46 protein-coding genes (2 of these 46 running past the window's edge) are annotated in these 57,671 nt (G+C 39.4%); 39 read left to right on the top strand and 7 right to left on the bottom strand.

The genetic code is table 11. The features are described from left to right. A protein-coding gene (yejK, locus tag A7967_RS05595; protein WP_054203548.1) for a nucleoid-associated protein YejK crosses the window boundary here: on the top strand, positions 1-20 show its 3' portion. The gene continues 997 nt to the left of window position 1, outside the view; only the last 20 of its 1,017 coding nucleotides appear in the window; its start codon lies off the left edge, out of view; its stop codon occupies positions 18-20. Positions 21-121: 101 nt separating this feature from the next. On the opposite strand, the gene A7967_RS05590 is transcribed toward yejK, so the two are convergent. Further along, complete coding sequence (locus tag A7967_RS05590; RefSeq protein ID WP_054203549.1) at positions 122-769, bottom strand: DUF4124 domain-containing protein; 648 nt, start codon at positions 767-769, stop codon at positions 122-124. Between the two features lie 15 nt (positions 770-784). Next, on the bottom strand, positions 785-1,387 hold the full coding sequence (locus A7967_RS05585; RefSeq protein WP_054453406.1) for a DUF4124 domain-containing protein: 603 nt from the start codon (positions 1,385-1,387) through the stop codon (positions 785-787). A gap of 94 nt (positions 1,388-1,481) precedes the next feature. Here A7967_RS05585 and A7967_RS22710 point away from each other — a divergent pair, with 94 nt between their 5' ends. Further along, the gene (locus A7967_RS22710; protein ID WP_054453408.1) at positions 1,482-1,847 is read left to right on the top strand and encodes a hypothetical protein; all 366 of its coding nucleotides are present in this window, start codon (positions 1,482-1,484) and stop codon (positions 1,845-1,847) included. Positions 1,848-2,314: 467 nt separating this feature from the next. Here A7967_RS22710 and A7967_RS05575 read toward each other — a convergent pair whose 3' ends face one another. Together A7967_RS05575 and rne are read right to left on the bottom strand one after the other, a co-directional pair. Then, on the bottom strand, positions 2,315-4,381 hold the full coding sequence (locus tag A7967_RS05575; RefSeq protein WP_064435473.1) for a hypothetical protein: 2,067 nt from the start codon (positions 4,379-4,381) through the stop codon (positions 2,315-2,317). 770 nt (positions 4,382-5,151) lie between these two features. Next, positions 5,152-8,466, bottom strand: coding sequence for a ribonuclease E (gene rne, locus A7967_RS05570; protein WP_064435472.1), 3,315 nt, complete (start codon positions 8,464-8,466; stop codon positions 5,152-5,154). Between the two features lie 618 nt (positions 8,467-9,084). On the opposite strand from rne, the gene rluC reads away from it, so the two are divergent. Continuing rightward, the gene (gene rluC, locus A7967_RS05565) at positions 9,085-10,044 is read left to right on the top strand and encodes a 23S rRNA pseudouridine(955/2504/2580) synthase RluC (RefSeq protein WP_054203554.1); all 960 of its coding nucleotides are present in this window, start codon (positions 9,085-9,087) and stop codon (positions 10,042-10,044) included. After that, positions 10,041-10,691 carry an HAD-IA family hydrolase gene (locus tag A7967_RS05560; RefSeq protein WP_054203555.1) on the top strand — a complete coding sequence of 217 codons (651 nt, stop codon included), beginning with the start codon at positions 10,041-10,043 and terminating at the stop codon, positions 10,689-10,691. Before rluC ends, A7967_RS05560 begins: the two co-directional genes overlap by 4 nt. On the opposite strand, the gene A7967_RS05555 is transcribed toward A7967_RS05560, so the two are convergent. Further along, complete coding sequence (locus A7967_RS05555) at positions 10,688-11,281, bottom strand: Maf family protein (protein WP_054203556.1); 594 nt, start codon at positions 11,279-11,281, stop codon at positions 10,688-10,690. The genes A7967_RS05560 and A7967_RS05555 overlap by 4 nt on opposite strands. Before the next feature lie 142 nt (positions 11,282-11,423). Here A7967_RS05555 and yceD point away from each other — a divergent pair, with 142 nt between their 5' ends. From yceD to A7967_RS05485, 14 genes are all read left to right on the top strand, one after another. Continuing rightward, entirely contained in the window at positions 11,424-11,948 is a 525-nt protein-coding gene (gene yceD, locus A7967_RS05550) for a 23S rRNA accumulation protein YceD (RefSeq protein WP_054203557.1), read from the top strand. A gap of 9 nt (positions 11,949-11,957) precedes the next feature. Next, entirely contained in the window at positions 11,958-12,128 is a 171-nt protein-coding gene (gene rpmF, locus A7967_RS05545) for a 50S ribosomal protein L32 (RefSeq protein WP_002962381.1), read from the top strand. A 12-nt stretch (positions 12,129-12,140) separates the two neighbouring features. Then, positions 12,141-13,169: a phosphate acyltransferase PlsX gene (gene plsX, locus A7967_RS05540; RefSeq protein ID WP_054203558.1), complete on the top strand. Its 1,029-nt coding sequence runs from the start codon at positions 12,141-12,143 to the stop codon at positions 13,167-13,169. Between the two features lie 74 nt (positions 13,170-13,243). After that, positions 13,244-14,170 carry an ACP S-malonyltransferase gene (gene fabD, locus A7967_RS05535; protein WP_054203559.1) on the top strand — a complete coding sequence of 309 codons (927 nt, stop codon included), beginning with the start codon at positions 13,244-13,246 and terminating at the stop codon, positions 14,168-14,170. 13 nt (positions 14,171-14,183) lie between these two features. Next, positions 14,184-14,930, top strand: a complete 747-nt coding sequence (gene fabG, locus A7967_RS05530) for a 3-oxoacyl-ACP reductase FabG (protein ID WP_064435471.1) — start codon at positions 14,184-14,186, stop codon at positions 14,928-14,930. 240 nt (positions 14,931-15,170) lie between these two features. Then, positions 15,171-15,407, top strand: a complete 237-nt coding sequence (acpP, locus tag A7967_RS05525) for an acyl carrier protein (protein ID WP_054203561.1) — start codon at positions 15,171-15,173, stop codon at positions 15,405-15,407. Between the two features lie 86 nt (positions 15,408-15,493). After that, the gene (gene fabF, locus A7967_RS05520; protein ID WP_054203562.1) at positions 15,494-16,732 is read left to right on the top strand and encodes a beta-ketoacyl-ACP synthase II; all 1,239 of its coding nucleotides are present in this window, start codon (positions 15,494-15,496) and stop codon (positions 16,730-16,732) included. A 63-nt stretch (positions 16,733-16,795) separates the two neighbouring features. Continuing rightward, positions 16,796-17,620, top strand: coding sequence for an aminodeoxychorismate lyase (pabC, locus tag A7967_RS05515; protein WP_064435500.1), 825 nt, complete (start codon positions 16,796-16,798; stop codon positions 17,618-17,620). Beyond that, positions 17,614-18,609, top strand: a complete 996-nt coding sequence (gene mltG, locus A7967_RS05510) for an endolytic transglycosylase MltG (RefSeq protein WP_054203563.1) — start codon at positions 17,614-17,616, stop codon at positions 18,607-18,609. Before pabC ends, mltG begins: the two co-directional genes overlap by 7 nt. A 59-nt stretch (positions 18,610-18,668) precedes the next feature. Then, positions 18,669-19,298: a dTMP kinase gene (gene tmk / locus A7967_RS05505; protein WP_054203564.1), complete on the top strand. Its 630-nt coding sequence runs from the start codon at positions 18,669-18,671 to the stop codon at positions 19,296-19,298. Position 19,299: 1 nt separating this feature from the next. Beyond that, on the top strand, positions 19,300-20,196 hold the full coding sequence (holB, locus tag A7967_RS05500; RefSeq protein WP_054203565.1) for a DNA polymerase III subunit delta': 897 nt from the start codon (positions 19,300-19,302) through the stop codon (positions 20,194-20,196). A gap of 8 nt (positions 20,197-20,204) precedes the next feature. Continuing rightward, on the top strand, positions 20,205-20,531 hold the full coding sequence (locus A7967_RS05495; RefSeq protein ID WP_054203566.1) for a PilZ domain-containing protein: 327 nt from the start codon (positions 20,205-20,207) through the stop codon (positions 20,529-20,531). Positions 20,532-20,542: 11 nt separating this feature from the next. Further along, a complete protein-coding gene (locus tag A7967_RS05490; RefSeq protein WP_054203567.1) occupies positions 20,543-21,322 on the top strand; it encodes a TatD family hydrolase in 780 nt (259 codons plus the stop codon). A 6-nt stretch (positions 21,323-21,328) separates the two neighbouring features. Then, positions 21,329-23,182, top strand: a complete 1,854-nt coding sequence (locus A7967_RS05485) for a metallophosphoesterase family protein (RefSeq protein WP_064435470.1) — start codon at positions 21,329-21,331, stop codon at positions 23,180-23,182. Here the strand turns inward: A7967_RS05485 and A7967_RS05480 are convergent. Together A7967_RS05480 and rsmF are read right to left on the bottom strand one after the other, a co-directional pair. After that, the gene (locus tag A7967_RS05480; RefSeq protein ID WP_054203569.1) at positions 23,179-24,003 is read right to left on the bottom strand and encodes a polysaccharide deacetylase family protein; all 825 of its coding nucleotides are present in this window, start codon (positions 24,001-24,003) and stop codon (positions 23,179-23,181) included. The genes A7967_RS05485 and A7967_RS05480 overlap by 4 nt on opposite strands. Positions 24,004-24,353: 350 nt before the next feature. Continuing rightward, positions 24,354-25,790: a 16S rRNA (cytosine(1407)-C(5))-methyltransferase RsmF gene (gene rsmF, locus A7967_RS05475; protein ID WP_054203570.1), complete on the bottom strand. Its 1,437-nt coding sequence runs from the start codon at positions 25,788-25,790 to the stop codon at positions 24,354-24,356. Positions 25,791-26,055: 265 nt separating this feature from the next. On the opposite strand from rsmF, the gene A7967_RS05470 reads away from it, so the two are divergent. The 21 genes from A7967_RS05470 to A7967_RS05375 form a co-directional block, all read left to right on the top strand. Further along, positions 26,056-26,760 carry a GntR family transcriptional regulator gene (locus A7967_RS05470; RefSeq protein ID WP_054203571.1) on the top strand — a complete coding sequence of 235 codons (705 nt, stop codon included), beginning with the start codon at positions 26,056-26,058 and terminating at the stop codon, positions 26,758-26,760. A 76-nt stretch (positions 26,761-26,836) separates the two neighbouring features. Next, complete coding sequence (gene prpB / locus A7967_RS05465) at positions 26,837-27,709, top strand: methylisocitrate lyase (RefSeq protein WP_054203572.1); 873 nt, start codon at positions 26,837-26,839, stop codon at positions 27,707-27,709. 38 nt (positions 27,710-27,747) lie between these two features. After that, positions 27,748-28,872: a bifunctional 2-methylcitrate synthase/citrate synthase gene (gene prpC / locus A7967_RS05460; protein ID WP_054203573.1), complete on the top strand. Its 1,125-nt coding sequence runs from the start codon at positions 27,748-27,750 to the stop codon at positions 28,870-28,872. Between the two features lie 145 nt (positions 28,873-29,017). Next, positions 29,018-31,624, top strand: a complete 2,607-nt coding sequence (gene acnD, locus A7967_RS05455; protein ID WP_054203574.1) for a Fe/S-dependent 2-methylisocitrate dehydratase AcnD — start codon at positions 29,018-29,020, stop codon at positions 31,622-31,624. A gap of 9 nt (positions 31,625-31,633) precedes the next feature. Then, positions 31,634-32,806, top strand: a complete 1,173-nt coding sequence (gene prpF / locus A7967_RS05450; RefSeq protein ID WP_054203575.1) for a 2-methylaconitate cis-trans isomerase PrpF — start codon at positions 31,634-31,636, stop codon at positions 32,804-32,806. A 174-nt stretch (positions 32,807-32,980) separates the two neighbouring features. Continuing rightward, positions 32,981-34,576: a hypothetical protein gene (locus tag A7967_RS05445; protein WP_054203576.1), complete on the top strand. Its 1,596-nt coding sequence runs from the start codon at positions 32,981-32,983 to the stop codon at positions 34,574-34,576. Positions 34,577-34,725: 149 nt separating this feature from the next. Further along, positions 34,726-35,862 (top strand): CRISPR-associated ring nuclease Csm6, encoded by a 1,137-nt coding sequence (gene csm6, locus A7967_RS05440; RefSeq protein WP_054203577.1) that lies wholly within the window; start codon positions 34,726-34,728, stop codon positions 35,860-35,862. Positions 35,863-35,932: 70 nt separating this feature from the next. After that, positions 35,933-39,376: a DEAD/DEAH box helicase family protein gene (locus tag A7967_RS05435; protein ID WP_064435469.1), complete on the top strand. Its 3,444-nt coding sequence runs from the start codon at positions 35,933-35,935 to the stop codon at positions 39,374-39,376. A gap of 57 nt (positions 39,377-39,433) precedes the next feature. Beyond that, on the top strand, positions 39,434-41,026 hold the full coding sequence (locus tag A7967_RS05430) for a type I restriction-modification system subunit M (RefSeq protein ID WP_054203579.1): 1,593 nt from the start codon (positions 39,434-39,436) through the stop codon (positions 41,024-41,026). After that, a complete protein-coding gene (locus A7967_RS05425; protein ID WP_054203580.1) occupies positions 41,023-42,195 on the top strand; it encodes a restriction endonuclease subunit S in 1,173 nt (390 codons plus the stop codon). Before A7967_RS05430 ends, A7967_RS05425 begins: the two co-directional genes overlap by 4 nt. A 36-nt stretch (positions 42,196-42,231) precedes the next feature. Beyond that, positions 42,232-42,375, top strand: coding sequence for a hypothetical protein (locus tag A7967_RS22965; RefSeq protein ID WP_157601461.1), 144 nt, complete (start codon positions 42,232-42,234; stop codon positions 42,373-42,375). Then, a complete protein-coding gene (locus A7967_RS05420; RefSeq protein ID WP_054203581.1) occupies positions 42,368-43,474 on the top strand; it encodes a hypothetical protein in 1,107 nt (368 codons plus the stop codon). Before A7967_RS22965 ends, A7967_RS05420 begins: the two co-directional genes overlap by 8 nt. Then, the gene (locus A7967_RS05415; protein WP_054203582.1) at positions 43,471-44,001 is read left to right on the top strand and encodes a hypothetical protein; all 531 of its coding nucleotides are present in this window, start codon (positions 43,471-43,473) and stop codon (positions 43,999-44,001) included. The genes A7967_RS05420 and A7967_RS05415 overlap by 4 nt, the downstream gene beginning before the upstream one ends. A gap of 15 nt (positions 44,002-44,016) precedes the next feature. Continuing rightward, positions 44,017-44,484, top strand: coding sequence for a hypothetical protein (locus A7967_RS05410; RefSeq protein ID WP_054203583.1), 468 nt, complete (start codon positions 44,017-44,019; stop codon positions 44,482-44,484). A 2-nt stretch (positions 44,485-44,486) separates the two neighbouring features. Then, a complete protein-coding gene (locus tag A7967_RS05405; RefSeq protein WP_054203584.1) occupies positions 44,487-47,933 on the top strand; it encodes an AAA domain-containing protein in 3,447 nt (1,148 codons plus the stop codon). A gap of 150 nt (positions 47,934-48,083) precedes the next feature. Next, positions 48,084-48,776, top strand: coding sequence for a hypothetical protein (locus A7967_RS05400; protein WP_054203585.1), 693 nt, complete (start codon positions 48,084-48,086; stop codon positions 48,774-48,776). Positions 48,777-48,900: 124 nt separating this feature from the next. Further along, complete coding sequence (locus A7967_RS05395; RefSeq protein ID WP_054203586.1) at positions 48,901-49,431, top strand: HEPN domain-containing protein; 531 nt, start codon at positions 48,901-48,903, stop codon at positions 49,429-49,431. Positions 49,432-49,654: 223 nt separating this feature from the next. Next, positions 49,655-51,244, top strand: a complete 1,590-nt coding sequence (locus tag A7967_RS05390) for an AAA family ATPase (protein WP_054203587.1) — start codon at positions 49,655-49,657, stop codon at positions 51,242-51,244. Between the two features lie 6 nt (positions 51,245-51,250). Then, on the top strand, positions 51,251-54,568 hold the full coding sequence (locus tag A7967_RS05385; RefSeq protein WP_064435468.1) for a DEAD/DEAH box helicase family protein: 3,318 nt from the start codon (positions 51,251-51,253) through the stop codon (positions 54,566-54,568). Next, the gene (locus A7967_RS05380; RefSeq protein ID WP_054203589.1) at positions 54,569-56,251 is read left to right on the top strand and encodes a hypothetical protein; all 1,683 of its coding nucleotides are present in this window, start codon (positions 54,569-54,571) and stop codon (positions 56,249-56,251) included. Beyond that, positions 56,251-57,671: the 5' portion of a coiled-coil domain-containing protein gene (locus A7967_RS05375; protein ID WP_054203590.1), read on the top strand. 745 nt of this gene lie beyond the right edge of the window; the window shows 1,421 of its 2,166 coding nt (coding positions 1-1,421); it begins with the start codon at positions 56,251-56,253; its stop codon lies beyond the right edge, outside the window. Before A7967_RS05380 ends, A7967_RS05375 begins: the two co-directional genes overlap by 1 nt.

The following is a 57,671-nucleotide window of genomic DNA, read 5'->3' as shown; positions in this document are numbered from 1 at the left end:
TGGAAAATGAGAAAGAGTAAGCTTAAAACAGAGTTACAAATAAAGCCGCGAGATCTAACGCGGCTTTATTCTTTGTTTGAGTTGTACTTACTGTTAATTTTCTATGAACTTCACAGTAATATTACTTTTGTGTTTTGCACGTAATTTTTAACCCAATTACAGAACTTCTTGGCCTAAAGTCTGATTGAGCATGACAGGCAAAATTACGATGATTCCATCTCCAGTTGCCTTTTCCATAGCGAAGCGTGTTTTCAGTCTGATCTTCTAGTCCCATTTCCATCATTCGTTTATTGATATCAGAAAAAGTGGCGTTGAAAAAACCATTGTTGTCAGGCGTAGATGAAAAATTTCTTGCGTACATTTTCCCTTGATAAACAATTTCACCCATGCCATTTATAAATCTTGCACTCACATTATGGATAGGAACATTTGAATATTGATATTTACTGGGGGCTAAAAAAGAGTACTCGTAATTAAAACTACCTTGCGGGATGATATATTGCTGCTCAATTAAATCTAAATTCAAAAGTACTAATTGGTTCAAGCCAATATAATTCAAAGCATCTTTGACAGTATTAATCTCTTTAGGGATCTCGTTAACTATTGGGCTTTGAGAAGCACTTTCATTTTTTTGGGCAACGGTTGATGCACTTTTCTTACAAGGAATGTCGGTATATGACACATTCCCTTGTTCATCTTCGCACATATACACTTTTGCTTGTGTGACAAAGCTTGATAAAAGTAGCATAGTGAGTATAAGTTTGGTCATATCATTCCTTGGTTTTTATAATGAATTTATTTTTTCTTGCGTGAGTTCCATATAACGTAAATGGACCTGTATTTCACAGTTGTTTTCAGCAATTTGGTCCATTGTATTTTCAATGGCATATTTTATCGAGTTACTTTTATTTTTATTATAATGAGCTTGTTGTTTTTCAAGATGAGCGTTTAACCTCTCGTTCTCTTTTTTTAATCTATCCTTACTATTTTCGTGCGTCTTTAAAACATTCATCGCATTTTTTTTTGTAGTGTACTGTTTATTCATCGTATAGGAAGAACTACCTTGATAATAATTACCATGATATGAGATAGACTTATTGCAACTGAGTATTGTGCCCGAGCCTTTTATGGGAACTTCCGCACCGGGGGTATACTCTTCATGTTCTTCTTCAGAGCCATGAGATTGGTTTTCATTTTTATTCTTTGCTTTTGGAGTGGGGGTTGACTCAATACCCTCGACTACTTCCGCACTTTGACTCGTAGGAACATCAGAAAAATGACGAACACCATTCTTATCGACCCAGCTGTAAACTTGTTGTGCACAAACGGACACTGAAAATAATACAGCACCAATAAGCAACTTAAATTTTATCAGGTTATTACGCATAAAACCTCCTTGTGAATTGACTCGAATGAGTATTTTATTATAGTGATGTATTAGGCTAGAAAACCCATTATTCTGTCAAGGGGAAATTATTAATATGAAAGGGATTATTTATTTTTTACTGGCTATATTTGTGTTGTTGGTTTGTTATAACAAATTGGTTGAAAGAAAAGTAGTCGTTGATTATCACAAAATGAGTGAACAAATGCACAATGAAGCAAAACTTAAGCAGCAAATGGTTGCTCAAGATATCCAGCGTCAAATGCAATCTAGGGGGGGGCAAATTGATAAACATATCTTACTTCATAATATCGATCCAACGATTCCAAAGGTTGGAGAGTTAGAACAGCGATGCAAGGAGTTAACATTGAAATCTGATATGTCTCAATCTATTTATGATAAAAATATAGCAGAACTCGAATGTGAAAAATATGAGGCGTACAAATTAGCGAGTGAAAGCTAGGGCGTGTTGACCTTTCGTGATTGATTTTGCAGCAGACTGTTTGGTATTTAGGCAAGGCAGCGCCTATGTAGTGTGGTTGTTCCCCATAAATAGGCGATAACGCAGTATAAATGCCAAACATGCGCTGCCCAAAGGGTTCTTCCTAGGGGCGATTGACTCTTTGTTACCTACAGGGATGTAGGTAAGGGGCGTGAGCAGGACGCGGAAGCTTTGCTCGGTTTTTACTTAGCCCGCTAGGTTACAAACCTCGCGCCGCGATTAAATCGCCCCTAGGTTGAACAAATTTCAATCCACAAAGGTCAACGCGCCCTAGGGTGTATTTATCTTTCTAGGTTAATTGTAGCAGTATGTTTGGTTTTTAGGCAAAGGAGAGCCCGTTTAGTTGGTTATCGCTATTTCATTATCGCCACTAGTAATAAAAAAGCCGCGATAAACGCGGCTTTGACTCTGTTTTACTTAAAGAACGATCACGAACCGCCTGTTGTGCCAGTACCTGTAACTGGTTTTTCAGTTATGGTGCATTCAATGGGAAGATCAATAACCACTTCATTTGTCGCACTCGCGGCGAAATCAGGAGAAGTCACATAAGTTCGGCTGACTTGATCCCATACTCTTACTTTATAATCACCTTCAACAACGTTTGAAAAAGTTGCTGTGCCGTCATTTGCAGTATATGAGTAGGTCACGTAGTTATTGCTTGAATCAATCAAATACGCGTAAGTTGAAGTTGCTGCCGGTGGGGCTTCAACATCACCTTCAGCGTTGTTACTACAAGCATATTGTGTTTTAATTTTTTGATCTACTCGCGCTGGAGCAGTATCAAGCGTTAGCACTAGTTTCTTCCCATCCAACTCACAAATGTCATTTAGTTTTAATCTAGATGCTGAAGCATCAACCGGATTATTAGCGTCACCTTCGATCCCATCAATAATATTAGTGCCATTATTTAATAGCGACATAAATACGGAAAATGACGGCGGGTTAGCTATCGTAGACTTATTGTAGTAACGGAATTCATACCCACGTTTAAGTTTACGGTAACCACCAGATTGAGATTCCACAAGCAGGTCAAATGCGGTTACATTATCAGTTGAGCCATCTGCATATTTGATGTCAAACTGAACTTTGCGATCATCACCGCATTGGCCAAAGTTAGGTTCGCGCCAGTTAAAGAAATCAAGATTCCAGTAAGATAAGTGAGTTACCTGAACTGCTACGTCAAAAACATCAGCGTTATCAGCATTTACTTGAGCAACACCATAGCTTTCAAAAGCCCATTGCGCTTCATCCGCATCGTAACTCCATACAGGGATTATATCACCTGCCTTGATTGGGCGTGTCGCAATTGCTGAGCCATCAGAGGAAACACAGGCGCCTTTGCGAAAGTAAGCACTATCAGTTGATTTAGACGCATCAACAGCAAAAGCAGCCACTGTAGCTTGGTCTAGATTATCTAAATCAGCATAAGTCATTGGGCAGGCGTTTGATGTTTTAACTTCTACTTGCATTTTAACTTCAATTGAGTTTTTAGTGGCGTTGTCACCATCACCCGTTGAGCCAAACTCTTTCACTTTGTTACCAGCATCATCGGTCAATTCGATGGCAACAAAACCAGCGGTTGTAAATGAGCCTGTGGTTGTGACTTCAGTCGTTACATTATCTGCGGTAGGAACAGAAACGGCTAGGTCAAGACCACCAGGGAAGTAATCTAGTGCTGATTCAGGGCGACTCTCATTATTGTCGTTTGCAGCAGCACTGGAGCTGGCTTCATTGTTAAAATACGCAACAGCAAGGGAAGGGGCGCTTGTTAAAGGAACTAGCTCACCAGCTTCATTTTTAGCAAGCATTTTAGATCCACTGGGTATTGATATTTGAACCCCCCCTTTGTCGCTAGTGGCACTGCCATTGGTTTTAGTTACTGTTTTGGCAAGCTTTAATGCTGAGCCATCAGATGTTTCAAGTGATCCATCTTCTTTAAATGTAACCGTAGCGCCATTTTCGGCTAAATCATTCACTGATTTTTCTTCAGACACAATAGCAACATTATCAGCGTCAATACTACGAGAAACTAATGTTACAGTTTCTGCAACTTCAGAATCATCAACTGATAAAGTAATTACTTTACTGTTATTAAAATAGCCAGGAGCAGTAAAATTGACTGTTATTGATGTTTCAGCAGTGAGTTCTGATAATGACGCCGCAAATAAGCCTGCGCCATTGGTAATCGTTAAATCATCGGCTGTTAACGCTTCGCCTTTGGTTGAAACAACATTGGCTGAATTTTTTGTGATCTTTACTGTAATAGGTACATCAGCAGAGCCTAAGCTATTACCTTCGCTATCTTTTACAACTACAGTGAAAAAACCAGCTTGTTTTTCAGATGTGGTACCTGCAGGCAGTTCAACAACCTTTTGTGTTGGTGTCGGTTCTACCGGAGGAGGTGTTTTGTCATTGTCACTAGAACATGCAGCCAAAGTTGCTGTTAGACCTAATGCTATGGCGAGTTGTGTTAGTTTGAACTTATGAATTTCCATAATTTAACTTTCCTTTGAGAATTATATTAACTAAAAGTTGTCTCTAATTATCCGCAGAAATACTGCTTACCCGCATTAAATTAGCATGCAATAAAGTTGTATTAAAAATAAGCAAAGTGATAGTAGCAAATGGGTTTGTTAATATATAGTGTCAAGTGATGGTTTTTTGTTTTTTTTTGTTTGTAGTAAGTAACTTTAATTTGTTTGTAGTAAGTAACTTTAATTTGTATGTAGTACTCGGGTCTGTTGATCTTTGATGATTGAAATTTATTCAAACTCAGGCGGTTCAATCGCGGCGGGAGATTTGGAATCGAGTGGACTAAGTAAAATCGAGCAAAGCCTCCGCGCTCTGCTCATGCCCTTTATCTACATCCGTACAGGTAATAAACAGTTAGTCGCCCCTTGGGAGAACCCTTTGGGCAGCGCATGTTTGGCATTTATACTGCGTTATCGCCTATTTATGGGGAACAACCACACTACATCGGCGCTGCCTTGCCTAAATACCAAATAGACTGCTGTAAAATCAATCACGAAAGGTCAACACGCCCTAGTTATAGCGCAATTTTCTTGTCATTAAATAGACCCCATATCTAAGTAGATTGGTATAAGAGTTACCAAATAAAAAGTAGGGGATTACAGAGATAAAAACTTCAGTTGTTTGGGGCTTTACACTTTAGTGTCAATTTAGGTTTCAGCTATAAACGAAAAAGCCGTGTTAATTTTATTAACACGGCTTTTTTATTTAGTACTTAACTAAACAATGTGAGTTATTAAGCACTCAATGTTTTAGTCATTGCAGCACTAGCACGACCAGCTGGCTTTAATGAACCGGCACGCAAGCCACTATCTGGAATCGCTTCACGCTTATCATGTGCCATTGCCTTAGGCGTATGAACAACATCGCTATCAGCGACTGGTGTAGGTTGTGCCATTGGCGCACTTGCTTTTCCAGTTGTGATCACTGTTTTAGTGTTAGAAACAGTTTGTGTTGGTGCTTTTTCAACTACTGGAGTAGGCTCAGTAACAACAGGTGTTTCTTCAACTACTACAGGAGTAGGCTCAGTAACAACAGGTGTTTCTTCAACTACAGCAGGAGTAGGCTCAGTAACAACAGGTGTTTCTTCAACTACAGCAGGAGTAGGCTCAGTAACAACAGGTGTTTCTTCAACTACTGCAGGAGCAGGCTCAGTAACAACTGGTGTTTCTTCAACTACTGCAGGAGTCGGCTCAGTAACCACAGATGTTTCTTCAACTACTGCAGGAGTAGGCTCAGTAACCACAGATGTTTCTTCAACTACTGCAGGAGTAGGCTCAGCAACCACAGGTGTTTCTTCAACTACTGCAGGAGTCGGCTCAGTAACTACAGGTGTTTCTTCAACCACTTCAGGAGTCGGCTCAGTAACCACAGGTGTTTCTTCAACTACTGCAGGAGTAGACTCAGCAACCACAGGTGTTTCTTCAACTACAGCAGAAGTAGGCTCAGCAACCACAGGTGTTTCATCAACAACTTCAGGAGTAGGCTCTGCGACAACAGGTGCTGCTTTAACTACTTCAGGAGCAGATTCATTCGCTTCAGTAATCGCATTTTCTTTTGCTTTTAACTCCGCTTCATATTCGGCTGCGGCTTGATCTGCAACTGGAATAAACGCTGGCGGTTGTGTACTTTGTGTTTGAGTAGCTTCTTCACCTTCAGGACGACGACGACGTTGGCCTGCGGCACGTAAATGGCGAGGTGAGCGGCGTGAACGTGTACGTGTTTGGCCTTGCTCTTCATCTGCAGAGGCAGCATCTTGTTCATTCACAACTACCTGTTCAATGTCTTGTGCAGGTGTTTCAACAACCGGTGCTTTTTCTACAACAACGTCTTCAGTTTTTGTCGGGGTCTGAGTCGGTTTTTCATCAGCAACAGCTTGCTGTTGATCATCAGTTGCAACAACTTGGCTATCTTCAGCTTGTAAGCGTACCTTTTTACGTATGTTACGACGTTGACGGCGAACTTTTGGTTTTTGTTCAGTAGTTTCAACTGTAACATCTTTTACTTCAGGTGTAGTTGCTGCTGCAACTGCCACTTCTTTTTTATCGTCATTACGAGTTTCATTACGTTTACGCGAGTTAGGATTGCGACGACGTTTATTACGATTATCGTTTCTTTCCTGCTGCTCAGTACTTGTTGATGCATTATCGTTTTTAACAACAACAGCTTCTTCTGTTGAACGCTCATTAACCGGCTTATTACGTGAGTTGTTGTTACGACGACGTTGATTGTTTCGACGACGAGTATCACCATCATTGTTACGATTGCGGTTATTGCGGTTACTCTGTGCAGTTTGCTGTTCTTGTTTCTTTACTTCTTCTTTCTTTTCAGATGAATCAGCGAATAACGATTTGAACCAGTTGCTAATAGTTGTCAGCAAGCTAACTTGCTCTGCAGCTGGCTGACTGGCTGTTTGCGTTGGAGCTGGCTTTTCAACAGCTTGCGGGGCCGGTGTCGAAGGCATTACTACACCTTTTAAAACTGGCTCCTCACGTACTACCGCTGTTGGTGTTTTTGATGTTTCAAATACTTCTTGCTCAGGAGCAATCACTTGCTCATAGCTTACAGTCTCGATGGTTTCGTCTTTACGTAAGCGCATAACTTCGTAATGAGGCGTTTCCATGTGTTGATTAGGAATAATCACAACATCGCAATTATGACGTTTTTCAATGCGATGTACGCTACGACGTTGCTCATTTAACAAATAAGCGGCAACAGCAACAGGCACTTGTGCGTTAACTTGTGACGTATTGTCTTTAATCGCTTCTTCTTCGATTAAACGTAGGATTGATAATGCAATCGACTCGTTTGAACGAATAGTACCTTGGCCACTACAGCGTGGGCATGGACCTTGGCTTGCTTCACCTAATGAAGGGCGCAAGCGCTGACGCGACATTTCTAGTAAGCCAAAACGTGAGATCTTACCAATTTGTACACGGGCACGATCTGGACGTACAGCATCTTTTAAGCGGTTTTCTACTTCACGTTGATGACGTGGGGGTGTCATGTCGATGAAATCGATAACGATTAAGCCACCTAAGTCACGTAAACGCAATTGGCGAGCAATTTCGTCAGCAGCTTCTAAGTTGGTGTTAAGCGCTGTTTCTTCGATATCACCGCCTTTAGTGGCTTTTGATGAATTGATATCGATAGAGGTAAGTGCTTCAGTTGGATCAATTACAATTGAACCGCCAGAAGGCAGGCGAACTTCACGTTGAAATGCTGACTCAATTTGGCTTTCGATTTGATAATGAGTAAACAGTGGGACTTCACCTTGATAAAGTTTTACACGGCTCATGAAGTCAGGGCGAAAACGCTCTATATGCGCTTTTGCTTCTTCAAATACTCGGGCTTTATCAATCAGTATTTCACCGATGTCACGACGTAAGTAATCGCGAATAGCACGGAAAATCACGTTGCTTTCTTGATGAATTAGGAACGGAGCTTTACCGCCATCAGACGCTTGTTGAATCGCATCCCAATGTACTAATAGCGCTTTTAAGTCGTAGTTAAGCTCTTCAAATGATTTGCCAACACCAGCAGTACGCACGATTAAACCCATACCTTTAGGCAGTTCTAAACGGCTTAATGCTTCTTTAAGTTCTGTACGCTCATCACCTTCGATACGACGAGAAATACCGCCAGCACGTGGGTTGTTTGGCATAAGCACTAAATAGCTACCAGCAACACTAATAAACGTAGTAAGAGCTGCGCCTTTTTGTCCGCGCTCTTCTTTATCTACTTGAACAATGACTTCTTGACCTTCTTTGATCACGTCACGTATGTTCGGACGACCGTGAAAGGTATAACCTGTCGGGAAGTAAGTGCGAGCAATTTCTTTTAAAGGAAGGAATCCGTGACGATCAGCGCCATACTCAACAAAAGCGGCTTCTAGTGACGGTTCTATACGTGTGATTTTGCCTTTATAAATATTGGCTTTTTTTTGTTCGTGACCCGGGCTTTCGATATCTAAATCATACAGGCGCTGGCCATCAACCAGTGCTACGCGCATTTCTTCTTGCTGCGTCGCATTGATTAGCATACGTTTCATATTGTTACTCTACTGTGTTATGTCTCTGACATGACGAAACTTTTCGCCTGTTCAGTTGCTCCCATCGCTTCTTTTTATACAATCTCACGACTGGATCTGTGGGGGAGCTTTGCTCTGTATCCGTTTAAGTATCTTTATGGTGCTGGCTGACAATAACGTGTTGTCACGTTATTAGATTCTAAATAGGGGGAAAACAAATGACTGTTTTTACAGTTATCTATTTGAGTTCTGCCCAGAGTCGACCATGTATTAAATTAACTTGTACGATTTACAATGCATCTGCTGAACGGCGTATTGTACGCCGTCACGATCAGACAAATTATTTGTTCATTGCTTTTTTTATCAACATTAAAAAACACATCGTGGTCAAACTTAACTAGCGATATATTACGCGCATCGGAGTTAATTGAACGCACGTGCAAACTAGGTATGTATAAAAGCTTTGGAAAACTTAACTCGGATCTGTATGATCAATTACCCAGAATGTGCATCACGAATGTATTAATGTGTTAAAAAGCACCGTTGTTATGTGCAAATTTATATTTGCGCTAGCGATTATCCCATTATTATAACCGTGTTAGCAACTAAATTATTTTTACTTAAATCAGTGATTAGGCAATGTCAGAAAAAACCGGCTTACAAGTATCTTTCGTCACGATTACCGAAGACCATTTAGGTCAACGGATTGATAACTTTCTTATTACCCACTTAAAAGGGGTGCCTAAAAGCGCTGTTTACCGAATCCTTCGAAAAGGTGAGGTGCGTGTGAACAAAAAACGTATCAAACCTGTTTACAAACTTCAACTTGACGATATTGTGCGTATCCCGCCAATTAAAATCGCTGAGCGTGAAGAGTTTGTACCAAAAAATTTAGATGTAGTAACTAAGCTTGAAGACGCTATTTTATTTGAAGACAAGTATCTTATTGTAATTAATAAACCTTCAGGCATGGCTGTGCACGGTGGCAGCGGTTTAAGTTATGGGCTTATTGAAGCGTTGCGTGTTCTACGCCCTGAAGAGCGAAGCTTAGAGCTTGTGCATCGGTTAGATCGGGATACATCAGGTTGCTTATTGATTTCAAAACGTCGTTCTGTACTGACCAGTCTTCATGAACAGTTACGTGAAAAAACCATGGAAAAAAACTATTGGGCATTGGTTGATGGCCAGTGGGATTCAAAAGATAAAAACGTTACCGAAGGGCTGTTGAAGAACACCTTGCAATCGGGTGAGCGTGTTGTTCGTGTTAATAACACCGAAGGTAAGCCATCTCATACACGCTTTAAAGTGTTAGAACGTTTTGATGAATGCTCACTGGTGCAGGCATCACCCGTTACTGGTCGTACGCACCAAATTCGTGTTCACACTCAGTGCCGTGGGCATGCTATTGCTTGCGATGACAAATACGGTAACCAAGCATTTGATGCAGCGATGCGTAAAATTGGTTTAGGGCGGTTATTTTTGCATGCACATGACTTGAGTTTTTATCACCCTAAAAACGAAACCACCATGCGTGTTGAAGCACCACTTGATAAAGCACTTGTTAATTGTATTAAAACATTACGTGCAGCCAAATCGTGAAATCCTATAAATTAGTGATATTTGATTGGGATGGCACAGTGATGGATTCAGTGACAAAAATAGTAAACTGCATGCATCAATCTGCGATATTATGTGGCTTAGTTGCTCCGAGTGACGAAGAAACCGCCAATATTATAGGCTTATCACTTGAACAGGCTGTGGCTACTTTATTTCCTAACGATGCAGATTTATATGCTGACTTGATCGCAGGCTATAAACATCAATATAAATATGTAGATGTAACGCCAACCCCTTTATTCGAAGGTGTTGAGCAAACTTTAGCTGCATTAAAAAATAGTGGTGTGTTGTTAGCTGTTGCAACCGGGAAAAGCCGTGCTGGGCTTGAGCGTTTACTCGATGAAACAAAGCTTAGGAATTATTTTGTTGCAACGCGCACCAGCGATGATGCATTGTCAAAACCAGCGCCTGATATGCTATTACAATTACTTGATGAGCTCAATATGAGTGCTCTTGATGCGTTAATGGTTGGTGACACTAAAATCGACATGGCCATGGCGAAAGCAGCCAATATTGACCGCCTAGGTGTGACGATGGGCGTACACAACGCCCAACAGCTGCAAGAGTTTGCGCCAATTGCTACGGTTGATTCGTATCAGCAATTAGGTGCGCTCTTACTTGATCGTTAGGCTTGATTACTTAATACATCAACCCCAAACTCAGTCAATAATTGGCTGAGTTTGATCAATGGTAACCCAATCAAACTGTTTGGATCATCGCCATTGAGTTTCTCAAATAAACAAATACCTAAGCCTTCACTTTTAAAGCTGCCAGCACAATTGTAAGGTTGTTCAGCATCGCAATAAGCGCTTATTTGCTCATGCGAAAGGCTTTTGAACGTGACATCAAAGGGTTCGACGCGTGTTTTTGTTGTGTTTGAAAGAATGTCGTATACGCACAAGCCAGTTAAAAAAGTGACTGTATTACCGCTAAATAGGCTCAGTTGCTTTATTGCGTTTTCTTTATTGTGGGGTTTACCCAAAATTTGCTGGTCAAATATTGCAACTTGATCAGAACCAATGACTAAACCCGCTTTAAAAAGGCCTGTTGCAGCGCGGGCTTTGAGCTCACTTAATCGAGAAACAAGCGCAATCGGTGTTTCGTTTACGTGAGGGGTTTCGTCAACATCAGGTGAAAAAGTATCAAATGGTAGATTAAATTTTTGCAATAAAGACTGACGAAAGGGTGAACTTGAGGCTAAAATGAGAGGGTGCTTCATGGATTGTTTTCCTAATGAAAATCAGATTGAGTTAGGATAAATCAGATCCGTAAGTAAAACAAAGAAATGAATCACGAAAAACCAGTTAAAAATGGTTTTTTACTTTGACTAACCAAGTAACTATCTATATGATGCAGCCCCTATGCAAAAGGTGAAAATTCCCATCACTCTTCATCCAGGCAAAGCAGCTCAACACCGTTTAAAGTATGACGGCATTGTACCGCTTGAAAAACTTACCCGTTTACGGGAAGTTGTGCAGGAAGAAGTAGGTGAAATAGCGGTAAAAATTCATTGCAAAAACGACGATCAAGGTTTCGCTGTGATTAGAGGCAATTTGTCCACACACGTTACTGTCACTTGTCAACGTTGTAATGGTAATTTAGGGTTGGATTTGGTTCAAGACTTTGTTTATTCCCCAATTGGAGAGGATACAGAGTCAGATATTTTTCCAGAAGACTACGATGAAGTAGCGCTTGATGAAAATGGTGAAATTAACGTTTTTGAGTTAATCGAAGACGAACTAATTTTAGCAGTTCCATTAGTTGCTACCCACAACGAAGCTTCATGCAGTTATTCAGCAAAGCCTGCCAGCTTTGGTGTTTTAAAGGCGGAAGATGATAAACCTAATCCATTTGATATTTTGAAACAACTTAAGAAAGATTCTTAGGAGAAGACTATGGCTGTACAAAAAAGCAAAAAGTCTCGTGCAAGACGCGGCATGCGCCGTTCACACGATGCGATCAGTGGTCCAACTTTAACTGTAGACCAAACATCTGGTGAGACTCATCGTCGTCACCATGTGACTGCAGATGGTTACTACAAAGGCGTTCAAGTAATTTCTAAATAAGAGATTGCTTTTATGCTGACCAATCTAACCATTGCGTTAGATATGATGGGGGGCGATTATGGCCCCCGTTCATCTATCCCCGCAGCCGTTAACGCGGTAAATGCCAATGCCAACTTAAGTTTAATCTTATGTGGTAACGAACAAGTAATATCTAAAGAACTCGAATCGCTTGATTCTCTTTCCCATCCTCGTTTAATTATTCGTCATTGCACTGAAGTTGTCACCAATAGCTGTGAACCGTCTTCTGCTGTGCGAGCAAAAAAAGATTCCTCAATGCGCGTTGCCCTTGATTTAGTTAAATCAGGTGAAGCACAGGCGTGTGTGAGTGCCGGAAACACCGGTGCACTATTATTCATGGCTCACTATGTACTGAAAATGCTTCCAGGTGTAAAGCGCCCAGCATTAATTTCAGCAGTACCAACGGAGCGTAAAAACCCTGTTTACTTACTTGATTTAGGTGCCAATGTGCATTGTGATGCGCAAACCTTGTATCAGTTTGGCATTATGGGGTCGGTGGTCGCAGGGCAAGCGCTTGGTTGTGATAATCCTAAAGTCAGTTTATTAAATATTGGCTCTGAAGCGATTAAAGGCCATGAAGATATTAAGCAAGCTGCAGAGCTTATGCAGCAATGTAAGTATATAAATTATACCGGTTATAGCGAAGGCAGTGATATATTTACTGGTAAATCAGACGTTATAGTTTGCGAAGGTTTTGTGGGCAATGTCGCTTTAAAAACGTGCGAAGGGATTGCAAAACTCATTATGTTTAAGCTTACTAAAGCACTGCGCAAGCACTTTTTCTATAAATGCTTAGCCTTTTTGCTACGCCCAGTAATAAAAAAACTCTATAAAAGGGTGAACCCCGACCAGTATAACGGCGCTTCTCTGGTAGGATTGCGCGGTATTGTCGTAAAAAGCCATGGAAATGCCTCCGCTAAAGCATTTCATGCTGCTATCGACGAAGCTGCTAAAGAAGTTGAGCGTCAACTTCCTGAAAAAATTGCAGCTATTTTCGAGCAAACACATTCAACTAAAAAGTAGCGACTGACGAGTAGATCTTGTTGTCAGGCGTTTACTTAAACAATTATTTATTTGTTTAATTTAAAGAGCAAAGTATGGCACAAAAAATTGCACTTGTTTTTCCAGGTCAAGGCTCACAATCAGTGGGTATGTTAAGTGAACTTTTAGAGCAATCGGATATAGTAAAAGCAACGTTTGCAGAAGCATCACACGCACTAGGTTATGATTTGGCTGCATTAGTACTTAATGGACCAGAACAAGAACTAAATCAAACCCATCGTACTCAACCTGCACTATTAACAGCCTCAGTGGCTATTTACCGTCAATGGTTATCAGCAAATTCAGATGCAGAAGTAACAATGGCTGGTCACAGCTTAGGTGAATATTCAGCATTGGTGTGTGCCGATGTATTAAGTTTAGGGGAAGCTGTAAAGCTCGTTGAAAACCGTGGTTTATACATGCAAGAAGCTGTGCCTGCAGGCGTCGGCTCTATGGCTGCAATCATTGGTTTAGGTGATGATGAAATCCAAACTGCGTGCGAAGCATCTGCACAAGGTGAGGTTGTATCGCCAGTAAATTATAATTCACCAGGTCAAGTTGTGATTGCAGGCCATAAAGCCGCAGTTGATAGAGCGTCACAGGCGTGTAAAGAAGCCGGTGCCAAACGTGCATTGCCTTTATCTGTAAGCGTGCCATCACATTGTGAACTGATGAAGCCTGCAGCAGAAAAATTAGCGACGGATTTAGCGGCTTTAACATTTAATACACCTAAGTGTGATGTAATTAATAACGTTGATGTAACCGCTGCAAGCGCAGCAGATGCGATTAAAGACGCATTGGTTCGTCAATTATACAGCCCAGTACGTTGGACTGAGACAGTACAAGCGTTAGTAGCGCAAGGTATTACCCAAAGTTACGAATTTGGTCCTGGTAAAGTATTAACAGGCCTTGCAAAGCGTATTGATAAAGCAATGGTATGTGGTTCGGTTAATAGCCAATCAGCCATTGACGAAGCAAAATAAGAGTAGGATAACAATGGAAAATTTATTTTCACTAGAGGGCAAAGTTGTCCTAGTTACTGGCGCAAGTCGTGGTATCGGTAAAGCAATAGCAACGACTTTAATTGCGCAAGGCGCTAAAGTAGCGGGTACTGCAACGAGTGAGTCGGGCGCTGCAAATATAAGCGAGTACTTAGGCGATAACGGTAAAGGTTATGCATTAAACGTAACTGATCCTGCATCGATTGAGGCGACACTTGCTGCGATAAAAGCGGATTTGGGTGATATTGATGTATTAGTTAATAATGCCGGTATTACTCGCGATAATTTGCTTATGCGCATGAAAGAGTCAGAGTGGGACGATATCATTGATACTAATCTAAGCTCTATCTTTCGTTTGTCAAAAGCGGTATTACGTCCGATGATGAAGAAAAAGAATGGTCGTATTATTAACATCGGCTCGGTAGTAGGTACGATGGGTAATGCAGGGCAAGCTAATTATGCCGCAGCAAAAGCGGGTGTAATTGGTTTTTCTAAATCATTAGCGCGTGAAGTGGCCTCTCGTGGTATTACAGTTAACGTTGTTGCACCTGGTTTTATTCAAACTGATATGACTGACGAGCTTACAGATGAACAAAAAGCAGCTACGCTTGCTAATGTTCCAGCTGGACGATTAGGTCAACCAGATGAGATTGCAGCCGCAGTCTGTTATTTAGCATCTGATGCAGCTGCTTATGTTTCAGGCGAAACTTTGCATGTAAATGGTGCCATGTACATGGTATAAGGAACTTTGTTCCTATTTAGTTTTTGGTGAGTTTGTCGAAAAATGTTGAATTTTTTGTGAACTTGCTTTAAACATACTTGAATTCGTTGTGAAAATAAGCGATAAAAGAGCCAAATAACCTTCAAGAGGTTTGACCAGATAAATAATTATCAGCAAATCCTTGAATCACAGAATTATGCGCCGTAAACTACGCCGCAATCTGAAAATAACGCATTGGCGTTTTTAATAAAGGAAAGAAGAATGAGCGACATCCAAGAACGCGTAAAGAAAATCATCATTGAGCAACTAGGTGTTAAAGAAGAAGAAGTAAAGCACGAAGCTTCTTTCGTTGATGACTTAGGCGCAGATTCACTTGATACTGTTGAATTAGTAATGGCTCTTGAAGAAGAGTTTGACACTGAGATCCCAGACGAAGAAGCTGAAAAGATCACTACAGTACAATCTGCAATCGATTACGTTACAGCTCACGCTGAGTAATCAATCGCAAATTAAGGGTAGCATTCGCTACCCTTAATATATTACACCCACCAGAAAAATAATAATTCCCATATTGGAGGCAAACCGTGGCTAAACGTCGAGTAGTCGTAACTGGCTTAGGAATGTTGACACCGCTAGGTAACGATGTTGAGTCAACGTGGCAAAACTTGTTAAACGGCAAAAGTGGTATTCAAACTATTACGCATTTTGATACTTCAAGTTTTGGCACCAAATTCGCAGGTTTGCTGAATAATTTTGATGCATCGGCTTACATGCCAAAGAAAGATGCTAAAAAAATGGATTTATTCATTCAGTACGGCATAGCGGCAGGTGTACAAGCAATACAAGATTCTGGCCTTGTGATCACAGAGCAGAACGCACCGCGCGTTGGTGTTGCTGTTGGTTCAGGCATTGGTGGTTTAACGCTGATTGAAGAGAACCACATAAAATTATTAAACAGTGGCCCACGTAAGCTTTCTCCTTTTTACGTACCATCGACCATCATCAATATGATCTCAGGTCATTTATCGATTATGCACGGTCTACGTGGTCCAAATATTTCAATTGTTACTGCCTGTACAACGGGTTTGCATAACATCGGTCACGCGGCGCGTATGATTGCCTACGGCGATGCAGATGCCATGGTAGCCGGTGGCGCTGAGAAGGCGTCAACACCAATTGGTATGGGTGGCTTTAATGCTGCACGCGCTTTATCTACCCGAAACGACGATCCGCAAGCGGCATCGCGCCCGTGGGATAAAGATCGTGATGGTTTTGTACTTTCCGATGGTGCAGGTGTGATCGTACTTGAAGAGTACGAACATGCAAAAGCGCGTGGTGCTAAAATCTACTCAGAGTTAGTTGGTTTTGGTATGAGCGGCGATGCATTCCATATGACATCACCACCAGAAGACGGTGCAGGTGCAGCTCTTGCGATGGAAAATGCGCTAAATGATGCGCAAATTAATGCTGACCAAGTGGGTTACATTAACGCACATGGCACATCGACTAATGCTGGCGACAAAGCTGAGACTTCAGCGGTTAAATCAATCTTCGGTAACGCAGCAAAAGATGTGATGGTGAGTTCATCTAAATCAATGATGGGCCATTTATTAGGTGCAGCAGGGTCTGTTGAGTCAATCATTACAATTTTGTCATTACAAGATCAAAAAGTAACACCAACAATTAACCTTGATAACCCTGATGAAGGATGTGATTTGGACTATGTTCCTCACACCGCTCGTGACGCGAAACTTGATTACGCGTTATGTAACTCATTTGGTTTTGGTGGTACTAATGGCTCGTTGCTATTTAAAAAGGTATAATCTTTTTTAACAACGATATCCAAGAAGAGCCCAGTTGTTACTGGGTTTTTTTATATGCAAAATATGCCTAAAAAAATAATTCAAATAATAAAAAAAGCCTCCAAAGAGCAATCAGCCACGATAAGCAGTCAAGACCGCGGCTTTAATTATGGGGATGGCTTTTTTACCACCGCTAAAGTGCAGGATGGTCAAGTGGTCCATTGGCCACTTCATCGAATGCGTTTAATTGAATGCGCAATGCGATTAGGCTTTAGCGAATTAGACTTTGTGCAGCTGGAATCAGAGATTACTGATTATATCGCCACAACAGCACTGGGCGTACTAAAAATTGTCGTAACGCGAGGCAGTGGTGGCCGAGGATATGGTTTACCTGAGTTACCACAGTCACTTATTATACTATCGCAGCTACCTTTTCCTGCCAGTTATCCTTTGCTTGCCCAACAAGGCATTAAATTAGCTATCAGCACGGTGCAATTAGCATCGCAACCTTTATTTGCAGGTTTAAAAACCTTAAATCGCTTAGAGCAGGTGATGATAAAACAGGCCATGGCGCATCAAACATGTGATGATGTGATCGTGTTAGATTATAATAATTTTGTGATAGAAACCTCCGCAGCAAACATAGTTGCCATTAATAAAGGCTGCGTCTTTAGTCCTAATTTGAAAAACTGCGGTATTTGGGGGGTTTATCTGCAATCTCTGTGTGATAAATTACCCGTGCAATTTATTGATATGACACTTGAGGAATTACAGCAAATGGAAGCTGTTTTTATTTGTAATAGCCTAATGGGTATTGTGCCTGTGACAGCGATCAATAATATAAAATATGAATTATCCACCAGTGTAGCCTTACTGGAAGATTTATTACTCAAGGAGTCAGCGTGTTAAAAGTGATTATCACGGTCGTATTATTGGCATTATTTGTCACTGGTATTGGCTACCAACAGTTGCAAACGACAATTAATAGTCCATTAAAAACGCCTCAAAACACGCTATTTGAAGTGAAAAAAGGCACGGGTTTTAACCAACTATGTCAGCAATGGCAGGCCAAACAGTGGTTGAAAGATTGCTTTCGTTATCAAGTACTCGCTAAATTGGACCCAACATTAACTGATTTAAAAGCGGGCTTATATCAACTTGATACAGGCACCGTTTTAGATAATATTCGCCGTATTAACCAAGGTAAGCAGGCCAGCTTTAGTTTTACAATTATTGAAGGGCAATCATTGCGCGAAGTGTTAGCAGCAATTAGTCACGCAGAGTACCTTCGTAATGACTTAATACTTGATGAGCTATCTCAGCAAGTTTTAGGCTCAGATAAACATTTAGAAGGGTGGCTGTTTCCTGATACCTATCATTATCATGCTAATGATACTGCCAGCTCGGTGCTTAAGCGTGCGCATAAGATAATGCAAAGTGTGCTTGATGAAGCGTGGCAAAATAAAGCTCCTAACTTACCTTTAAAGTCTGCTTACGAAGTATTAATCATGGCGTCCATTATTGAAAAAGAAACAGGTCTTGCTAGCGAACGGCCATTAATCGCATCTGTGTTTACTAACCGATTAAACACAAAAATGCGCTTGCAAACGGACCCCACTGTGATTTATGGCATAGGCGCTGATTTTGATGGCGATATTAAACGCAAAGATTTAACGACTTATACGCCGTATAATACCTATAAAATAAATGGTTTACCGCCAACGCCTATTGCAATGCCATCAAAACCTGCAATTTTTGCTGCGGTTAATCCACCAAAATCTGAGTTTGTGTATTTTGTGGCAAAAGGTGATGGCAGCCACCAATTTTCAAAAACGCTAAAAGAGCATAATAAAGCGGTACAAGATTACTTGCGTTATCAAAAGCAGTTAAACAAATAGATTAAAAAATATAAAACGAGAAAGCCTACTAATGCTTTTTCAAACAAAAAAGAGAAACCATGACAGCAGCAAAATTTATTGTGATTGAAGGCTTAGAAGGCGCCGGAAAATCAACCGCTATAGCAATTTGCCAACAGTTTTTAGCGCAGCATGGCGTTGATTTTATCAATGTAAGAGAGCCCGGTGGTACCCCCATTGCTGAAGCACTGCGTAGTATCGTAAAAGACAATCACGACGAAGAGATTGCCAGCGAGACGGAGCTTTTGATCATGTATGCTGCTCGTTCTCAACTGTTGCACAATGTTATACGTCCAGCGATGGCAAAAGGACAATGGGTACTAGGTGATCGTCATGATTTATCATCGCAAGCGTATCAGGGCGGTGGGCGTGAAATTGCTTCAAACACTTTGGACTCCCTTGCTAGTATTGTATTAAAAGGTTTAAAACCTGATTTAACCATTTATTTGGATATTGACCCTGCTATTGGCCTTGCTCGTGCTAAAGGGCGCGGTGAGCTTGATCGTATAGAACAACAAGCCTTAAGTTTTTTTGAACGTACACGCACACGCTATTTAGAATTAGCAAAGTGTGACGACAGCATTGAGACCGTAAATGCACAGCAAAGTATCGAACGAGTACATCAAGATATTATCACTGTGCTAGATCAGTTTATTAAAAGTAACCATTAAAATGATTTATCCTTGGCTTAGTCATGTTGAACAACAATTAGCAGCAAGTTTTAACGCAGGACGCTTTCATCATGGACAATTATTGAATGGCCAGCAAGGTGTGGGTAAGCGTGCCTTAGTTGAACAATTAGCGAATGCATTATTGTGTTCATCGGCTAATAACTTAGTGCCTTGTGGAAACTGCAAAAGCTGCCATCTCAATCAAGCTGTGACTCACCCGGACAAGTATGTAGTGCAAGCTGATGGGCAAAGTATTGGTGTAGATGATATTCGCAGTGTCAGTGATTTTATGAATCAGTCAGCGGCGCAAAATGCAAATAAAGTGGTTGTTATTAACGACTGTCATAAAATGACCACCGCAGCAGCAAATGCCCTGTTAAAAACCTTAGAAGAGCCAAGTCCGCGTCGGTTTTTATTATTGACCACGAGTGCGACAACACAACTGCCAGCGACTATTTTAAGCCGCTGTGCGCTAACGCAAGTAAAAGTTAGTGATGTAAATGCAGCAAAAATGTGGATTTCGCAGTTACAAATTCCTGCCTATGAATGGCTTTCTTTATTTACTCAACAGCCGTTACTCATTGAACGTTGGCAACAAGACGAACAGCTGGAAATGATTGATAAACTTTATAAGTTTGCAACTGAGCTTAAACAAGGCCATAATTTCACCGCGTTGGTTGATATCATTAGTAAAGATACAGAGCGTGTTCGGGTATTTTGTTTATTTTTAAGTGAACAATTAAAACAACAACTCATTGCTGGAATGGATTTTGACTCGTATCAAAATGCGCAGAGCGCATTAGCGGAGTTTGTCCAAAACAGCACACAGATACTTGGATTGAATTTGCCTTTGGCTGTTTCTCGATTAGCGTATCGTTTACGCCAAAGCTATAAATAGGATTGATTGTGCAAGAATTATTAGTCGATTTAGATGATCTAGATGAATTATACCGCTGCTATATGCCGTATTTAAAAACCGGCGGGCTATTTGTACGCACTAATATGCGTTATGAAATGGGCCATTCACTGGCATTAAAAGTGACCTTACCTGATGCATTAGAAGATGATGTCATTACGGGGAAAGTTGCGTGGATCACACCCCAAGGCGCGCAAAGTTCTAACCCACCAGGAATAGGGATTAGTTTTATCGATGATAAAACCAATCTTAATGCGAAGATCGAAAAACTACTAGGGACTATGTTAAACTCTGGTAATCCAACTTATACCATGTAGTAAGCAGTAACGTGATTGTAGATTCTCATTGCCATTTAGACCGTCTCGATTTTGATAAACTCGATTTAAACTTAGACCAAGTGCTTGATAGTGCAAGGGCTAAACAGGTAGAACACTTTTTGTGTGTCAGTGTAACGCTTGATCAATTTCCATCTATGTTGGAAAAAATTCAAGGTTACAGTGATGTATCAGCGTCATGCGGTGTACACCCGCTAGATCAAAAAGATGCGTTAGATAAACAACGTTTAATAGATTTAGCGAGCCATGAAAAAGTAGTGGCTATTGGTGAAACCGGCCTTGATTATTATTACGCGAAAGATACGCATGCTGTACAACAAGCAAGTTTTGTCGGTCATATTGAAGTAGCGAATGAGCTGCAAAAACCGCTGATTATTCACACTCGTGATGCCCGCGAAGACACTATCAACCTGATGCGCGCACACAATGCAGAAAAATGTGGTGGCGTATTACACTGCTTTACAGAAGATTGGGATATGGCAAAAAAAGCCATTGATTTAGGTTTTTATATTTCTATCTCTGGCATTGTGACATTTAAAAATGCAGTAGAACTTAAAGACGTAGTTAAACAAATACCGTTAGATAGATTGTTGATTGAAACAGATTCGCCGTATTTAGCGCCAGTGCCTTATCGTGGCAAAACCAATCAGCCTGCTTATGTGCAAGATGTTGCTTATTACATTGCCGATTTAAAAGGTATTAGCTACAAAGAGTTAGCGACTGCCACTACAAACAATTTTTATTCATTATTTAATTTAGTGAACAAAGGATAATTAAGCATGAGTGATGCATCACTTCCTCTTTTATTAATGGGGCCGATGGTGCGCCGCGCAGATGCTGCTGAAGTTTGCATACAATTTGCCACATCTGTGGCATCACAGTATCGTATAGAGTTTGATAAAATAGACACCTTCAGCGAGCATCATAGCGTTGCTTTAGGTGCTCATCTTTATTTGCATTTTGTAATAATAAAGCCTGTGGTTGCCACACTCCCCATTGATAAATTGATAAGCTATCGCTTATTTAACGACTCTGCGGAGGTGGATTTAAGTGTTTTTTGCTACCAAGGTAAGGCAACCCCTGAGTTTGTAATTCCACATACACTCGAGCAGATATTACATGGTTCATGTCGTAATCCGCATCATCCAGCAAAAGACAGCTTAGTTGCAGCGAATGATTTTCAACAGCAAAATCGCAGTAATAGCAAAGCGGGGGCTGATATTTTATTACTATCAGGCGATCAGGTTTACGCAGATGACGTTGCCGGCGCCATGCTAATTGCGATATATAGGCTGATTGATTTACTCGGTATTTATAAAGAACAACCCCTTGATATAGCACTGCCTGAAAAATTAACCGACCAACTCTATCAGCGGCACCTATTTTTGCCTAAAGTGCCTTGGCAGCAACGCAGTAAAATAGGCGTAGGGTATTGGCTCAAAAAAGATGAGCCGCATTTTTCAAGTTTAAAAGCAGCCAATCACTTAATTGCGTTTGAAGAGTTTATAGCGCTATACCTGCTTAATTTTAGTTCGATTGTATGGGCGCATATCAGTATAGATACCATTACTTATCAAGCATCAAGCAATAAATGCCAACAGATATTTGAAAGCGAAAAGCAGGCCTTAGTCGGCTTTAGTGAAGGTTTAAAAGATGTGCAGGTGTTATTTGCAAACGTATCCACTTTAATGATGTTTGATGATCACGACGTGACCGATGATTGGAATTTAACAGCAGGGTGGGAGCAGTTGATTTATCAACATCCAGTGAGTCGGCGTATTATAAATAATGGTTTGATCAGTTACTGGTTAATCCAAGGCTTTGGTAATGATGCAGGTAAGAAAACAGCTGTTTTACTCGATGAATTTAAAGCAAGTTTGACTGAGCAAAAACAGTGGCAGTTTAAGGCATTTGATAAAACCATACTGGAATTTAATCATTGGCATTATGAGCTTAACACTGTACCAAAGGTGGTGGTGTTAGATACTCGTACTCATCGTTGGCGTAATGAACAAAACTTTAATGAACCCTCAGGCTTACTTGATTGGGAACGACTCATGGAGCTTGAAGCAAGCTTACTTACGCATGAGCAAGTGATTATCGTTTCACCTGCGCCGGTGTTTGGGGTTAAATCAATAGAGGCAATTCAAGCATTATTTAATATGTGTGGGCAGCCATTATTAGTTGATGTTGAAAACTGGATGGCCCATGAAGGCTCAGCTAAAAAATTACTCGATACCTTTCGCCGCGACGACACTCCAAAAGAAACGCTGATATTATCAGGCGATGTACATTATTCGTTTTGCTTTTCAGTGCAAAAACGCTTTGGCAAACATCCGAATCGGATCTGGCAACTTACCGCCAGTGGCATTAAAAATGAATTTCCGCGAAAATTAATTAATATACTCGATAAGCTCGATTCAATTTTATATTCACCGAAAAGCCCATTAAATTTCTTTACGAAACGTTGGCATATGGAAGTTGATAAACACCAAACAATAGGTGATGGACAAAAGTACCTTGTGAGCGACTCTGCTATTAGCTTAATTGATTTAAAGCAAGGGAAGTTGGCGCGTTATCAGTTACTTCATCCCGATAATCGCACCACAGAATTTGATTTAACGAATGATTAGTCGATTGATTTACGCTGTTTTTTTACATAATCGCCAACATTACTTACCGTATCGAGCCAGTAGCCATTTTTTGGGTCTTTAAAGTAGATAATAAGCTGCTCTAAAACTTTCGCATCCGTTGAATACTGACTTTTTTCGCCAATATCGTGGCCTGCTAAAATTAACCACGCATTATTGTTACGTAATTGCTCAGTCATAGTAATGACTTCATCAAAGCTCATACCATCAATTCGCAGACCCGTTAGTTGTGCAAAGTCAGTAAAGTTAGGATTATTAGCAGACTCGTCTAACCAGGTTCGGCCACTATCAAAATGTTTGGCAATTAAAGGTACGTAGCTTTTGGTCTTTATGCCGCGACCAACAAAGGTGTTCCCGCAAGGGTAGGCAAATGCTCGCGGGGTAACGTCTAAATGCTTCGCGAGGTATTGTTGCGCACTTAGTATATCGTTTTCTAACCACTCAAGTGTCGTTTGTTCAAGTGATAAACCTTGTTTTCTAAGCCACTCAAAATTACCTGTGCAAACGTGGCTGCTAGTGTGATTAGCGATTTCATGGCCAGCTTTAGCTGCTTTTTGCCATTTCTTAAGGCGCTTTTCAACATTAAATGGGGATACGTAAAAAGTCGCTTTTACATTGTGCTTATTGAGTATGGTAGTGCCTACATCGACTTGACTTTCTCTTGCATCATCGAAGGTAATACTCACCGCATTTTGTGCTTTGTCTGGATAGGTAAAACCTAGGTATTTTGTTGAGTCTTGTGCAAAACAGGAGGCGCTTGTTAATAAATAAGCAATAGAGATGAAAGTGAATGGCTTAGGCATAGTAATTCCTTTGAGTTAGCTTTTTACCTATAAAAACAACAAAGCACACATAAGGCAATAGAAAACTACATGTTTAAAAAAGTTTTACGCTTTTATTGCTTTTAGATAAAAAATGCCCAGAACGAATCTGCATTGTTCTGGGCTTAGGGGTGGCTCTTGACGAGCCTGCGCTAACTTGGGAACACCTTCTAAATTCATTAAGGGAGAAGTAGAAAGTAATATTAAGTGTAGTTAACATATGTAAAAAGACACAATAAAATGAGTGATTTTTATACTGCTTTTAAAACAATGGTTTGTATTAAAATAAAGTAAAAAATAAAACTTTATGTTTTTGTTATTAACATTTCTTCTTACCAAACAATTAATTGCGTATTTTGCACTAAATCTCGTGGCAATGAATTTTTGATTTTATTTTTTTGCCATTTACCTAATCCTATTGGGCAGCCGCACAACGTTAGTATTACTTCTCCTAATGTACTCGTTGGTTCAGTTAAACGAATATCTTTACCTTGAAAGTAATCATTGGCTTGTTCGTTAGTTAGCGCATAGACGTTTTTTGAACATTGTCCGCCAAACACAGTGGCAAATTCATGATTAAGACGAACCCCATTTTTGTGGATCATGCCAAGGTGTATACCTAAGCGAGCGTATTTTATTTTATTTTCAATGGCATCAAATTCCTCAGGAAATAACCACAATTCTTTATCGCGTTGCATTAAGCTGCCAGAAAGAGGTTGCACAGCAAATTGTTTTTTAAGTTCGCTATTAAATGCCAAGGCTGCTTTTTTATCATAAGGTTGAAAAGGGAAAGCGCCTTTTTTAACTTTTTGATTAGGGTTATCGCAGCTACCCAGCTTTTTAAATTTGGCAATAAAAAAACCTTCGCTATCAAAAGTTTGTGGCCAAACGTGTAAGTAACCCTCAGACGTTGTAGCGAGCTCTGCGCCGGTAAATAAATCATCTAATGGGTGTACTTCTAGCAGCTCTGGAAATTCGCTTAGCAAGTAGTCACACACTTGCTGATTTTCTAGCGGTGTTAAAGTACAGGTTGAGTACACTAAAGTGCCGCCGGGTTTTAACGCATAAAAGGCGCTTTTAATTAAGTTTTTTTGTACTTTAGCAATATCAATATTTGATTCAATGGACCAGTTTTTTAGTGCATCAGCATCTTTACGAACGGTACCTTCACCTGAGCAGGGAGCATCAAGCAAAATACTATCAAAGCACTCATACATGTAATCACCAAAAATAGCACCATCAAAATGTGAGAGTGCACAATTGCCCACCCCCATGCGTTTTAATGTCGCGCTGAGTACTTTTAAGCGAGATGACGACAATTCATTAGCAACCAAAACACCTTGGTTATTCATTAGTGCGGCAAGTTGTGAGGTTTTAGAGCCTGGGGCTGATGCCATATCAAGCACATGTGTTGCATCAATTAATGACTCTTTGAGTGCCATTGGTGGCAGCATTGAGCTGGCTTCTTGAACATACATGGCACCACTTAGGTGTAAGTCAGTGTTCCCTAAGGCTAATGCTTGCTCTTCTTTTTCAGGGCGTACTAACCAAAAACCTTCGCTACACCATGGGATCGCCGTTAATTGCCAGCCTTTTTCTTTGGCTGCCAGCTTAAAATCCTCAACTGACATTTTTAGAGTATTAACGCGTACAGATTTGCGCAGGGGTCTGCGACAGGCACTGAGAAAGTCATCGAGTGTTAGGTGCGCTGGTAAATAGGTGTTTACGTCATCTATAAAAGGCTGGGGGATATAGGTATTGGCGTCCAAGACTAAGCTCACAGAGAATTTTAAAGGTGTATTCTATCATTATTACTGGCACTGAGGGTCGCCTTAAATAAAATTTTATGGTTGTTATTCCTGTCGACATTTACTGGTTTTTTATTTGCATTTTGAGCTTTTAAATATAGTTATCTATTTTTATGTCGACAATAGTCGGTTTTAAACACTCTTTTTGGTGATTTAGGCTTGACACATTTTCAGCAAAAGACCATAGTGTAGTCATTAATTGTCGACAATCTTAGAGAAGTATTAAATGACGCAAGACGCTTTTAGCAAAACACCTATTACCACAGCTTCCGATCAAGTGTTTGTGGATATGCGTCGTGAAATTGTCGAAGGTACGATAGAGCAAGGCAGCAAAATCTCAGAGCCTGAACTGGCAAAGCGCTATGGGGTAAGTCGTGCGACATTACGCGAAGCATTAAACCGCCTTGAAAGTTGCTATTTAGTTGAGCGCAAAGCCAATGTGGGTTGTCGCGTGGTGGCCCTTACTGCAGAGCGTTTGATAGAAGTATACGAAGTGCGCAGTGCCCTTGAAGGCTTAGCTTGTCGATTAGCTGCCGACAATATGGCAGCAGATGAAGTGCAAAGCTTAAAACAATTACTTAATCAACATCTACAAACTCAGCGAGTAAAAGAGGGCGAGTCGTACTATCAAGAAGCGGGTGATTTGGATTTTCATTATCGCATTATTAAAGGTAGTAAAAACGATCATCTTATTCATCTACTGAGTAATGGGCTTTATCAGCTAATTCGTATGTATCGTGTGCAAATGGGCATGGTTGGCCCGCGAGTATCAAAAGCGTTTGATGAGCACTTAGCAATCATTAATGCGATTGAAAGCCACGATGGTGAATTAGCTGAGCTATTAATGAAACGCCACATCAGTGCATCGCAAGCAAATGTTCAAAACAAATTTGATTTATTGGCTGCACAAAAAAGTGCAGTCAATAAATAACTAATAGCAAAATTGTCATAGTTAAAATTTAAAAATAGAGTCTGCCTCGAGCAGCTACCGTTCAAAGGAGACAGCAATGTCAGCAGGATCAAAGTTTAAACAGGCGATAGCGAATAACCACCCACTGCAAGTGGTAGGAACTATTAACGCGTACACAGCAATGATGGCTGAAAAAATGGGCCACCAAGCAATTTACTTATCAGGTGCAGGTGTTGCCAATGCCTCATATGGTATGCCAGATTTAGGTATGACCAGCCTTGATAATGTACTTGAAGATATTCGTCGTATCACTGGTGCAAGCGATTTACCGCTACTTGTTGATGCTGATACCGGTTGGGGCGGGGCATTTAATATTGCACGCACAGTCAAAGAAATGACCAAAGCAGGTGCGGCAGGTTTTCATATTGAAGACCAAGTTGCGCAAAAGCGTTGCGGCCATCGCCCAAATAAAGAAATTGTTTCTCAAGGTGAAATGGTTGACCGTATTAAAGCGGCCGTTGATGCAAAAACTGACAGCGATTTTTACATTATGGCGCGCACCGATGCATTCCAAAAAGAAGGCTTAAATGCCGCAATTGACCGTGCAGCCGCCTGTGTTGAAGCGGGTGCTGATGCAATTTTTGCTGAAGCAGTCCACGACCTTGCTGATTATCAAGCATTTTCTAAAGCGATTAACGTACCCGTTTTGGCAAATATTACTGAATTTGGTCAAACGCCTATTTACACTAAAGAGCAGTTATCAGATGTTGGCGTTCAAATGGTGCTTTACCCACTAAGTGCATTTAGAGCGATGAATAAAGCGGCGCTTAATGTGTACTCTGCTATTTTAAATGAAGGCTCGCAACAAAGCCAAATTGAAAACATGCAAACCCGTGCTGAACTTTATGACTTTTTAGATTATCACACGTATGAAAATACCCTTGATAATCTTTTTTCAGCAAATAAATAATCCCAATTATAAGAACAACAAAATTTAGGAGAATACTCATGGTCGATAAAGCATTAGGTGGTGCAGGTTTACGTGGTCAAGTAGCAGGTCAAACAGCATTGTGCACAGTAGGACAAACAGGATCAGGTTTAACGTATTGTGGTTACGATATCGCAGAGCTGGCTGAAAAAGCGCAATTTGAAGAAGTGTCGTTTTTACTTTCACGTGGCGAATTGCCAACGTCTTCAGAACTTGCTGAATATAAAGCTAAATTAAAAAGCTTACGTGGTTTGCCAGCGGCACTTAAAACCGTGCTTGAAAACATTCCAAAAGATGCTCACCCAATGGATGTAATGCGTACAGGTTGCTCTATGCTGGGTAATCTTGAAATGGAAAATGATTTTAGCGAAGCAAATGATGCAATTGATCGTATGGTTGCCGTATTCCCAAGTATTATTTGCTACTGGTATCGCTTTACCCATGATGGCGTTCGCATTGAAACACACACTGACGATGACTCAGTTGGCGCACATTTTTTAACACTACTACATGATAAAGCACCGTCAGAACTGTTTGCACAAGTGATGAATGTGTCACTGATTTTATATGCAGAGCATGAGTTTAATGCCTCAACCTTTACCGGTCGTGTGTGTGCATCAACACTATCTGATATTCATTCATGTGTAACTGGTGCAATTGGTACGTTACGCGGTCCATTACACGGCGGCGCAAATGAAGCGGCAATGGATTTAATTGAAGGTCTTACTGATGCCGATCACGCAGAGCAAGAAATTATGGGCATGCTTGCACGTAAAGATAAAATCATGGGCTTTGGTCATGCCATTTATCGTGAGTCTGATCCACGTAATGTGATCATTAAAAAATGGTCTGAAAAACTAGCTGCTGAAGTCGGCGACAATGTACTTTATCCAGTATCAGTACGCTGTGAAGAAGTCATGTGGCGTGAGAAAAAGTTATTCTGTAACGCTGATTTTTTCCATGCATCGACCTATCACTTTATGGGTATTCCAACTAAGTTATTTACCCCTATTTTTGTGATGAGTCGTGTAACTGGTTGGACTGCTCATGTAAAAGAGCAACGTGCTAACAACCGTATTATCCGCCCAAGTGCCGATTACACTGGGCCAGATGCGCGCAGTTATACACCAATCGAATCACGTTAAGACCAAAAGGGTGGGCGTTCAAGCGCTCACCTTTTCTTTTTGCACATTTTAATTGTACATAGTTTTTAAGGCTTCTTCTTTTTCACACTTTCCTTAAACACACTATACGTGTGCAACCACCGTCACCTATTAGCGAACTTTTATTATGACCATTATTAATAACACCAAATATCGAAAACCGTTACCAAACAGTAATGTAGATTACTTTGATGTCGAAACCGCCGTTGATGACATTAAGCCAGGTGCATACGCTACCTTGCCTTACACATCACGCGTATTAGCAGAGAACTTAGTGCGCCGCTGTGATCCAGACATGCTAACCGCAGCATTGTCGCAGCTGATTGAGCGTAAACAAGATTTAGATTTTCCGTGGTACCCAGCACGCGTAGTATGTCACGATATTTTAGGGCAAACCGCATTGGTTGATTTAGCAGGCTTGCGTGATGCCATTGCAGCAAAAGGCGGCGATCCGGCGAAAGTAAATCCAGTCGTACCAACACAGTTAATTGTAGATCACTCATTGGCAGTGGAACACGCAGGTTTTGATCCTGATGCATTTGAAAAAAACCGCGCCATAGAAGACAGACGAAACGATGACCGTTTTCACTTTATTAACTGGACAAAAACGGCCTTTAAAAATATTGATGTGATCCCACCGGGTAACGGCATCATGCATCAAATCAACCTTGAAAAAATGTCGCCAGTGATCCAAAACCGCGATGGTATTGCTTTTCCAGATACCCTTGTTGGTACAGATAGCCACACACCACATGTCGATGCACTTGGCGTAATTGCAGTCGGTGTTGGTGGTCTCGAAGCTGAAAGTGTGATGCTTGGTCGCGCCTCTTATATGCGCCTGCCAGACATCGTAGGTGTTGAGCTCACTGGTAAGCGCCAACCGGGTATTACTGCAACGGATATCGTACTTGCTATCACCGAATTTTTACGCGAACAACGCGTTGTATCAACTTATTTAGAGTTTTATGGCGAAGGTGCTGACGCATTAACATTAGGCGATCGTGCAACCATTTCAAATATGACACCAGAATTTGGTGCCACTGCTGCGATGTTTTATATAGATCAAATGACCATTGATTATTTGCGCTTAACAGGGCGTGAAGAAGAGCAAATTGCGCTTGTTGAAAATTATGCTAAAACTACCGGGCTTTGGAGCGATAGTCTAAAAACAGCGCAGTACGAACGTGTACTAACCTTTGATTTATCAAGTGTAGGGCGTAATATTGCAGGTCCTTCAAATCCACATCGCCGTGTTTCTACCCGTGATTTGGCTGCAAAAGGTATCTCAGGTGTAGTCGAGAACGAAGTCGGTTTAATGCCCGATGGTGCCTGTATTATTGCAGCTATCACCAGTTGTACTAATACCAGTAATCCACGTAACGTGATTGCCGCAGGTTTAATTGCCCGTAACGCAAACGCGAAAGGTTTAAGTCGTAAACCGTGGGTTAAAACCTCACTCGCGCCGGGTTCAAAGGCGGTGCAATCATACCTTGAAGACGCCAAATTATTGTCAGAACTTGAGCAGCTTGGTTTTGGTATTGTTGGCTTTGCATGTACGACGTGTAATGGCATGAGTGGCGCGCTTGATCCGGTTATTCAACAAGAAGTGATTGACCGTGATTTATACGCCACGGCAGTACTTTCGGGTAATCGTAATTTTGATGGTCGTATTCATCCTTATGCAAAACAAGCATTTTTAGCGTCTCCTCCGTTAGTGGTGGCCTATGCCATTGCTGGAACTATTCGTTTTGATATTGAAAAAGATGTACTTGGTCTAGATCAACACGGTAACGACGTTACCCTTAAAGATATTTGGCCATCAGATGAAGAAATAGATGCCGTTATTAAGCTGAGTGTAAAACCAGAACAGTTTAAAAAAGTGTACGAGCCCATGTTTAATTTAACCGTTGATTACGGTGAAGATAACGACCCGCTTTACGACTGGCGCGCACAAAGTACGTATATTCGCCGCCCACCTTATTGGGAAGGTGCATTAGCAGGTGAGCGGACTATGAAAGGGATGCGCGCTTTAGCAGTGCTTGGCGATAACATAACAACGGACCATTTATCACCATCAAATGCAATTATGGCCAGCAGCGCGGCGGGTGAATATCTCACTCATATGGGCGTACCAGAAGAAGATTTTAACTCGTACGCAACACACCGTGGCGATCACTTAACAGCGCAGCGCGCGACCTTTGCCAACCCTAAATTGCTTAACGAGATGGTGATTGAAAACGGTGAGATAAAGCAAGGCTCATTCGCTCGTGTTGAGCCAGAAGGCACGGTTACTCGTATGTGGGAAGCAATCGAAACGTACATGGCGCGTAAACAGCCGTTGATCATCGTTGCAGGTGCTGATTATGGTCAAGGTTCATCGCGTGATTGGGCAGCAAAAGGTGTACGCTTAGCGGGTGTTGAAGTCATAGCTGCAGAAGGCTTTGAGCGCATTCACCGTACTAACTTAATAGGGATGGGCGTATTACCACTTGAATTTAAAGCAGGCACGACTCGTAAAACCCTCAAACTTGATGGCAGTGAAAGTTATGATGTAACAGGTGAACTAACCCCTGGTGCAACGGTTAATTTAACCATAACTCGCACAGATGGCGAAGTGCTCAACGTGCCAACAAAATGCCGAATTGACACCCAAGAAGAGCTATCAATTTATGCCGCAGGGGGTGTGTTACAACGCTTTGCGCAAGATTTTTTAGAATCAACACAAAGCGCATAAGGAACAGTAATGACATTCAAACCACAAATTAAAGTGCCAGCTACCTATATGCGCGGTGGCACCAGTAAAGGTGTGTTTTTTAACCTTACAGACTTACCGGAGGCTGCCCAAGTGGCAGGCTCTGCGCGAGATGATTTATTACTGCGCGTTATCGGCAGTCCCGATCCCTATGCTAAGCAAACCGATGGCATGGGCGGGGCAACGTCAAGCACTAGTAAAACGGTAATTTTAAGCAAAAGTGAGCAGCCTGATCACGATGTTGATTACTTATTTGGCCAAGTAGCTATTGATAAGCCTTTTGTTGATTTCAGCGGCAATTGCGGTAATTTAACTTCAGCCGTAGGTGCATTTGCAATTAGTAATGGTCTTGTTGATAAAAGTCGTATTCCTGACAATGGCGTTGCCATAGTACGTGTTTGGCAAGCGAATATTAAAAAAACTATTTTAGTCCATGTGCCAATAACTAACAGTGAAGTACAAGAGACTGGCGATTTTGAACTTGATGGCGTGACGTTTCCCGCCGCTGAAGTAAAGCTAGAATTTATGGATCCTGCAGATGGTGACGGTGCGTTATTCCCAACGGGTAATGTGGTTGATGAGCTTGAAGTACCTGAATTTGGAGTACTTAAAGCGACTATGATCAACGCTGGCATCCCGACTATTTTTGTCAACGCAACAGATATCGGTTACACCGGCACTGAGCTGCAAGAGGATATTAACAACGATGACCAAGCACTGGCAAAGCTTGAATCCATTCGCGCTCATGGTGCAGTAAAAATGGGCTTGATCAGCCATATTAGTGAAGCGGCAGCACGTCAGCACACTCCAAAAGTGGCATTTGTAAATAAACCACTCACGTATATCGCATCAAGCAGCAAAGAAATTAACAGCAATGATATAGATTTATTAGTACGTGCTATGTCGATGGGTAAACTGCATCATGCCATGATGGGCACCGCAGCCGTAGCCATTGGCACAGCCGCCGCAATTAAAGGCACGTTAGTTAATTTAGCCGCTGGTGGCGGACAATTAAGTGAAGTCAACTTTGGTCACCCTTCAGGCACCTTAAAAGTGGGCGCAAAAGCCACGCTCAATAATGGTATCTGGCAGGTTACTAAAGCCAGCATGAGCCGCAGCGCACGCGTACTAATGGAAGGCGTAGTGAGAGTGCCACACAGTTAAAATTTGTTATATTTTTAAAGGCCCTACAGGGCCTTTTTTAATACGTATAATACAGCATCTGCAATAATGATTAATAACCGACTTATTAACAACAAAATGATCACAAGCTTGTGATCCCCTTTTATTTTATTAAACCTTTTAATATTAAAGCCTAATAAATAATAAGGGTTAACAATGCTATCAGTTCAACAAACATTTCATACATCACATTTTCCTAATTTTGAATTTTTAACAAACACTTTTCCAGAGTTATTTCGTTTAGCAAGTGAAATGGAATACTACTACTCGCAAGATCATAGCTGTGCCTTGTTAAAAGCGCGGCTGTTTGCAGAGGTATGGTGCTATCGAGCTGCTGAATATGTAAACATTAAATTAACAGGAGATAGTGAGTTGTCTCATAAAATAACTCAACTAAAGCAATCATTATTACTCCCAGATTATATGATTGATGAACTTAATTTAATCCGTGAATATGCAAATCATGGCGTGCATGTTTCACAAGTACATCGTGGCGCTTTAAACTCTGTTGTGAGTGTAAGTAAAGCACAGGTTAAAATGGTGCATAAATCGGTCTTTGAATTAGCCCACTTTCTTAGTTTTCAATTAGCAAATGAAAAAAATGAACCTGTTATGTGGCAAGAACCTATTCTGGTTGACACTGTGTGTAATGTAAGTTTAGCTTTAAATGACAATCCAGACGCAAACCTTGCATTAGCGAAGCAAGCATATTTTCAATTAAGCTCGATAAAAAAAACGTCAAAAATCATACAGCAACCATCTAATAAAAAAGCATATAATCAATTGAGTAAAATTGATTTAGCCTACTGGATAGAGAGAGCGCATACCTTAAAAGCATTGGGTACATGGCAGCTTTATGCCCAAGCGTTTGAGCATAAATTTTTAGTTGAGTCTCAAACCATGAATGCACAATACTGCTATAAACAAGCAATAAAAGAATGCAGAACAGGTGAATCACATTTTTTATATGCAAACTTTTTAAGCGCAACAGGCGAAATGCAAAGAGCATGGACACTAGCTGAAGAATCCGCCAAGCGTGGCTATCATCAAGCCATTGTCGCCTTACAAAAAAAATATTACAAATCAGATATTAGTAAATATAATTATTGGGTTGAACAAGGTATAAAGTATAAAGAGATCAACTCATTTACTGTCTATGCTGCAAATAAACTCGAATTATGGCTAATAGATAAAGAAAACGATTTGGCAAAAAAACGAGCTCGTACGGCGTTAATTACAGCGCAAGCCACACAAGCTCCTGGTTCACACTACTTAAAAGCATTTTGTGATTATTTTGGTTATTGGGGGAAACAACCCAAAAAAGAATGTGTTAATGCATTAATTAAAGCGTACAAAAATTTACCGCTAACGATTCACTATCAAACACGTTTATTCAATATACTAAAAAACCATTCAAATCATCGAAAGTTAGCCATTGAAATGGGTTGTCTTGCTATAAAATTAGGGACATGTAAACAAAGTCAGCCTCAATTAAAATTTGATTTGGCTATGCAAATTAGAGACGAATTGGCAGGTAGTGGTCACGTAAAGAGTAGCTTTATGCTAAAAACGCTAATTAAAGAGTCAGCAAACCAAGGTTGTGAAAAAGCGATACAGTTTTTAAAATTGCCGATAGGAAAAGCTTTAATACGAGATAACTCAATCGTTGGTCATATAAGCACTTTTAAACAGCCCAATCGTAAAAAACAAAAAGTAGCAAAAAAACAAGCTAAAAAAGCTAGAAAGAAATAACGCTAATACACTACCTGAGGGTTAAGCAAAGCTGAATTTATATAATAACTAATACAAAACAACTAATTAAAAGTCAACTTAACTCATCTAGTTTTATTCATGTTGGCTTTTAGGGTAATATGCGTTTAACTCATACAAAAGGACAGTTGATGAAGCATTTATTACTTATAGTTACGGGTGCTAGCCCCCAAGTTTTAACCGAAACACTCTTTGCGATTCACGAACATGGCAAACAATTGCCTGACGAAATTTTTGTTATTACAACAAAAAGCACCAAGGCTATGCTCACCGATGGATTATTTGAGCAAGGTTATTTAGCTAAACTAATTGCAGACTACCAACTTCCGAATATTAAACTCCCCGATGAAAACATATGGCTTATAGAAGACGATAAAGGCCAACCTATTAATGATGCTAAATCTGAAATAGAACAAACTTACATGGCCGACTTTATTACTCGTAAAGTGTTTGAACTCACCAATAAAAACGATGTTAGCATTCATGCATCTATAGCTGGTGGGCGTAAAACAATGGCGTTCTATTTAGGTTATGCCATGTCATTGTTAGGCCGTGAGCAAGATTCACTAAGCCATGTGTTTGTAAACGACGAGTTTGAATTTGTCAGAGATTTTTATTACCCAACACCTTATGACCATATTATTAATGGCAAAAATGGCACACAAGTTAACTGCATTAATGCAAAGGTTACACTTGCTGAAATCCCGTTTGTGCGCATGCGCCAATCAATTGACGAGACCCTCATTGCAAATATGCAAAGTGCGTCATTTAGTCAAACAGTAGCAAGCTTAAATTCAGCCCATAAAAAAGATTTAACTCTTGAAGTAAACGCAAAAGCAAAAACGCTCACCTTTGCGGGAATCGAAATTAAACTTACCGCAAAAGAAACCGCCTTTTATTTATGGTTACACCAATACAGCCAAAGTGAACATAAAAAGCTTATTGTGGGGCGAAAATTTGAAGAGTGTACAAAACACAGCATAGAGTACTTAACGCTATTACAACAAAACAGCAGTGATTTACGTATATTCCGTGATACGTTTGGCGTAGAGCCCGAAGATTTTAGAGACGGTTTACACAGTAATTTAAAGGTAATGGAAAAAACCTTTGTGCAGCAAACTTGCAGCCGCATAAAGAGTAAAATAAATAAGTTGCTACCAAACGAGCTTGCTAAAAAAATAGTGATTGACTCTAATAACCAAAGCTTTGAAACAAGCTACTGGTTAAGTGCAACAACACATAATATAAAAATAAATATAGCGGCTTAATATTCGCAAGCTTGCAAACGCATAAAAATAATAATGCATGGTAAATTAGTTGATAAGGAAGTAATCAGGAATGAAGCAATCAATGAACTTTGAACACATTCAATCTAAGTGGCCAGAGCTACACCAGTTAGCCGCTTTTGCAGAAGAGTATGCGATTAGCGATCCACAAAGCTCATTGGTCAAATTACGTTGCTTTGCCGAAAAAGTAGTAGGCTACTTATATAAAGAACTTAGTTTACCTGTTTTACCCACTTCTAATATTTTCGATAAACTTACCGCCGACGACTTTACCAGCGCAGTCCCGCGTTTAATTACCGATAAGCTCCATGCCATACGTAAAAGCGGCAACCAAGCAGCGCATGAAGGCAAAGTTGATCAACAACAAGCTATTTGGATATTAAAAGAAAGCTACTTTGTAGCCTCGTACTTATTTATGGCGTATGCCAATGGCACGCAACAAGAATGCCCAGAGTTTAAAGCGCCTGAGCAAACACAGCCTACAAATCAAAGTGATGCCCAGTTTGCAAAAAAGAACAAGCAACTCACCAAACAATTAGCCGAGAACCAAGCCCGTTTAAAGCGCGCACTTGACGAATTAGAAGCCGCAGAGCTTGCGCAAAAACAAGCGCAGCAGCAAGCAGCAAAACTAAAACAAACTATTGATTTAGAAAAGCTGACTCAGGTTAAAACCCGAAATGAGCAAATTGTTAATTCAAGTTTTAACTTTAACGAAGATGAAACCCGTAAACGCATTATCGACTTAGATTTACGTAATGCAGGTTGGCATGTAGCACTTGATGATGAATCAACAGATGACGTTGGCAAAGAAGTAAAAGTAACAGAACAACCTACAACTACAGGCGTAGGTTATGTTGATTACGTATTATGGGATGACGACGGCAAGCCACTTGCGGTAATAGAAGCCAAACGCACCCGCGAAAATATTGAAAAAGGCCGTCAGCAAGCAACGCTTTACGCTAACGCACTTGAAAAGCAATTTGGTCAACGCCCCGTTATTTTTTATTCAAACGGCTGGGATATAAAAATTCTTGATGATGCGCAAGGTTATAACAGCCGTGGTTTATACGGTTACTACTCAAAAGATTCCCTGCAGTACTTAATAAAGCAGCGCATGCTTAAAAAAGAGCTAAACACCACGCCAATAGATACCGTGGTAGCAGGGCGTTTGTATCAAATGGAAACCATAACTCGTGTATGTGAGCGTTTTAGCGATAAACACCGCAAAGCGCTTATTGTGCAAGCAACCGGCACAGGTAAAACACGCGTATCTATTGCCCTTGCCAAGCGGCTGCTTGATGCTGGTTGGGCTAAGCGCGTACTGTTTTTATGTGACCGAAAAGAGCTACGTAAACAAGCGGGTAACGCCTTTACTGAACATACCAAAGAGCCAGTCCACATTGTAGGTAAAAGCGCTAAAAACACAGCTGCCAGCGCGCGGGTGTTTATAGCAACGTACCCAGGTATGCTACGCATAATGAACAAGTACGACGTAGGCTATTTTGACCTAATAGTAGCGGACGAATCCCACCGTTCAATTTACAATATTTATGGTGATATTTTTAAATACTTTGACGCGCTAGAAGTAGGCTTAACCGCCACACCGGTAGAAATGGTATCGCGCTCAACCTGTGATTTGTTTGGTTGTGATTACAAGCTACCCACAGCCAACTACCCACTTGAAGACGCGATAGAGCAAGGCAACTTAGTCCCTTACAAAATTGTAAGTTACACCACACAGTTTTTGCGCGAAGGCATTAAAAAAGACAACCTAACCGATGAGCAAATAGCCCAATTAGAAGAGCAAGGCATTGACCCTAACGAGCTCGACTTTGACGCAAAACAAATAGACGAAGCCATTAAAAATAAAGACACCAACAGGCTAATACTACGTAATTTAATGGAAAAAGGCCTGCGCGATAAAGACGGCCAGCGCCCAGGCAAAACTATTATATTTGCCCGTAACATAGCCCACGCCGAATTAATGGCGCAGTTATTTAGTGAGCTTTACCCGCAGCATGGTGCTAATTTTTGCCGCGTTATTCACTCAAAGTACGAACGCGCCGAAGAGTTAATAGACGACTTTAAATCAAGCGACGAAAACAGCATGCGTATAGCAGTGTCGGTCGATATGCTCGACACCGGCATAGACGTGCCTGAATGCGTAAACCTTGTATTTGCAAAACCCATAAAATCAAAAGTAAAGTTTTGGCAAATGATTGGCCGTGGCACACGCTTATGCGAAAACCTATACGGACCAGGGCAGCACAAAACTCACTTTTTAATATTCGACCACTGGGCAAACTTTGAATACTTTGACGAAAACCCAGAAGAAGATGATGTAAAACAAGCAAAATCGTTATTACAAAAGTTATTTGAAGCGCGGGTAACCCTTGCCCAAACGGCCCTCAAAAAAGCCAATTTGGATGTGTTTGATCAAACAATTAAATTAATTCACGATGATATTTGTTTATTGCCAATGGAATCAATATCGGTGCGCGACAACTGGCAAGTGGTCGAAACTTATAAAGACCTAAAACGTCTTAATCAATTTGCACCGCAAACGGTAAGCGACTTACTCGAAAAAGTAGCGCCACTTATGCAATGGCGTAACATAATGGGGCAAAGTGAAGCCTATAAATTTGATTCTGAGCTAACCACTATCCAAACACTAATATTTACCGATGCAAACCAAATTGATTTAGCTAAACAAAGTATAATGAACAAGGTTGAATCGCTTCAAATGCACCTAAACGAAGTGCGTAGCAAAGCACCCGCAATAGAAGAAATACAAACACAGCAGTATTGGCAGTATTTAACCCATGCAGCGCTTGAGCAAAGTCGCATTAATTTACGCAGTATTATTCACCTGCGTAATAAAAGCGTGAAGCCACCAACAAGTGATTTTGTGCTTGATATAAAAGAAGACACCAACCAAATACACGAAGCTGATAGGCTTACAAAAATAGTCTCTATTGATTATCAAATATACCGCCAAGAGGTTGAAATAACACTCACCCCGTTATTTGAAACCGACAGTGTACTTAAAAAAATTCGCAATGGCGAACAAGTAACCGAAGCCGACTTAGCGCAATTAAGCTCGTTAGTGCATACGCAAAACCCAAGTGTTGATTTAAATACATTAAAAGAGTTTTTTCCCGAATCAACCGCGACGCTCGACAAAATATTGCGTACCATAGTCGGTATGGACAAAAACGCCATAGAGCAGAGCTTTACTACCTTTGTGCAGCAAATACACACTCATGTAAATGCCAAACAACAGCGCTTTATTGGTATGTTAAAAAACCACCTAATTCGCCACGGCGCAATTGAAATAGCCCAGCTTTACGATGCGCCCTTTACCCAAATACACGACATGGGGCTCGATGGCGTATTTAGCCAGCAACAAGCCGACGTAATAGAGCAATTTATTAAGCAGTTTGACGTAAAACTAGGCGACAAAGCCCAAAGCGTTGAAAAGCAAATAAACCTTTAATTTTATAAGCGCGTAATTTACACCGCGCTTAAACAGCACTAACTAGGATACACATTAATGATAACCGGACCTTTAAAAAGTAAAATAGACAAACTATGGGAAGAATTTTGGACAGGCGGCATTACTAACCCGCTTACCGTAGTAGAGCAAATTACTTTTTTAATGTACGCCCGTATGCTCGACATGAACGAGCAAGCCGACGAAAAACGAAGTGCTCGTACTAAGCAGCCATTTAACCGCCGCTTTACCGACGCCGAGCAACATATTCGTTGGCAAAACCTGCGCCATTTAGGCTCAGAAGAGTTATACAAACTGGTTAAAGATGAGCTGTTTCCGTTTTTTTCAAAAACCTCAGACGACGTATCGCCAGAAGGCGCGGTATTTAATGAGTTTATGAAAGACGCGCAATTAATGATTCAAAAGCAAAGCCTATTGGTAAAAGCGGTTGAAATGGTAAACGACTTACCGCTTGAAAACTCAGACACCAAAGGCGATTTATACGAATACCTATTAAGTAAACTCACCACCGCAGGCATAAACGGCCAATTTAGAACGCCGCGCCATATTATACGCGCTATGGTTGAAATGATGGATCCCGATGTAACCAGTCAAATTTGTGACCCATCTACCGGCACCGGTGGCTTTTTGTCGGTAAGTTACGAATACCTATTGCAAAAATACACATCACCCGAGGGTATAGAGCGCGAACCTGTGCTTGATGTAGATGGCAACGTACAATGTGATGACAACGGTAAACCGCTCGAAAACTTACTTTACTCAGGTGATTTAATAACCCCAGAGCAGCGCACCCATATAGATACAAACATGTTCAACGGTTTTGACTTTGACGCAACCATGCTACGCGTAGCTGCCATGAACTTAGTAATGCACGGCATTAAACAACCGGGCATTCATTATCAAGATACCCTAAGCCAAAACTTTAAAGAGCACTACCCGCAAAAGGCAAAAGAAGGCTACGACATAATACTCGCCAACCCGCCATTTAAAGGCAGCCTAGACGAAGAAGACGTATGCCCCGAGTTATTACGCAAAGTAAAAACTAAAAAAACTGAGCTGCTGTTTGTTGCCCTTATTGAGCGCATGCTAAAAATAGGCGGCCAATCTGCCACTATCGTGCCCGACGGCGTATTATTTGGCTCATCAAAAGCGCACGTACAACTGCGCCAAATGCTGGTAGATAACAACCAGCTAGAAGCCGTAATCTCATTGCCAAGTGGCGTGTTTAAACCCTACGCGGGTGTTTCCACCGCCATACTTATATTCACTAAAGGTGGCTCTGGCTCAAAAGGAACAGACCACGTCTGGTTTTACGACGTACAAGCCGATGGTTTTAGCTTGGATGACAAACGCACCCCAATAAAAGACAACGATTTACCAAGCTTAATGAGCGAATTTAAAACCCGTGATAAAGCAACCGCGACAAGTGATAAAAATGATAAAACTCAGAAAGCCTTTTGGGTAAGTAAAGATGAAATAGCCAGCAATAAATACGACCTTTCAATCAACCGCTATAAAGAAGTAGTGTACGAAGAAGAAAGCTACGATCCGCCAAAAGAGATTTTAGGTAAGCTAGTGAGCTTAGAAAATGAAATTCTCGCTGACTTGAAAGAGTTGGAGGGGATGTTGTGAGCTGGCCGTTAGTAAAGCTTGGGGAACTTGTTAAAGTTAAAGGTGGCAAGAGACTGCCGAAAGGCTCTGGTTATTCCGAGTCTAAAACAGCGTATCCTTACATACGGGTTACAGATTTTAAGAATAATTCTGTTAGAAATTCTGGTTTAGTTTATATTGAGAAAGAAATACAGAAGAAGATCGCTAGATATACAATATCATGTGATGATGTTTACATTTCTATTGCTGGGACAATAGGAATAGTTGGTATAATTCCAGAACAATTGGATGGAGCTAACTTAACTGAGAATGCTGCTAAGTTAGTTATTAATAACAAAGGGCAACTAGATAAAAATTATTTAGTTCGTTTTTTATCTACAGCGGGACAAGCTCAAATCCATGAGCGCAAGAAAACGACTAGCCAGCCTAAATTAGCTTTGTTCAGAATTGAAGAAGTTGAAATTCCACTGCCACCTCTGGACGAGCAAAAACGAATAGCCGCGATTTTAGATAAAGCCGATGCCATCCGCCGCAAACGCCAACAAGCCATTCAACTCGCTGACGACTTCCTACGCAGCGTATTCCTAGATATGTTCGGCGATCCTGTTACTAATCCAAAAGGCTGGGAAGTTAAAAAGTTTTCTGACTTAGGGAATTGGGCAAGCGGTGGAACACCATCAAGATCAGTATCTGGATATTTTGAAGGTGAAATTAATTGGTTCTCGGCTAGAGAGTTGAATCACCGGTATCTAAATGAATCTGTAGAAAAAATTACTGATGAAGCATTGAGTAAAAGTGCAGCAAAAATATTTCCAGCTGGTTCAATGCTTGTTGGGATGTATGATACAGCAGCTTTTAAAATTTCTATCCTTAATGTTGCCTCAGCATCAAATCAGGCATGTGCAAATATTATCCCTAATGAAAAAATAGATATTGAGTGGTTTTTCAGTTTTATTGAGTTTTCTAAAGAGACCTATTTAAGACAACGGCGGGGCGTTCGTCAACAAAACTTAAATTTGGGAATGATAAAAGATTTTGATCTTCCCTTGCCTCCAAAAACAGAGCAAGAAAAGTTTGTTAAGTTAGCTCATAAAACAATGCAAATGAAAGAAAGAAACTATAGCTCACTTTCTAACTCTTTAGATAATTTCAACTCACTAAGCCAAAAAGCCTTTGCTGGCGAACTATAATAGCGCTATTTATAAAAATAAGAACAAGGAAGTTAAATGACCGAACGTGAATTAAATAACAACATAATCAACGAACCGCTTGCAAAACAACTGCCGTATATGGTTGATAAGGATGAGGCGCAAAGAGTAATTAAGTTTAGCAATTTCAGCTTTTTCATAACAGGAGAAAGCAATGTCTGATTATATTGAGTCTGAGTTTGTTGATGAGTATCAAACAGATTCTGCAATAAAAGAGCATAGTGATGTACATGGTTCTGATATTGTAAACGTATTGTTACCTCTTAAGTTATATGAGATGACTATTAAACATAGAGTGCTTGCCGAGCTTGGTGAGCTATCTCATTTTATTTTAAGTGTTATGGGAAAGTATGATTTAACAGTACAAGATATCGAAGAAGTAACAAGGTTGTCTGAAATTCAAATTAGACCTGTAGTTGATAGAATGAAGGCATTAAAGTTTATAAGTGATTCTGAAAGTGTTTTAACAGAGACAGGAAAAAGAGCAGCCTTTATTTTAGAATATATTCACAATAAGCAAGTTCCTTTATATATCGATCAAAATTACGCTTCCCGTAATAATAATCATGACTGGTTTATTGCTGTTGAGGGTGAAAATTCCTTGAGAGAGATCTCAAAACGTTGCTTTATTGTTCCTTTACCACAAAATGCTCGTTTTAATCCAATTGAAGATTGCTTCAAACAGAGTCAGCGATTTCAGAATAATTACTTTGAGATACTCCCTAATATTTTACCAGAATTTAATCAAATTCTTGATGATTCTAATGCTACCTGGAAGCAAGAGTGGGATGTTGGTTTTAGATCTCATGCATGTGATAAAAGTATGGGAATACCAATAGATTTAGAACTGAAAAACTTCGTTGAAGCTAAAGAAAAAAGTAATGAAAAAACTTTGCGCTTATACACTGAACTATTGAGATTAAAAGTTAAATTTTCATTACCAAAAGGGATTGACTTTAAAGAGTTTGAAAATATTAAACCGAAAAATTTCATTTATTCTGATAATGACCAAAGAATTTATGATTATATAGACTTTGAAGTTGAAGTTGATGAAGACAAGCGTCTTTATAGCGAAGGACTTTTTAATGAAAAAGAGAGTGCATTAGACCTTTTGGCGCATTCTATTGCTTTTATCGATGAAGATGCTCAACTTTATTCAAGAGAAAACAGTTTTGATAAAGGATGGCAACTTCATGAATATTCGTATGAAGAAGTTATCGGGTCTATAAAAAATCCAGGAATCATAAGGATAAAAGCATGAGGACTGTTGAAAAACATCCATCGCTTGCGGATCATTTATTTAGTGATAATAGAGTTCGTAAATATGGAACGATGATATTACAGCATGGGGTTAAAGGAGCTGCAAAAAAAATTAACCCGGCTGTATTATATGTTGATGCTGCACTGTCGGTTATTGAAGCGGTAAGTAGTTATTTAGAGTACGCTAAGGAGTGTGAAAAAACTAAACAAATATTTGCTGAAAATAGAAAAATTAAATCAGAATTAGATGATCAATTAAAAATTTTAGGGTTGAAACAAAGAACTGTTTTAAGAGAAGGTGAAGCACGTATAGAAGAGCTAAGCCAGCAGATTAAATTAAGTGAAAAGCAAAGGTCTAATATGCTCAGCCAAGTTAAAAGACACCTTCATATAGCTAAATCGATGCAGGATAAGCTTAAAGAAGACCGCGAAAGGGGAATTGATTTTAAACAGTTGCAAGTAGCTCAACAAGCACTAGATCACTTGCTAAGAGCGACTTTAATTTTTATAACAAATAATATCGATTAAGTAAGGACACATATAATGAAAAAACCTCAGTCAGTTAAAGCCCAATATATACCTAGAAATAAAGCCAACTCAGCCCAGCAGGCTACTTCTCCAAATGAATCATCAAAAATTGATGTTAGAGAAATGCTTGGTAAGCTTGATGGTGAACAAATAACAAATCTAGGCAATGGTGTTATTGAGTTAGCTAGTAACGGTATGGAATTGGCTAAAGAAGTTTTAAAAACAGGACAGGTTTTAGCGCAAACTCAAGCAGAAATATTAAAGAGCGGGCATGAAGTAAAAAAAATCGCTATCCAAGAAGAAACTAAACAAAAAGAAATAAAGCTTAAAGAAAAAGCTAATGAGTTAAATTCTTGCTTTGAAACTAGAAAAGAAGCTAATAACCATGAGCAAATAATGAAAATTTTAGAGCATATTGAAAATGGTAAAGTTTCTTCTGAACAACTTTCAGAACTGATTTTTGCTATAAAGTCAGGATCTTAATTATGTGGCAACTAGCTGTGGGTCTAGGTGTTGTCGTATTAGGTAGCGCAGCAGCTTACTATTACAACGAAAAAACGGATGATGAACTAGCTAGGCAAGATAGAGCTTATAAAGAACGTGATGATATTTATGCACGTTATGATGCTAAACACGCTACTCAAGATGAAAATTATAGAGAAAAAAGGAAAGCACAAGCTGATGATTATAAGAGGTTATTAGTCAAAGAAATAGAAAAGCATTTTGAAAAAGTAGCACCAATAACTAAGGCTTATCAGGAGCTATATGATGCGATCATTATAGAGATAAACTCAGATACGACAAGTCCTTATAGAAAGTCAGCACTACGAAAAGAGTTTTCACGAATTGAAGATGCTCAAATTAGAATTTCAGAATACGCAAAATATTTAGAGTTTGAAAGAAGAAAGGTCAACCAGTTGTGGGATCAAGGTAGTTACGATTGGTTATTAGAGCGACCAATTTCAGACGCCTTATTGCCTTTGGAGTGGTTATATCCAGGTAAGCTATTAGTAGTTGAGCTTTCTGATTTGGATAAGCCTTTAGATAATAGCCGTCATATTTTAAAATTTTCAGGGTTTAATGGTGAACTAGAGCAACAAAAAGCGCTGGCATTAAACTATGGAACTGAATTTCCAATACTAATAGTTAAAAATAATCGTAATGGTAATCAATTTTTTGGTTGTGTGGCTCGCGGAATTATTTTTCATGATCACATTAGATTGTCTGAACCTCTAAGTATGACAGTAGATCGTTTTCGTGATGGATCTAAGGAGTATTTATGTACTTTTAATGAAGGTTTAGTAAGGGCGTGGTTACCACAGCAATCACTTCTTCAACCTGGGCTGCGTTGTGTATCAGGGCAAAAGGTAGAAGTATATTTTGAAAGTTATGATGCTATTTTACGTTCAAATCCTCTTGGTCTTTTAAAAGCAAACAAAGAGAAACCATTCCCTTCTATTACAGAAAAGTCTCCATCAACTTTGGGATATGATGACTTTGAGTTGTTTATTGAAGCAGATACTGAAGTATTAAGTAAAGTACCGTCGGACAGTTCTTTTTATAGTGAATTTACCCAATGGTCATTGTTAGATTTTAATATCGATAAAGGGCTAATAACGTTAGGCAAAGGGGAGGTTGAGGTACAGTGCAAACTTTCAGAAAATAATGATGGCTTAGTTATTAGTAAAACTTTTGTACACCAGCTACCCCAAGTTGGTATAGATTTACCTTTTGAGTTTATACTACTGTCATCAGATCTTTCAGCGAGTGAACTTTTTGGCTGGGCTTATGGGGTTGAACAGCTTTTTTCATTTGCAAGCCAAGTACTTATTAACTCAACAACAGCAAAAGAAAGAGTTAATCAAGTAGAATTTTTTAGGCGCTGGGAAAGAGTTGTTGAATATCAAAAACAACAGGAAAGTATTCGAAGCGTTGAGTTTGAAATAGTTCCACATCGCATTAATTCCACATTTTATTCACTAGCCATTGATAGCAATTCTATTAAAGTATCATGCTTGAATGACAAATCTGTATACCTATTCATGAAAGAAATAGAAACCTCTGGTTTTTTACAGTTTAACCGCAGTTGTCGGTTATTAGTTTGGGATGCCGACCATGGTAAATACTTACCCGCTGTCGAGCATTCAAGATCATATAAAGTTGATTATCGGCTTGATAACGGCAATATTGAAATTGAAGCACCTCTCAATAATTTCAAAAAACTAGACTTTACACAACCTCAAAAATTTCAATTAGTAGTTCAATTACCTAATGCCCCTCTTCAAAGGCAGCAGATGGCTTTAGATGCATTTTTTGAAGATAGACTTGTTGAGCCTCATTTAAAAGAGATTTTCCTAGCGCCATCTTCTTACAATATCGAACAACATCCCGGTTGGTTTGAAACTGACATATCGTGGAGTGATAGGCTTACTGACAGCCAAAAACATGCAATTAAAGTAGCACTTGCAGCTAAACATATAGCTATGATTCAGGGACCTCCGGGAACGGGCAAGACGACTACAATTGTAGAAATGTTGTATCAATTATTACGAAAGAACCCTAATCAAAAGATTTTAGTTGTTTCACAACAGAATACCGCAGTAGATAATGCCATTACAAAATTTAAAAATGTTTATCCACATCTTGTAAATTCAAGCGTGAATATTGTTAGGGTAGGTAATCCTGACAAAATCGATGATGATATGGCAGAAGACCATTTCGATTTTATTTTTCAATCTTTCATTGAAAAATGTTTGTCCGACACAACGAGTCGAGCTTCGAATTACGCTGTTAATGGCACTATTGAAGATAATGAAAAGAGACTTGTAAAAGAAAAGCTTAATGCTGTTTACGAGTGGAGAACATTATTGATGCAAATGAAAGATACTGCTCAAAATAATAAGGTGTCGGATGAGTTTTTTACTACTATGCTGGCAGATAAAAACTTGATAGGCGCAACTTGTGTAGGTTTAGCAGCTAGACATTCTGGTATTGATCATATCACCTTTGATGTAGCAATAGTGGATGAAGCTGGTAGAGCTACAGTTCCAGAGCTTTTAATTCCTTTACTTAGATCTCGTAAGACAATACTCATTGGTGACCATCATCAACTCCCACCTAGCATCGCACCTGTTCTGCGTGAAGACTCAGCAAAAGATGAAATGAAGTTTCTTGAAGAGACCTTTTTGGAAACAAGCTTTTTTGAGACGTTATTTGAACAATTACCAGTTACATGCACAGCCTCTTTAGCTGAGCAATTTAGAATGTCTAAGCCTATAGGTGATCTTGTTGCCGAACTCTTTTATACAAAAGAAGGTGTTAGAAAACTCCATAATGGTAATAAAGACCCTCTTGATACAACTGGTTTTGTATCAAAAAAATGTCTTGTTTGGGTCGATGTGTGGGGTAAACAGTTTAAGAAAAATGGAGCAACGAGCCTTGAAAATGAATTAGAAGCCGAGGCCATTTGTTCTTATCTCAATAAATTATCTAAATCTATCACCCGTAAAATAGATGTTGCTGTTATCACCCCTTATGGTGCTCAAAAGCGATTAATAAGAAAGTTTTTAAAGTCTAGTGGCGGTTCTCAGCAAATTAAGCTAGGAAGTTTAACTATTAAAGTTGACACAGTAGATAGCTTCCAAGGTAGTGAAGCTGAACTCGTTTGTTATTCTACTGTGAGAACGCATGGGTCATTGCAGTTTTTACTTGATAAGAAGAGGCTGAATGTTGCCTGCTCGAGAGCTAAAGAAAATTTGATGTTCTTCGGTAATATACGAGCGCTAGAAAGTTGGCAGCCCAAATCTGGTGAGGTTAATCTTTTTAAAGAAATAATAAAAAGGTCACATAAAGAGAAATTTTTACCTGAACATATTAAAGAAAAAAGAGATAACAAAAAGAGGTTATATAAAAACTCTGGCGTGAGAAGCTAATACAGTGGTTACCTAGGATAAAATGAGTTATCTAATAGCTAAATTAGTCTTCAAAAACATAGTTTGGAATGATCTATTTAGCTAACATTCATATAATAGAAATTCTCAAAGTTAATAATTTACTTTAATAACATAGGGCTGAAGTTTATTTTGAAATTCCAGCTTTGCGCCTCAAACGCACTCAATAAATACCTAAAAGCTGATTTACCTCGTTTGCCACATGAACCAGGTAAACAAGCTGGGGTAAATACACTTATAAGCGATAATAATAGCTTTAACTGGCAATTGCAGATAATTGATAACAGCTATAAATTTCGTGAAAAAACAATCATTGTTTGTGAAGCGAATAGCCGTTTTACGTTTTTTATACCGGTTAGCTTAAAGCTATCGCAAGAAGAATTAACTCAGCGCTTAGAGTATGAATGGCAGCTAATGATGGCTGAAACGCTTGAGGTGTATCAGCTAATACCACGCAGCGACATTGCGGTGCTGTTAAGTGACTTATCAAAAATAGAATTTACCCCGCACTGGGTTAAAAATACCGATTTAAGTATAAGCGGCCACATTAGCGATGCTGCACTTTGGGTTACTCAAACACTACAAGAAGAGGGGCTTTATGATTTACCTAAAGACCTTGCCATTGAGTTAGCTATTTATTTAAACACCCAACCTAAACGTATTACTAATAAAGCAACTGGCCGTAAAGATAAGCTGATACCCATAGAGCGTTTATTGAGTTATTGCCAATCGCTTGTTACTGATCAACAACATGATGATGGCTCATCAAACGAAATAATTGATAACAGTAATATCATTAATTTTAGTGATTACAAAAAAGGCTAAAACCAACTCAATTAAGTTTTCACAAGCTTGTGAAAATATATTTTTATAAATTTTTGTATAGCATTACAAAAATAAAGCAGTAGTAACAAACACCTAATTGTTAGTTAAATATTTAAGGAAGAAAATGACCCTCTCATTACAAAATTTTAATAAAGCCCTATCTGAAGCAGAACAACTATTAGCATGCTTTGAAACGTTAAATAATCATCCAGAATTATGCTCTTATGATGTTTTAAAAAAAGCGAGTTTAATAATGACGTTAACCGCATGGGAAACTTATGTTGAAGATGTGGTAACTGAAATTTTTGATGCCAAGTTTAGCTTAATTAAAGGCTCTCAATTTGGTCACTTTGCAGAAAAGCAATTAAATGAACGTTTAAAGTTTTTTCATAATCCAAATTCAAATAAAACCAAAAAGCTTTTTGAAGAGTTTTTTGGAGTAGATATTACTGAGCAATGGTCATGGCCTAATGTACTACCAAAAGATGCCAGAGAGCAGTTAAATAAGTGGATTTATAAAAGGGGTGAGGCTGTACACCGTGCACAGCTTGATAATACTCAGCCACAAATAATTAAAAAAGATGAGCTTGAAAAGTGTTTGCGCTTCTTTAAAGCGCTTGCACAAGCAACAGACAAAGCATTAGCAGTAATTTAAAGGAATAAGTAATGAGTTTACAAACAAGAATAAAAAATTGTTCTGATATTTTTAAAGTTATATACCCAATATTAATTTTTTCATTATTGTAGGTTTTAAGTATTTATTTTTATTGAATTAAATGTTGAATAGTTACAGGTAGTCTAGTATTTTCTAAAGTACCCAAAATAGGTCGGAAAATGCTGGGCTACAAAAATTATCTTTTTATGCTACATGGATCAGTATGGATTTCAAAAAACAAATAACACTCGCCGTGAAAGCAGGCGCACCGATTATACAAATTATAAGTCACGATACGCTCCGTATTAGGGCAACAATTAACTCAATTGCAGACACATTAAGTCTGGAAACTTTCATTTGGGATAGCTGTAAAGGTTTAAGAAGAGGGATTAGCCAACAAGAACTAGTGGAAGATGTGGGTACCCCCTCTGAAGTACTTGAGTGGATAGTTGGAGATAATAATGATTTGCCCACCCCAGTTGACTGTATATTACTTCTTGAGGACTTTCATCCTCACATAGGCACATTCGATCATAAAAATATTTCGCGTTTACGAAGTTTTGCTGTAGCGGTTGCTGGCCGTCGAATTGAGAACGTAACAATAATCATGTCCCAACCCGTTTTTGATTTACCGGCGGAATTGGTAAAAGATACGCAAGTATTTGAAATGCCTTTACCTAACCAGTCAGAACTAAAAAAGCTGGCTGAGCAGGCAAAACAAAAGTTTGGTTTAGACGAAAGAGATTGCTCTTTTAGCTCAGAGTTTCTTAATTCAGCACTAGGGTTGTCGACAAGCGAAGCACAGTTAGCGTTTGCCAAGATTGCTTGTGAAAATCAGCGATTAAATGAACTTGATGTTTCGACTATTGTTCGAGAAAAAGAGCAAGTAATTAAAAAGCAAGGGCACTTAGAATACTTTCACCCAAGCGCCACGTTGGATGATATCGGTGGTCTCGACAATCTAAAAAAGTGGCTTGATCGCAGAAAACTTGCTTTCAGTGAAAGTGCAAAAGAGTTTGGTTTAGAGGAGCCTAGGGGGCTACTTTTATTGGGTCTTCCTGGTACAGGTAAAAGCTTAGCAGCTAAAGCGATAGCGAATGCCTGGCAATTACCTTTACTACGATTAGACATTGGCAAAATATTTGGTGGTATCGTCGGTCAATCAGAATCGAATATGCGAGAGGCCCTTCAGTTAGCTGAAACACTATCTCCCAGCATTTTATGGATAGATGAAATTGAAAAAGGATTATCGGGCATTCAAAGTTCTGGTTCATCGGATGGAGGCACCACAGCGCGGGTGCTTGGTAGCTTTTTGACTTGGATGCAAGAGAAGAAAAAACCAGTGTTTGTTGTTGCGACAGCTAACAATATTGCGCAGTTGCCTCCAGAGTTACTCAGAAAAGGCCGTGTTGATGAGATTTTCTTTGTCGACTTACCTACTGAACAAGAGCGACAAGATATCCTTAACCTGCATTTAAAAAAGCGAAGCCGACAAGATAACTTAAATCTATTTGAAATTAAAGAAGTTGCTCAACTCACACTCGGCTTTACTGGGGCAGAGTTAGAGGAAGTAATCAAAGAGGCTTTGTTTATGGCCTTTGACGATGGCATTGATATTAACTTTGAACATATCAAATCAGCGATTGCAGTAACTACGCCTATATCAATGACTATGCACGAACTGATCGATAAAACACGTTCTTGGGTCAAAGGGCGAGCAGTGCGCGCAAGCTCACAAACACCAGAAGTAATCACTGATAAATCAAAATCAATGACTCGCTTAAAATCTGAAATAGAAAATCCTTTCGAGTAATCTGCTATGAATCCATTTTATCTATCACTTTGCGGTGATGAGTCAGAGTCGTCAAAATTACAAGAAAAAGTGCGCGATGGTCTAAAACCTTTTCGTGATTATTTGTCTAACAGTATTACCGCGTTTAAAGATAAAGAAGTCACATGTGAATGGGAAGCGCTTGCCCAACAGCAATTTATTATTAAGCCAAAGCAAAATATATATCAAGTAGTTCCTCTTACTCGTATTCGTGTAATCAACCCAGATAAAGACTGGCATCGATTAAACAACGCTGACTTGGATGATGACTTTGAAGTTGATCTTGATGAGCCCGTAACCTTGGGTAAAGGTAAAAAAAGTCAAAAAATTAAAGTAACTGATTCCAGAGTCCGTAATAGTTTTTATGAAATTAAAATAGAACACAGTGAAGTTATTACTTCTGTGGTGTGGCTAGGTTATACCATAACATTAGTGCCTTTGAGCCTTACTGTTAGAACTACAGATATACTGACAGTCAATGAAGAAAGTTACAGTATCGATACTTGTAATGATTTAGTGGTGGATTTGTTTGGGCTGTTAAATGAAAAAAAAGGTACAGCCAAACTTGATGATGTAACCGTGAAGTTTGAGGTCATAAAAACGTTTTCGGATTCCAATTTACCAACTCATGCAAAGGGGGAGGAAGCAAATTGGTTAGTGATTTCAGCGAAAAAGCCTCGTTATGATTGTGCTAAAGTTGAAGATATCACCGGGCGTGAGCTAAAAAATTTAACGGTTGATAGCTTATTTGATAGTAAAGGAAAACCATTAATACAAAGCGATTGGGAGGTTTCTTTAGACAGTAACAAAGTCACTATTACCGCACAAAATAGCAATGTAACAAAATTAAGCCACTGCAGTTTATGCACTCATCCAGATCTTGAATTTGATATTAAAGAAGAAAATACAAAAGAGCAGTGGATACAGTTAATTGAACCCAAAAATAACGAGGATAGCGGTCTATCGGCACTCGATTATTTTTTTAGTGAAAACGCGATTATTTTGGAATCTAACCAGAATAATAATCGCGAGGCATTTCACGTAATAAAAAGTAATAGTGAGAATAAACAGTTATTACTGGCTAAATCAAAACAAACTAAGCATCAAAGTGTTTTGCCTACTCATAAAACTATAAAAGCCAAAGTTGATATTTTTCAATTACGCAAGCAACAAGACGCTATAGCTGCTCTTACGTCTGTTCCTCACTCAAAACAGCATGGATTACTTAATTTATTTAAAGACCAAACAAGTAAACCTTGGCAGCATATAGAGTCGGAACCTCTTCAAGAGGACGAATGGAAGATTTTGACGGATATTCGCTTTAAAGGCTGTCAGGAACAGCGCGAGTTCGTTGAAAAAGCATTGGCTACACCTGATTTTGCAATTCTTGATGGCCCACCCGGTACAGGGAAAACGACGTCTATTTTAGAGCTTATTGTCCAGTTAGTTCGCCAAGGTAAAAAAATACTATTAACAGCATCAACTCATGCTGCAATAAATAATGTTCTAGAGCGGATAGACAGTAAACAACTTACTAATGAAGTGTTTCCCCTTCGAATAGGAGATACTCATAACGCTCAAGGACTTGAGCACTACCAATTTGATAGTTTGGTTCAAAGTGAAAATACTAGTAAACAAATATTAGTCGATAGTGCCAATCTCATATGTGGAACCACCATTGGTATAATGAGATTATTTAATGATAAAGAGGTTAATTTACCTCTTTATGAGCCAGCTTTCGATGTGATGATCATAGACGAATGCAGTAAAACCCCTTTTCAGGAATTTTTGGTACCCGCTCGCTATGCGGCTAAACACATATTAGTCGGAGATATCCGCCAACTTTCCCCTTTTACTGATAGAGAGCAGATAGTCGCAAACCTCGAAAACCTTATATTAGAGCCTGGTAGAAAAGGGCACGCTTCGCAAATGTTAGATAAAAACTTGCAAACAGCATGCTTTTTACTGGAAGTGTTAAGAGGTGGGCAGAAAAGCCATCAGGCCTATTCAAATCAATTAATTAAAACCGTTTCACCACAAGAAGCGACAGCCTTAAGGGCTGAACTTGCTACAAGAGTAAAAGTAGGCGAAGAATACGAACGCATTTTAGTGATCGATACATCAAATGTAGATAAGTACGCTTCCAACCCAATTCACCTTTGGGATTATAGCTTGTGTTTTATTGCGGATAATTGCTTGCAAAAAATTAATGGCTTTGTACCCGCTGATAGCATTTGGCTATCAGATGATTGGCATACGAGTGACCACGCATTCTCACATCAAGCATTATTTAGTAACAAGCAAAAACTTAATAGTCGTGGCGCTAGTATCAATGGAACATCAGAGGTGGCATCACATTTTAATAAACAATTAAAAGAAAAATCTTGGGCTGAGGAGGTATGTTGGCGACTAGAAAGGTTATATTGGTTACGTTTGTCACACAATTTTGATAACAAAACTAAAAATTATAAGGAAACTATAGAACGCCTCTTGCCGAAAAGTATAAATTGCGAAGGGCGAGTTTTTCAGTTGCAACAAGTGGCATTTCCCTCAGTACTAGAAGCGTTATCAGGCAATGGTTTACAAAAAAGAAAACAAGATATTTCGCATACGCTTAACTCAGGTTTTACCCCTGTTATTAAAAAGCAACGCCATACAACGCTAAGCTACCAACATAGAATGCACCCAGATATATCCAAATTTCCTGGTAGGCAATTTTATAATGGAGAATCACTTAAAAATGGCGATGCTGTTTATACAGATAGGGAGTGGCAGTATCAAGGCTTTAAATCGCATGCAACTTGGTTCGATATTCCGAAAAATAGTAAATATGCCCAAGTAAATCAAAACAAAAATAAAGCCGAAGTCGATAAGATCCTTAAAGAATTAAAACAGTTCTGTGATTGGGGGGAAGGTCGTGTAAATGATGAGGGGCAGCCTTATAGTGTCGCTATTCTGACGTTTTATAAAGGGCAAGAAGCAGCATTAAGAAATGAATTACAAAAGTTGCCGGGTAACAACAAAAAATATAGTCAATTTCAATTTAAAGGGCTGTCTATTAAATTGGCTACGGTTGATTATTTTCAAGGGCAAGAAGCTGATTTGGTTTTTCTATCTATGGTTAATAACTACCGCGATGGCTTTTTAGACTCACCTAATCGGCTTAATGTTGCTATTACACGTGCTCGTTATCAATTAGCGATAGTCGGGTGTCATGATTATTTTGAGAATAGAGATAATGTACGTTCTAAAAGCCCCACTACTGAGCTCAACAACTTGGCTAAAGCGCTTACTAAGGAAAGTTAAATGAATTCGTCACTGCAAGAACAATTACAAAGAATAAAACCAAATTTAAGCAAAGATATAACTAAATCAGGTCATCCTGAAAAAATGCAAAAATCTTCTAAAAAAATACGCAATAAGGTTAAATCTAACGACCCTTTATTTACATTGAGCCGAAAGGTTAATTTAGTATGCCTACCTTTGTTGGGAACGATAGAGGTTTACGTTAAGCGACAGGATATTGCTGATGCGCTTGCAAAATTAGGCGAGCTCCCTACTAGATTAGTTGAGTATTTAAAAAAATTAACATTAATCGATCGCAATAATGAGTTAACGGCCAAGGGCCAAGAATTTATGAATACAGCATTGCTACCAACATTGGAGCGGGGCTTGTATCACATTTGGTTTGCTGAAAATGATCCATTATTGTTAAATGCTCCAATTTTAATACAGCGTATTGATGCCTTTGCCACAAAAGAGCTTAATAAATATCGACGTTATCGCGGTGATACCAATCAATATTTAACTGAGCAGCTTATTACTACTAACTTGGTTATAGAAAACAACAAATCAATCTCAATAGAATCAGTTAATGCGAGAATTAAAGAGGTGGAAGTGCTATGTGATACGCAAGGGAATTCAAGCTTGCCTTTAAAGTGGCAGTTACAACAGCACAGTAAAGCTATTCTTAGTGGGAAATTAAATATTGAGGTGCCAAGTAAGGGGAGGGGAAGTAATTCGACTATTATTGAAAAAGAAGTTTCTTTCAATTTACCAACCAGCCACAACCAGTATATGGAAGTAATGGACAGTATAGGGAAGCGGTTAAATGGCCAGTGGGATAATCAAAAGAAGTTTTTTGTTCTTCCTTTTAATGAAACCATTGATGATAAAAACACGCTTAACGACTTATCGTTAAAAACACTCCCTTTTAAAACAGTTAATTCAACTAGTTTTGGCTCATTTGAGATAGAAGAGCATCAGCCGTTGTCAATTTCACCCATGAATTCAGGTGATGGAGAGAAATGGTTAGAAGCATGGTGCAAACATTATTATCAGCAAAAACATAAAGCGTTGATACATGCAGAAAAATCGCAATTGGAGTGGCTTTCTCAACCAGAACTAATAGCACATGATATTACACCTATTCAGATTGATAAAATGCTAGCAATATTAGGGACTGAAGGTAAAACCACAGCCTATTGGCAAGCGGCAGCTGGATTCGACTTAATGCCACATATAGCGGCTGATTATGGTGTTGCTTTAACATTAGATGATAACGCCGAGTTCGAATTGGTAAAACTCATCAACCATTTAACCAATGGTAGAACCATAGAAAATATTATTATTTCAGATCGCTATTTCACAACTGATCATCAACAAGCCCTTTTAACAAGCATAGCCAAAAAAACAGGTGTATCTGATGGGGTGTTTGTAACACTTGAGCAAATGTACAAAAAGAAATTACCTGAAAGTTGGCAGCCTAAATTTATTGATAAATCACCAGATAATCATGATCGCTACTGGCTGTTTTATACATCGGCAGGTTTAAAGTGCTGGAAAGTCAGCGCAAGTTTAGATTTTGCTCGCGAGTCCCATGGCCAGTGGAGCGTGCACGGCACACCGACTTTTACTCCCTTAGACAAAAGGGAACTACCGCAATATCTTCACGACATTGTTGAAGCATTCGACAGGGAGTGTGTGTAATGATAACACTTGCACCAAAAGAAATTAATTTTGAAAAAGATTTTAGTGAACAAGAGCTTAGCAGTAAATTTGTAGCTAAAAATATTAACACCGAATCAGTTTATGATTGTGATATTGTTGCTGCATTTAATAAATTTGAATTGATAGAGCAGATAGAAGAAACAAAGCATACTTTAATTATTTCTGCAGATGTCCTGTTTGATAGTGAGATTATCAAAACGATACAGTTACTCGTTGATAATCAACCTGCCATACGCGTGTACTTATGCTTAGGTGATGATGAACAAAACAAAACAGCGATCGATCGGCTAAAATCGCGTTGTTTAGTTCGAACCGGGGTTGCTCAGGCAGGGGCAATATTTTTAAGTGATCATCAGTACTTTAATAAACGCGGTGTAGTTATCACAGAGTTAAATGAAAATGGCTATTGTTTGGATCTTACACTAGATCAAATTGATGATAGTTACCGCAGTTTCTGCAAACACTTTTGGGATAATACACAGTACGAATATATTGGGGAATCAAAGCGTCAATCACAACAAACAGATGCTACGATTGTCTTAAACGATGAATATCAATTAGATGACTATTTTAATAGAAAATCATTTAAAACAGCGATATCGACAGTTAACGCATTAGATTTATCAAATAAAATTGAGCTAGAAGAGTACGCTACACTGATTTCAAATCGGCAATTTGCGGAGCTAAATCGTATCGCAAAAGAAAGTTCAGTAAATATATTTTTAACTGACTTTAACTACCCTAATATTGTGTATGAAGCTAAAGATGATGAAAGAAGTGAAGAAGTCGTTTGGTTACTCCCTAACAAATTCTCTGCAGGTAAAGTAAATTGGGCTATTCAACTTAATGACGATCAAAAAAATAATGTAACTGAGTCTATTGATAAAGCTATTGAGCAAGCTTGTTGGGAGCTAGCGTTAAAACCTAAAGTATGTGAACTTGTTGATGTTGATTTTGTGTCTGCTAATAATTCAAATGAAGAGCTAATGACGATAGATGAACGTAAAGCTATCACTTTGGAAGAAAAATATTGCCAATCAATCGAAGAGTTTTTGAATGAAACTCCTGAAATTTTGTTTTCGAAACAAACTCATTGGTCTGATAAATTTGCGGCACAACATATTACGTTCTCTGGCATCATTCATCCTCCTTATTGCCCTAAAAACGCAACCAAAGATGAATTGGTAGGTAAGTGGGATAAAGTAAATAATCAGTGGCATCAATCATTATCAGAAGTAGAAAGTATGCTAAATAACTTAAGTAAACAACTTACTGAAAGTAGCGCTCGCTCATTTGCAAGTTTATTGAAGCAATTTATTTTGGGGCAAGATCAGAAGCGTAAAAAACTGATTGGAAGAATAGATGAGCTCAAAAATTTTAACCTTTTACACTCAACACC

The organism is Pseudoalteromonas neustonica, assembly GCF_001653135.1.
Taxonomy (GTDB): domain Bacteria; phylum Pseudomonadota; class Gammaproteobacteria; order Enterobacterales; family Alteromonadaceae; genus Pseudoalteromonas; species Pseudoalteromonas neustonica.
Note: the sequence above shows the minus strand (reverse complement) of the source record. Positions and strands in the feature narration are given on the sequence as shown.

What these genes read in the sequence shown, in the direction of transcription:
- A7967_RS05590 (WP_054203549.1), bottom strand. Translation starts at nt 769, where the DNA reads ATGACCAAACTTATACTCACTATGCTACTTTTATCAAGCTTTGTCACA.
- A7967_RS05585 (WP_054453406.1), bottom strand. Translation starts at nt 1,387, where the DNA reads ATGCGTAATAACCTGATAAAATTTAAGTTGCTTATTGGTGCTGTATTA.
- A7967_RS22710 (WP_054453408.1), top strand. Translation starts at nt 1,482, where the DNA reads ATGAAAGGGATTATTTATTTTTTACTGGCTATATTTGTGTTGTTGGTT.
- A7967_RS05575 (WP_064435473.1), bottom strand. Translation starts at nt 4,381, where the DNA reads ATGGAAATTCATAAGTTCAAACTAACACAACTCGCCATAGCATTAGGT.
- rne (WP_064435472.1), bottom strand. Translation starts at nt 8,466, where the DNA reads ATGAAACGTATGCTAATCAATGCGACGCAGCAAGAAGAAATGCGCGTA.
- rluC (WP_054203554.1), top strand. Translation starts at nt 9,085, where the DNA reads ATGTCAGAAAAAACCGGCTTACAAGTATCTTTCGTCACGATTACCGAA.
- A7967_RS05555 (WP_054203556.1), bottom strand. Translation starts at nt 11,281, where the DNA reads ATGAAGCACCCTCTCATTTTAGCCTCAAGTTCACCCTTTCGTCAGTCT.
- yceD (WP_054203557.1), top strand. Translation starts at nt 11,424, where the DNA reads ATGCAAAAGGTGAAAATTCCCATCACTCTTCATCCAGGCAAAGCAGCT.
- rpmF (WP_002962381.1), top strand. Translation starts at nt 11,958, where the DNA reads ATGGCTGTACAAAAAAGCAAAAAGTCTCGTGCAAGACGCGGCATGCGC.
- plsX (WP_054203558.1), top strand. Translation starts at nt 12,141, where the DNA reads ATGCTGACCAATCTAACCATTGCGTTAGATATGATGGGGGGCGATTAT.
- fabD (WP_054203559.1), top strand. Translation starts at nt 13,244, where the DNA reads ATGGCACAAAAAATTGCACTTGTTTTTCCAGGTCAAGGCTCACAATCA.
- fabG (WP_064435471.1), top strand. Translation starts at nt 14,184, where the DNA reads ATGGAAAATTTATTTTCACTAGAGGGCAAAGTTGTCCTAGTTACTGGC.
- acpP (WP_054203561.1), top strand. Translation starts at nt 15,171, where the DNA reads ATGAGCGACATCCAAGAACGCGTAAAGAAAATCATCATTGAGCAACTA.
- pabC (WP_064435500.1), top strand. Translation starts at nt 16,796, where the DNA reads ATGCCTAAAAAAATAATTCAAATAATAAAAAAAGCCTCCAAAGAGCAA.
- tmk (WP_054203564.1), top strand. Translation starts at nt 18,669, where the DNA reads ATGACAGCAGCAAAATTTATTGTGATTGAAGGCTTAGAAGGCGCCGGA.
- holB (WP_054203565.1), top strand. Translation starts at nt 19,300, where the DNA reads ATGATTTATCCTTGGCTTAGTCATGTTGAACAACAATTAGCAGCAAGT.
- A7967_RS05485 (WP_064435470.1), top strand. Translation starts at nt 21,329, where the DNA reads ATGAGTGATGCATCACTTCCTCTTTTATTAATGGGGCCGATGGTGCGC.
- A7967_RS05480 (WP_054203569.1), bottom strand. Translation starts at nt 24,003, where the DNA reads ATGCCTAAGCCATTCACTTTCATCTCTATTGCTTATTTATTAACAAGC.
- A7967_RS05470 (WP_054203571.1), top strand. Translation starts at nt 26,056, where the DNA reads ATGACGCAAGACGCTTTTAGCAAAACACCTATTACCACAGCTTCCGAT.
- prpB (WP_054203572.1), top strand. Translation starts at nt 26,837, where the DNA reads ATGTCAGCAGGATCAAAGTTTAAACAGGCGATAGCGAATAACCACCCA.
- prpC (WP_054203573.1), top strand. Translation starts at nt 27,748, where the DNA reads ATGGTCGATAAAGCATTAGGTGGTGCAGGTTTACGTGGTCAAGTAGCA.
- acnD (WP_054203574.1), top strand. Translation starts at nt 29,018, where the DNA reads ATGACCATTATTAATAACACCAAATATCGAAAACCGTTACCAAACAGT.
- prpF (WP_054203575.1), top strand. Translation starts at nt 31,634, where the DNA reads ATGACATTCAAACCACAAATTAAAGTGCCAGCTACCTATATGCGCGGT.
- A7967_RS05445 (WP_054203576.1), top strand. Translation starts at nt 32,981, where the DNA reads ATGCTATCAGTTCAACAAACATTTCATACATCACATTTTCCTAATTTT.
- csm6 (WP_054203577.1), top strand. Translation starts at nt 34,726, where the DNA reads ATGAAGCATTTATTACTTATAGTTACGGGTGCTAGCCCCCAAGTTTTA.
- A7967_RS05435 (WP_064435469.1), top strand. Translation starts at nt 35,933, where the DNA reads ATGAAGCAATCAATGAACTTTGAACACATTCAATCTAAGTGGCCAGAG.
- A7967_RS05430 (WP_054203579.1), top strand. Translation starts at nt 39,434, where the DNA reads ATGATAACCGGACCTTTAAAAAGTAAAATAGACAAACTATGGGAAGAA.
- A7967_RS22965 (WP_157601461.1), top strand. Translation starts at nt 42,232, where the DNA reads ATGACCGAACGTGAATTAAATAACAACATAATCAACGAACCGCTTGCA.
- A7967_RS05420 (WP_054203581.1), top strand. Translation starts at nt 42,368, where the DNA reads ATGTCTGATTATATTGAGTCTGAGTTTGTTGATGAGTATCAAACAGAT.
- A7967_RS05415 (WP_054203582.1), top strand. Translation starts at nt 43,471, where the DNA reads ATGAGGACTGTTGAAAAACATCCATCGCTTGCGGATCATTTATTTAGT.
- A7967_RS05410 (WP_054203583.1), top strand. Translation starts at nt 44,017, where the DNA reads ATGAAAAAACCTCAGTCAGTTAAAGCCCAATATATACCTAGAAATAAA.
- A7967_RS05405 (WP_054203584.1), top strand. Translation starts at nt 44,487, where the DNA reads ATGTGGCAACTAGCTGTGGGTCTAGGTGTTGTCGTATTAGGTAGCGCA.
- A7967_RS05395 (WP_054203586.1), top strand. Translation starts at nt 48,901, where the DNA reads ATGACCCTCTCATTACAAAATTTTAATAAAGCCCTATCTGAAGCAGAA.
- A7967_RS05390 (WP_054203587.1), top strand. Translation starts at nt 49,655, where the DNA reads ATGGATTTCAAAAAACAAATAACACTCGCCGTGAAAGCAGGCGCACCG.
- A7967_RS05385 (WP_064435468.1), top strand. Translation starts at nt 51,251, where the DNA reads ATGAATCCATTTTATCTATCACTTTGCGGTGATGAGTCAGAGTCGTCA.
- A7967_RS05380 (WP_054203589.1), top strand. Translation starts at nt 54,569, where the DNA reads ATGAATTCGTCACTGCAAGAACAATTACAAAGAATAAAACCAAATTTA.